At 70.8% G+C, this 57,671-nt stretch carries 40 protein-coding genes and 5 pseudogenes (2 of these 45 only partly in view); 23 read left to right on the forward strand and 22 right to left on the reverse strand.

What is annotated here, in order from left to right; all coding sequences use genetic code 11:
* The 6 genes from ACIP67_RS28570 to ACIP67_RS28595 form a co-directional block, all read left to right on the forward strand.
* Positions 1 to 543, forward strand: the end of a protein-coding gene (locus tag ACIP67_RS28570) for an ABC transporter permease (RefSeq protein WP_401695729.1). The gene continues 591 nt to the left of window position 1, outside the view; only the last 543 of its 1,134 coding nucleotides appear in the window; its start codon lies beyond the left edge, outside the window; it ends in the stop codon at positions 541 to 543.
* The gene (locus ACIP67_RS28575; protein ID WP_401695730.1) at positions 540 to 1,391 is read left to right on the forward strand and encodes an ATP-binding cassette domain-containing protein; all 852 of its coding nucleotides are present in this window, start codon (positions 540 to 542) and stop codon (positions 1,389 to 1,391) included. The genes ACIP67_RS28570 and ACIP67_RS28575 overlap by 4 nt, the downstream gene beginning before the upstream one ends.
* A gap of 100 nt (positions 1,392 to 1,491) precedes the next feature.
* Positions 1,492 to 2,640, forward strand: a complete 1,149-nt coding sequence (locus tag ACIP67_RS28580; RefSeq protein WP_401695868.1) for an ROK family glucokinase — start codon at positions 1,492 to 1,494, stop codon at positions 2,638 to 2,640.
* Positions 2,637 to 3,230 carry a sugar kinase gene (locus ACIP67_RS28585; protein WP_401695731.1) on the forward strand — a complete coding sequence of 198 codons (594 nt, stop codon included), beginning with the start codon at positions 2,637 to 2,639 and terminating at the stop codon, positions 3,228 to 3,230. Before ACIP67_RS28580 ends, ACIP67_RS28585 begins: the two co-directional genes overlap by 4 nt.
* A 202-nt stretch (positions 3,231 to 3,432) precedes the next feature.
* Positions 3,433 to 6,306 (forward strand): SNF2-related protein, encoded by a 2,874-nt coding sequence (locus ACIP67_RS28590; RefSeq protein ID WP_401695732.1) that lies wholly within the window; start codon positions 3,433 to 3,435, stop codon positions 6,304 to 6,306.
* Between the two features lie 590 nt (positions 6,307 to 6,896).
* Entirely contained in the window at positions 6,897 to 8,810 is a 1,914-nt protein-coding gene (locus ACIP67_RS28595) for an SWIM zinc finger family protein (RefSeq protein ID WP_401695869.1), read from the forward strand.
* Positions 8,811 to 9,013: 203 nt separating this feature from the next.
* Here the strand turns inward: ACIP67_RS28595 and ACIP67_RS28600 are convergent, their stop codons facing one another.
* The 3 genes and pseudogenes from ACIP67_RS28600 to ACIP67_RS28610 form a co-directional block, all read right to left on the reverse strand.
* On the reverse strand, positions 9,014 to 9,538 hold the full coding sequence (locus tag ACIP67_RS28600; RefSeq protein WP_401695733.1) for an FAD-dependent oxidoreductase: 525 nt from the start codon (positions 9,536 to 9,538) through the stop codon (positions 9,014 to 9,016).
* A pseudogene (locus ACIP67_RS28605) lies at positions 9,535 to 10,922 on the reverse strand (NAD(P)/FAD-dependent oxidoreductase). Before ACIP67_RS28605 ends, ACIP67_RS28600 begins: the two are co-directional and overlap by 4 nt.
* A gap of 43 nt (positions 10,923 to 10,965) precedes the next feature.
* Positions 10,966 to 12,399, reverse strand: a complete 1,434-nt coding sequence (locus ACIP67_RS28610; RefSeq protein ID WP_401695734.1) for an FGGY family carbohydrate kinase — start codon at positions 12,397 to 12,399, stop codon at positions 10,966 to 10,968.
* 278 nt (positions 12,400 to 12,677) lie between these two features.
* Here ACIP67_RS28610 and ACIP67_RS28615 point away from each other — a divergent pair, with 278 nt between their 5' ends.
* Positions 12,678 to 13,907, forward strand: coding sequence for a cytochrome P450 (locus ACIP67_RS28615; protein ID WP_401695736.1), 1,230 nt, complete (start codon positions 12,678 to 12,680; stop codon positions 13,905 to 13,907).
* A 379-nt stretch (positions 13,908 to 14,286) separates the two neighbouring features.
* Here ACIP67_RS28615 and ACIP67_RS28620 read toward each other — a convergent pair whose 3' ends face one another.
* The 10 genes and pseudogenes from ACIP67_RS28620 to ACIP67_RS28665 form a co-directional block, all read right to left on the reverse strand.
* A complete protein-coding gene (locus ACIP67_RS28620) occupies positions 14,287 to 15,552 on the reverse strand; it encodes a cytochrome P450 (RefSeq protein ID WP_401695737.1) in 1,266 nt (421 codons plus the stop codon).
* Entirely contained in the window at positions 15,549 to 16,166 is a 618-nt protein-coding gene (locus tag ACIP67_RS28625; RefSeq protein ID WP_389514874.1) for an ATP/GTP-binding protein, read from the reverse strand. The genes ACIP67_RS28620 and ACIP67_RS28625 overlap by 4 nt, the downstream gene beginning before the upstream one ends.
* Positions 16,147 to 16,506, reverse strand: a complete 360-nt coding sequence (locus ACIP67_RS28630; protein WP_401695738.1) for a DUF742 domain-containing protein — start codon at positions 16,504 to 16,506, stop codon at positions 16,147 to 16,149. The genes ACIP67_RS28625 and ACIP67_RS28630 overlap by 20 nt, the downstream gene beginning before the upstream one ends.
* Entirely contained in the window at positions 16,503 to 16,922 is a 420-nt protein-coding gene (locus ACIP67_RS28635) for a roadblock/LC7 domain-containing protein (RefSeq protein ID WP_401695739.1), read from the reverse strand. The genes ACIP67_RS28630 and ACIP67_RS28635 overlap by 4 nt, the downstream gene beginning before the upstream one ends.
* A gap of 121 nt (positions 16,923 to 17,043) precedes the next feature.
* Positions 17,044 to 18,858 (reverse strand): ATP-binding protein, encoded by a 1,815-nt coding sequence (locus ACIP67_RS28640; RefSeq protein ID WP_401695740.1) that lies wholly within the window; start codon positions 18,856 to 18,858, stop codon positions 17,044 to 17,046.
* Between the two features lie 847 nt (positions 18,859 to 19,705).
* A pseudogene (locus ACIP67_RS28645) lies at positions 19,706 to 20,105 on the reverse strand (helix-turn-helix domain-containing protein); the annotation flags it as partial.
* 343 nt (positions 20,106 to 20,448) lie between these two features.
* Positions 20,449 to 21,285 (reverse strand): cytochrome c oxidase assembly protein, encoded by an 837-nt coding sequence (locus ACIP67_RS28650; RefSeq protein ID WP_401695742.1) that lies wholly within the window; start codon positions 21,283 to 21,285, stop codon positions 20,449 to 20,451.
* Complete coding sequence (locus tag ACIP67_RS28655) at positions 21,282 to 21,755, reverse strand: DUF2243 domain-containing protein (protein ID WP_401695743.1); 474 nt, start codon at positions 21,753 to 21,755, stop codon at positions 21,282 to 21,284. Before ACIP67_RS28655 ends, ACIP67_RS28650 begins: the two co-directional genes overlap by 4 nt.
* A gap of 23 nt (positions 21,756 to 21,778) precedes the next feature.
* Positions 21,779 to 22,369 carry a hemerythrin domain-containing protein gene (locus ACIP67_RS28660; RefSeq protein ID WP_401695744.1) on the reverse strand — a complete coding sequence of 197 codons (591 nt, stop codon included), beginning with the start codon at positions 22,367 to 22,369 and terminating at the stop codon, positions 21,779 to 21,781.
* 11 nt (positions 22,370 to 22,380) lie between these two features.
* Positions 22,381 to 23,580 carry a hypothetical protein gene (locus tag ACIP67_RS28665; protein ID WP_401695745.1) on the reverse strand — a complete coding sequence of 400 codons (1,200 nt, stop codon included), beginning with the start codon at positions 23,578 to 23,580 and terminating at the stop codon, positions 22,381 to 22,383.
* Positions 23,581 to 23,818: 238 nt separating this feature from the next.
* Here ACIP67_RS28665 and ACIP67_RS28670 point away from each other — a divergent pair.
* Positions 23,819 to 24,023: pseudogene (locus ACIP67_RS28670) on the forward strand (Tn3 family transposase); the annotation flags it as partial.
* Here the strand turns inward: ACIP67_RS28670 and ACIP67_RS28675 are convergent.
* Positions 23,927 to 24,193, reverse strand: a complete 267-nt coding sequence (locus ACIP67_RS28675; RefSeq protein WP_401695746.1) for a hypothetical protein — start codon at positions 24,191 to 24,193, stop codon at positions 23,927 to 23,929. The pseudogene ACIP67_RS28670 and the gene ACIP67_RS28675 sit on opposite strands and share 97 nt — an antisense overlap.
* A gap of 430 nt (positions 24,194 to 24,623) precedes the next feature.
* Between ACIP67_RS28675 and ACIP67_RS28680 the strand changes: the two genes are divergently transcribed.
* The 3 genes and pseudogenes from ACIP67_RS28680 to ACIP67_RS28690 form a co-directional block, all read left to right on the forward strand.
* Positions 24,624 to 24,989 (forward strand): tyrosine-type recombinase/integrase, encoded by a 366-nt coding sequence (locus tag ACIP67_RS28680; RefSeq protein ID WP_401695747.1) that lies wholly within the window; start codon positions 24,624 to 24,626, stop codon positions 24,987 to 24,989.
* Positions 24,990 to 26,151: 1,162 nt separating this feature from the next.
* Positions 26,152 to 27,072 (forward strand): DUF559 domain-containing protein, encoded by a 921-nt coding sequence (locus tag ACIP67_RS28685; protein ID WP_386617543.1) that lies wholly within the window; start codon positions 26,152 to 26,154, stop codon positions 27,070 to 27,072.
* A gap of 57 nt (positions 27,073 to 27,129) precedes the next feature.
* A pseudogene (locus tag ACIP67_RS28690) lies at positions 27,130 to 27,282 on the forward strand (GNAT family N-acetyltransferase); the annotation flags it as partial.
* A gap of 307 nt (positions 27,283 to 27,589) precedes the next feature.
* Here ACIP67_RS28690 and ACIP67_RS28695 read toward each other — a convergent pair.
* The 5 genes from ACIP67_RS28695 to ACIP67_RS28715 form a co-directional block, all read right to left on the reverse strand.
* On the reverse strand, positions 27,590 to 28,081 hold the full coding sequence (locus ACIP67_RS28695) for a hypothetical protein (RefSeq protein ID WP_401695748.1): 492 nt from the start codon (positions 28,079 to 28,081) through the stop codon (positions 27,590 to 27,592).
* Between the two features lie 206 nt (positions 28,082 to 28,287).
* Complete coding sequence (locus ACIP67_RS28700) at positions 28,288 to 30,549, reverse strand: hypothetical protein (RefSeq protein ID WP_401695749.1); 2,262 nt, start codon at positions 30,547 to 30,549, stop codon at positions 28,288 to 28,290.
* Positions 30,550 to 30,603: 54 nt separating this feature from the next.
* Positions 30,604 to 31,419 (reverse strand): hypothetical protein, encoded by an 816-nt coding sequence (locus ACIP67_RS28705; RefSeq protein WP_359187933.1) that lies wholly within the window; start codon positions 31,417 to 31,419, stop codon positions 30,604 to 30,606.
* Positions 31,420 to 31,521: 102 nt separating this feature from the next.
* The gene (locus tag ACIP67_RS28710; protein WP_401695750.1) at positions 31,522 to 32,181 is read right to left on the reverse strand and encodes a Crp/Fnr family transcriptional regulator; all 660 of its coding nucleotides are present in this window, start codon (positions 32,179 to 32,181) and stop codon (positions 31,522 to 31,524) included.
* Between the two features lie 43 nt (positions 32,182 to 32,224).
* A complete protein-coding gene (locus ACIP67_RS28715; RefSeq protein ID WP_391455201.1) occupies positions 32,225 to 32,716 on the reverse strand; it encodes a hypothetical protein in 492 nt (163 codons plus the stop codon).
* Positions 32,717 to 33,597: 881 nt separating this feature from the next.
* On the opposite strand from ACIP67_RS28715, the gene ACIP67_RS28720 reads away from it, so the two are divergent.
* The 6 genes and pseudogenes from ACIP67_RS28720 to ACIP67_RS28745 all read left to right on the forward strand — a co-directional run.
* On the forward strand, positions 33,598 to 36,648 hold the full coding sequence (locus ACIP67_RS28720; RefSeq protein ID WP_401695751.1) for a DEAD/DEAH box helicase family protein: 3,051 nt from the start codon (positions 33,598 to 33,600) through the stop codon (positions 36,646 to 36,648).
* Positions 36,648 to 37,997, forward strand: coding sequence for a hypothetical protein (locus tag ACIP67_RS28725; protein WP_401695752.1), 1,350 nt, complete (start codon positions 36,648 to 36,650; stop codon positions 37,995 to 37,997). The genes ACIP67_RS28720 and ACIP67_RS28725 overlap by 1 nt, the downstream gene beginning before the upstream one ends.
* Positions 37,994 to 39,493 (forward strand): N-6 DNA methylase, encoded by a 1,500-nt coding sequence (locus ACIP67_RS28730; protein WP_401695753.1) that lies wholly within the window; start codon positions 37,994 to 37,996, stop codon positions 39,491 to 39,493. Before ACIP67_RS28725 ends, ACIP67_RS28730 begins: the two co-directional genes overlap by 4 nt.
* Positions 39,494 to 39,527: 34 nt before the next feature.
* A complete protein-coding gene (locus tag ACIP67_RS28735; protein WP_181810944.1) occupies positions 39,528 to 41,168 on the forward strand; it encodes an AAA family ATPase in 1,641 nt (546 codons plus the stop codon).
* Between the two features lie 5 nt (positions 41,169 to 41,173).
* On the forward strand, positions 41,174 to 42,289 hold the full coding sequence (locus ACIP67_RS28740) for an HNH endonuclease (protein ID WP_401695754.1): 1,116 nt from the start codon (positions 41,174 to 41,176) through the stop codon (positions 42,287 to 42,289).
* Between the two features lie 356 nt (positions 42,290 to 42,645).
* Positions 42,646 to 43,005: pseudogene (locus tag ACIP67_RS28745) on the forward strand (transposase family protein); the annotation flags it as partial.
* 544 nt (positions 43,006 to 43,549) lie between these two features.
* Here the strand turns inward: ACIP67_RS28745 and ACIP67_RS28750 are convergent.
* The gene (locus ACIP67_RS28750) at positions 43,550 to 48,553 is read right to left on the reverse strand and encodes a hypothetical protein (RefSeq protein WP_401695755.1); all 5,004 of its coding nucleotides are present in this window, start codon (positions 48,551 to 48,553) and stop codon (positions 43,550 to 43,552) included.
* 569 nt (positions 48,554 to 49,122) lie between these two features.
* On the opposite strand from ACIP67_RS28750, the gene ACIP67_RS28755 reads away from it, so the two are divergent.
* The 5 genes from ACIP67_RS28755 (at position 49,123) to ACIP67_RS28775 (ending at position 53,560) form a co-directional block, all read left to right on the forward strand.
* On the forward strand, positions 49,123 to 50,151 hold the full coding sequence (locus ACIP67_RS28755; RefSeq protein WP_079083937.1) for an IS110 family transposase: 1,029 nt from the start codon (positions 49,123 to 49,125) through the stop codon (positions 50,149 to 50,151).
* Positions 50,152 to 50,183: 32 nt separating this feature from the next.
* The gene (gene pcaC, locus ACIP67_RS28760; RefSeq protein WP_401695756.1) at positions 50,184 to 51,485 is read left to right on the forward strand and encodes a 4-carboxymuconolactone decarboxylase; all 1,302 of its coding nucleotides are present in this window, start codon (positions 50,184 to 50,186) and stop codon (positions 51,483 to 51,485) included.
* Between the two features lie 58 nt (positions 51,486 to 51,543).
* Positions 51,544 to 52,179, forward strand: a complete 636-nt coding sequence (locus ACIP67_RS28765) for an MBL fold metallo-hydrolase (RefSeq protein WP_401695870.1) — start codon at positions 51,544 to 51,546, stop codon at positions 52,177 to 52,179.
* 38 nt (positions 52,180 to 52,217) lie between these two features.
* Positions 52,218 to 52,997: an exodeoxyribonuclease III gene (locus tag ACIP67_RS28770; protein WP_401695757.1), complete on the forward strand. Its 780-nt coding sequence runs from the start codon at positions 52,218 to 52,220 to the stop codon at positions 52,995 to 52,997.
* A gap of 122 nt (positions 52,998 to 53,119) precedes the next feature.
* Positions 53,120 to 53,560, forward strand: a complete 441-nt coding sequence (locus ACIP67_RS28775) for a DUF6278 family protein (RefSeq protein WP_401695758.1) — start codon at positions 53,120 to 53,122, stop codon at positions 53,558 to 53,560.
* A gap of 949 nt (positions 53,561 to 54,509) precedes the next feature.
* On the opposite strand, the gene ACIP67_RS28780 is transcribed toward ACIP67_RS28775, so the two are convergent.
* Entirely contained in the window at positions 54,510 to 55,271 is a 762-nt protein-coding gene (locus tag ACIP67_RS28780; protein WP_401695759.1) for a hypothetical protein, read from the reverse strand.
* 118 nt (positions 55,272 to 55,389) lie between these two features.
* On the opposite strand from ACIP67_RS28780, the gene ggt reads away from it, so the two are divergent.
* Entirely contained in the window at positions 55,390 to 57,189 is a 1,800-nt protein-coding gene (gene ggt, locus ACIP67_RS28785; protein ID WP_401695760.1) for a gamma-glutamyltransferase, read from the forward strand.
* A gap of 44 nt (positions 57,190 to 57,233) precedes the next feature.
* On the opposite strand, the gene ACIP67_RS28790 is transcribed toward ggt, so the two are convergent.
* Positions 57,234 to 57,671, reverse strand: partial view of an ATP-dependent Clp protease ATP-binding subunit gene (locus ACIP67_RS28790; RefSeq protein WP_401695761.1) — the final stretch only. It continues 2,142 nt past the right edge of the window; 438 of the gene's 2,580 nt are visible here — the last part of the coding sequence; its start codon lies off the right edge, out of view — the gene reads right to left on this strand; it ends in the stop codon at positions 57,234 to 57,236.

The raw sequence follows: 57,671 nt of genomic DNA on the forward strand, positions 1-57,671 counted from the left end.
GCCGACATGGAGGGCTTCCCCACGGCCCACGACGTCTTCGCCTCGACCCTGACGATCGGCGACGTCAACGTCAAGATCACCATCGTGTGGTGGTTCGCCCTGGTCGCGGTGGCCTCCTGGATCCTGCTGCGCACCCGCGCCGGCAACTGGATCTTCGCGGTGGGCGGCAACAAGGACGCGGCCCGCGCCGTCGGCGTCCCCGTGGACCGGACCCGGATCGGCCTCTACATGGGCGTGGCGTTCGGCGCCTGGGTCTGCGGACAGCACCTGCTGTTCAGCTACGACGTCGTCCAGTCCGGCGAAGGCGTCGGCAACGAGCTGATCTACATCATCGCGGCCGTCATCGGCGGCTGCCTCATCACCGGCGGACACGGCAGCGCGATCGGCTCGGCGGTCGGCGCGCTCCTGTTCGGCATGACGAGCAAGGGCATCGTCTTCGCCGAGTGGAACCCCGACTGGTTCAAGTTCTTCCTCGGAGCGATGCTGCTCCTCGCGACCCTGCTCAACGCCTGGGTCCGCAAGCGCGCGGAGGCCACCAAGTGACGGACACGACGGAACGCGCGGCACTGGTGGAACTGTCCGGCGTCGGCAAGCACTACGGGAACGTACGTGCCCTCGAAGGCGTCTCGCTGGAGGTCCGCCCGGGGGAGATCACCTGTGTCCTCGGCGACAACGGCGCGGGAAAGTCGACCCTGATCAAGATCGTCGCCGGACTGCACCGGCACGACACCGGTGTCCTCCGCCTGGACGGCGAGGAGACCACGCTGTCCTCCCCGCGCGAGGCCCTGGACCGCGGCATCGCCACCGTCCACCAGGACCTGGCGGTCGTCCCGCTGATGCCGGTCTGGCGCAACTTCTTCCTCGGCTCCGAGCCCCGCAGGGGCACGGGCCCCTTCAAGCGCCTGGACGTCGACCTCATGCGCCGCACCACCCGCGCCGAGCTCGCCCGCATGGGCATCGACCTGCGGGACGTGGACCAGCCCATCGGCACCCTCTCGGGCGGCGAACGCCAGTGCGTGGCCATCGCACGGGCGGTGTACTTCGGTGCGAAGGTCCTGGTGCTCGACGAGCCGACGGCGGCGCTGGGCGTCAAGCAGTCGGGCGTGGTCCTGAAGTACGTGGCCGCGGCCCGGGACCGGGGTCTGGGTGTCGTCCTCATCACCCACAACCCCCACCACGCCTACCTGGTCGGGGACAGGTTCGTGCTGCTCAAACGCGGCACGATGGTGGGCAGCCACCCCCGCGACGGGATCACCCTGGAGGAGCTGACGCGGCAGATGGCGGGCGGGAACGAGCTGGACGACCTGCGGCACGAGCTGGAACGCACCCCGCAGGAGCCAGAACCGGAACGCACCCCGCAGGAGCCCGGAGAACCACCCGGCCGCCCCTGACCCGGCCGCGCCCGGCGGCACGGCCGGCGGGCGCGACCGCGAGCCCCCTCACCTCCCCGTTACGCCACCCAGGGGGAGCGTGAGGCAGAATCGGGCCTTGATGAGCACCTACGGCAACTTCACCGCCCCCATCGGCTCCCGCCGCGCGCCGGCGCTCCGCACCGTGGGCACCCGGGAACGCCGCTCGCACCTGACCGCGCCCCGCGTGCCCACGGTCGGCATCGACATCGGCGGCACCAAGGTGATGGCGGGCGTCGTCGACGCCGACGGCAACATCCTGGAGAAGGTCCGCACGGAGACCCCGGACAAGTCCAAGAGCCCCAAGGTCGTCGAGGACACGATCGTCGAGCTGGTCCTGGACCTGTCCGACCGGCACGACGTGCACGCGGTCGGCATCGGCGCGGCCGGCTGGGTCGACGCCGACCGCAACCGCGTCCTGTTCGCCCCCCACCTGTCCTGGCGCAACGAGCCCCTCAGGGACCGCATCTCGGCCCGGCTGTCCGTGCCCGTCCTCGTCGACAACGACGCCAACACCGCCGCCTGGGCGGAGTGGCGCTTCGGCGCCGGCCGGGGCGAGGACCACCTGGTGATGATCACCCTCGGCACCGGCATCGGCGGCGCCATCCTCGAGGACGGCCAGGTCAAGCGCGGCAAGTACGGCGTCGCCGGCGAGTTCGGACACATGCAGGTCGTGCCCGGCGGACACCGCTGCCCGTGCGGCAACCGCGGCTGCTGGGAGCAGTACAGCTCCGGCAACGCCCTGGTCAGGGAGGCCAAGGAGCTGGCCGCCGCCGACTCGCCGGTGGCGTACGGGATCATCGAGCACGTCAAGGGACAGATCGGGGACATCAGCGGCCCGATGATCACCGAGCTCGCCCGTGAGGGCGACGCGATGTGCATCGAGCTGCTCCAGGACATCGGCCAGTGGCTCGGCGTCGGCATCGCCAACCTGGCCGCCGCCCTCGACCCGTCGTGCTTCGTCATCGGCGGCGGTGTCTCGGCCGCCGACGACCTGCTGATCGGGCCGGCCCGCGACGCGTTCAAGCGGCACCTCACCGGCCGCGGCTACCGCCCCGAGGCCCGCATCGTGCGCGCCCAGCTCGGTCCCGAGGCCGGCATGGTCGGCGCCGCCGACCTGGCCCGCCTGGTCGCCCGCCGCTTCCGGCGCGCCAAGCGCCGCCGCGTGGAGCGCTCCGAGCGGTACGAGCGGTTCGCGGAGGCCGCCCGCCGGGCCCGGGACACCGTATGACGGCCTCGCTGCCGCACCAGGCCGCGCCCCCGGAGGAGCAGTTGCGCACCGCCGAGACCCGGGGGCACCAGATCCGCCGCCGGGCGCTCACCCTGCTCATCATCGTGCTGCTCATCGGTGTCCCGGCCGGGTACCTGGTGATCTCCGCCAACCAGAGCCGCGACAGCGGCAAGGACAAGGAGGCGAAGTACTCGGCGACCGGCCTCACCGAGGGCTGGCCGTCGAAGGTCCAGCGCCGCCTGTACCAGGTGCCGGTCCCGCACCCGGCGAACAAGGTCGCCTACTACGAGACGAACAACTGGCGGACCAGCCGTCTCTACGTGCAGTTCCAGACCACGCACGCCGGCCTCGACGCCTTCCTCGCGGAGCTCGGCCTGACGCGGACCGCTCTGGGCAAGGACAAGATCACCATCGGCGAGCGCGACCGGGACGTCACCGGCTGGCGGTTCTCCGGACCCGGCTCCCGCGACGGCGACTACTTCGGCTTCGTCCGCGAGCAGGACGACCCCGATCCGACGCTGGACGTGGTGGTGAACACCGCCAACCCGCTCTACCCCATGGTGTACGTCGTCTCCCGGACGGTCCCCTGACCGCGCGGTCCCCCGCTCGCGCGGTTCCCGAGCCGCGCGGTTCCCGGCCGCGCGGCTGCCCGACCGTACGGCCCCGGCCCGACCGTACGGCCCCGGGCCGGGCGTACGGCCCCGGGCCGGGCGCCGGGGCCGATTGTCAGACCCCGCCCGTAGAGTCGAAGACGACTGATCCGACACCACGGGCGGGAGGTGGACACCGCGTATGCCCAGGAACGACACGACCGCGCGCGACACGACCGCGCGCGCCGCCGGGCAACCGGCCGCCGGGCGCCCGGTCGCCGAGCCGCTCGGCGTGCGGCTCCCCGCCGTCTTCCTGCCCGCGCCCCTCCCGCGCGACGGCCGGATCGCGTTCTGGGACCCGCAGGACGGCCCCCTGCCCACCGCGGTCGGCGCCGACACCACCGAACTCACCGTCGTACGGCGCCATGGATCCGGCGTCCGCCGCCGCCCCGCCCCCGCGCTGTCACTGCCGCTCGCCACGGCGCTGCCGCTCCTGGTGCGCGCCCGCCGCGACCCCGCCGCCCACCCCGCGACCGCCTGCTGGGGCGCGGCCGCCCTGCACGCGCTGCGGCTCACCGCCCGCGGCCGCCTGCTGCCCGGCCTGACCCCCACCGGCCACGACGCCTGGCGGGCGGGCCCGCTCGACCCGGAGGACATCGCGCACCTGCGCGCGATCGCCGCGGCCCTGCCGTACGAAGGACACGCCGTCCCGCTGCCCGGCCCCGGACCGCTGCGCCTGCCCCGGCCCGAGGCACTGATGCGGTCCTTCCTGGACGCCGTCGCGGACACCCTGCCCCGCACCCCCGCCGCGCCGTACGCCTGCGGGAAGCCCTTCGCGGACCGCCGGCCGCAGCGGCTGCCCGGCGCCCACGACTGGGCGGCGGAGGTCGCCGCCGGCATGGACGCGGGCGTACGGATCTCGCTGCGACTGGACCTGTCCGCCCACGACCTGTTCGACGACGGCGAGGGGGCGCGCCGCGCGGGCGCCGCGATCGTCCAGGTGCACAGCCTCGCCGACCCCACCCTCGTCACCGACGCCACGGCCCTGTGGGCGGGCGAGGCGGACGGCGCCTTCGGCCCCCGCGCGCGGGTCGACGCCGCCCTCGCCGTCCGGCGCGCCGCCCGCGTCTGGCCGCCGCTCGCCCGACTCGCCGACCAGGACGCCCCCGACGTCCTCGCCCTGTCCGAGGACGAGCTGGGCGACCTGCTGGGCGTGGCCGCGACCCGCCTGGCTGCCGCCGGGGTCGCCGTGCACTGGCCGAGGGACCTCGCCCAGGACCTCAGCGCCACCGCGGTGGTACGGCCCGCGCCGGGCTCCGCGACCGACGGCACCGGCTTCTTCGAGAGCGAGGAACTGCTCCGGTTCCGCTGGCAGCTGTCGCTCGGCGGCGACCCGCTCAGCGAGGCCGAGATGGACGCGCTCGCCGAGGCCCACCGCCCGGTCGTCCGGCTGCGGGACCGGTGGGTCCTCGTCGACCCCGCCCTCGTCCGCAAGGCCCGCCGACGCGAACTGGGACTGCTGGACCCGGTCGACGCCCTGTCCGTCGCCCTCACCGGCACCGCCGAGGTCGACGGCGAGAGCGTCGAGGCGGTCCCCGTCGGGGCCCTGGCCGTCCTGCGCGACCGCCTCACCGCCGGGGTGCGCCCCGCCGAACCGCCGCCCGGCCTGCACGCCACCCTCCGCGACTACCAGCTCCGGGGACTGGCCTGGCTCGACCTCATGACCTCCCTCGGCCTCGGCGGCTGCCTCGCCGACGACATGGGCCTCGGCAAGACGGTCACCGTCATCGCCCTGCACCTGAAGCGGGCCCGCCCCGAACCCACCCTGGTGGTCTGCCCGGCCTCCCTCCTCGGCAACTGGCAGCGTGAGATCACCCGCTTCGCGCCCGGCGTGCCCGTGCGCCGCTTCCACGCCGCCGACCGCTCCCTGGACGACCTGGGCGGCGGCTTCGTCCTCACCACGTACGGCACCATGCGCTCGGCGGCCCCCACGCTCGCCGGGCGGCCCTGGGGCATGGTCGTCGCGGACGAGGCCCAGCACGTCAAGAACCCGTACTCGGCGACGGCGAAGGCCCTGCGCACCCTCCCGACGCCCGCGCGCGTGGCGCTCACCGGCACCCCCGTCGAGAACAACCTGTCCGAGCTGTGGGCCCTCCTGGACTGGACGACCCCCGGCCTCCTCGGCCCCCTGAAGTCCTTCCGCGCCCGGCACGCCCGCGCGGTGGAGAACGGCGAGGACCAGGAGGCGGTGGAGCGCCTCGCGCGGCTGGTCCGCCCCTTCCTGCTGCGCCGTAGGAAGTCCGACCCCGGCATCGTCCCCGAGCTGCCGCCCAAGACCGAGACGGACCATCCCGTCCCCCTCACCCGGGAACAGGCCGCGCTGTACGAGGCGGTGGTGCGCGAGTCGATGGCCGCGATCGGGACGGCGGGCGGCATCGCCCGGCGCGGCCTGGTCCTCAAGCTCCTGGGCGCCCTCAAGCAGATCTGCGACCACCCGGCCCTCTACCTCAAGGAGGAGACCCCCGCCACCGGCGACGCCCTCGCCGCCCGCTCCGGGAAACTCGCCCTCCTCGACGAACTGCTGGACACCCTGCTCGCCGAGGACGGCTCGGCGCTCGTCTTCACCCAGTACGTCGGCATGGCCCGTCTGATCACCGCCCACCTGGCCGGCCGCGCGGTCCCCGTGGACCTCCTCCACGGCGGCACCCCGGTCCCCGAGCGCGAGCGCATGGTCGACCGCTTCCAGAGCGGCGCGACACCCGTGCTGGTCCTGTCGCTGAAGGCGGCCGGCACCGGCCTCAACCTCACCCGCGCGGGGCATGTCGTCCACTTCGACCGCTGGTGGAACCCGGCCGTGGAGGAACAGGCCACCGACCGCGCCTATCGCATCGGCCAGACCCAGCCCGTCCAGGTCCACCGCCTCATCACCGAGGGCACCGTCGAGGACCGCATCGCCGAGATGCTGGAGTCCAAGCGGGCCCTCGCCGACGCGATCCTCGGCACCGGCGAGGCGGCCCTCACCGAACTGACCGACCGTGAGCTGTCCGACCTGGTCCGGCTGCGGAGGGAGGCGTGATGGAGGAGCGGGACGCCCGCCCGGCCGACGCGGCACGCCGGGCCCTGCGCGCGGCGCGGGAACGGCCGCAGGAGCAGGACCAGGAGCCCGCACCCCGCGGGCCCCGGCCCGGTGACGCCGCCCGTGCCGCGCTGCGGCGTGCGGCGGACACCCCGCGCACGGACACGGACGGCGACAGGCCCGCGAGGGACGCCGACGTTCCCGTCACGGACGCCCCCGCGACGAGCCCGGCGGCAGCCGACGAGCAGGTCCCCCGGCAGCCGCCGACCGGCTCGCGGCCCGGCGACGTCGCGCGCGCGGCGCTGCGGGCGGCCCGCGCACAGGCACGGCAGGGCACGGACGGCCCCGGCGGGGCCGGAGGAACCGGGGAGCCCGAGGGAATCGGGGGGCCGGAGGGGATCGGGGGGCCGGAGGGGATCGGGGGGCCGGAGGGAATCAGGGGGCCCAGGGGGCCGGGGGCCCGGATCGCTCGCCGGTCCTTCCGGACGAGCGCACACGCCACGCCCGCCGTACGCCCCGGCCGGACGCCCGACCCCGTCGCCGACGACCGCGCGCGCCACGTACGGGACTTCCTCGCGGGCGCTTTCCGGATGCCGCCGGAGGAGGGGACCGAGACCGGGGACTTGACCGGCCTTGGGGATCTGACCGGCCTTGGGGACATGAGCGGTCCTGGGGATCTGACCGGCCTTGGGGACATGAGCGGTCCTGGGGATCTGACCGGTCCTGGGGACATGAGCGGTCCTGGGGATCTGACCGGTCCTGGGGACATGAGCGGTCCTGGGGATCTGACCTGTCCTCGGGACATGAGCGGTCCTGGGGACTTGACCGGTCCTGGGGATCTGACCGGTCCCGGGGAGCTGACGGTTTCGGAAGCCCCGGCCGTTCCCGGGGATCTGATCGTTCCGGAACACCCGGCCGTTCCCGGGGACTCGACCGTCCTCCTGGATCCGCCCGGCCGGGAGGAACCGGCCGACCCCGAGCGGGGCGGGCCGTTCGAGCCGCTCGCTCCTCACCGGGGGGCTTCACCCCCGCCGGCCGGCGACCCCCTTCCCGCACCGCCGACCGCTCCCGAAGCCGGCTTCCCACGCGACCCCGCGCCCCGACGCGAGTCCGAAAGCCCACGCGAACCCCGACGTCAACCCCGACCCGAAGCCGCCTCCGCATACACATCCGTGTCCACGTCTGTGGCCGCAGCCCAACCGTCCGGAATCCCCTCCCGCACGCCCCGTTCCATGGCCGCGCCCTCGCGGGACGGCGACCACCGGCGTACCTTCCCCGCCTTCCCGGCCCGGACGACCGGCGCGGACGGCGGCTTCGCCGAGACGTGGTGGGGCGACGCCTGGGTCACCGCGCTGGAGGAGGGCGCCCTGGACGCGGAGCGCCTCGCACGCGGCCGGCGTTACGCCGAGCGGGGGAACGTCGACGCCATCACGGTCACCCCCGGCCTCGCCCTCGCCTACGTACAGGGCAGCCGCCCCCGTCCGTACCGGGTGCAGGTGCGGCTGCGCACCCTGGGCGACGACGACTGGGAGCGCTTCCTCGACGCCGCCGTCGAGCGCCCCGGGCACATCGCCGCGCTGCTCGACAAGGAGATGCCCGCGTCGCTCGCCGCGTGCGGGGTGCCGCTGCTTCCCGGCCCCGGCGACCTGGAGCCGCACTGTAGCTGCCCCGACCGCGGTCACCCCTGCAAGCACGCCGCCGCCCTCTGCTACCAGACCGCGCGTCTGCTGGACGCCGACCCGTTCGTGCTGCTCCTGCTGCGCGGGCGCGGCGAGCGCGAACTCCTCGACGCGCTGTCCCGCCGCAACGCGGCCCGCGCCGCCCGCGCCGCCCAGGAACGGGAGCCGGAGCCCCTGCCCGGCGTCCGCGCCACGGAGGCCCTCGCCGTGGCGCGGACGCTCCCGCCCCTGCCGGCCCCGCTGCCCGCGCCCCCGCATCCCGGCCAGCCCCCGGCCTACCCCGCCGTCCCGGACGGTCCCGACTCCTTCGCGCTGGACCAGCTCGCCACCGACGCGGCCGCCCGCGCCCACGCCCTGCTGACCACCGGCCAGGACGCGACCGGTGAACTGTCCCTCTGGCAGGACGCCGTCCGCATCGCCGCGTCCCGGCCGGGCTCGGGCCTGACGGCCACCACCCGAGCCCTCTACTCCTCCCTGGCGTCGGCCGCCGGCCGTACCCCGGCCGAGCTGGCGCGCGCGGTCGCCGCCTGGCACCAGGGCGGCCCGGACGGGCTCGCCGTCCTGGAGGAGCCCTGGGACCCGCCGGCCGGACGCTTCGACCGGGCCCGTCCCCTCCTCCTCGCCGCCGACTGGCCCGCCTTCCGCCCCTGGCGCAACCACCTCACCCATCCCCGCGGTCACGTCCAGCTCCGCCTGGGCCGCGACGGGCTGTGGTACGCCTACGAGTCGGAGCCGGGCCACGACGACTGGTGGCCGCGCGGCACACCCGATCCCGACCCGGTGGGCGCCCTGACCGGCCTCGGAGGCCCCGGCGACACCCTCTGACAGTGATCATGTGACTGGTGGTTCTGCTGATGAGCCTGACTCGCCCTCTGACTGACGTCGTTGACTGTCCTGTTTGGGATTGATCATGAGCGCCGGGGTGCAGCCCGCCGCGCGCAGGGTCAGGGCGGCGGACCAGCTGACGGGTTCGCCGCCGACGATGACCGCGCGTTCGCCGACGGGCCGGTGGTGCAGGCGGACGAGGCTCAGGAGCTGGCCTGTGTGTAGACGCCGTGGGGGCGGTCGCCGGGGATGCGGCGTGCGGCGCGCGGACGTTCGCGGGCGCCGGTGGCCAGGACGAGGGCGCGGGGCCGGATCCGGTAACGGCCTTCGGGGCTGGTGACATCGACGGTCATGTCCTCGACGGTCATGTCCTCGACGGTGGTGTCCTCGACGGTGGTGTCGTCGGCCCAGCCGGTGACCATGGCGCGGGTGCGGATCTCGGCGCCGGCCTCGGCGGCCCGGCGGACGAGGTGGCGGGCGTAGGCGGGGCCGGACAGGACGCGGCGCAGATCGCGCAGCCCGTAACCGGTGTGGCCGCTGTGGCGGGGGACGCCGCCGGCGTGCTCCTCCCGGTCGACGACCAGGACGTGTCCGGCGGCCCGGCGCCGCAGTTCGGCGGCGGCGGTCAGGCCGGCGGGCCCGCCGCCGATGACGAGGACGTCGGGCGTGACGAGGACGTCGGGCGTGACGAGGACGTCGGGTGTGACGAGGTGCGGCTGGTGGGTCATCGGGCGTCCTTGTCCTGGCTGTGGCAGCCGTCGTGGGCGTGGTGCTTCTCGCGCAGGGCGGCGACCGCCGCGCCGCAGAAGGCCCCCTGGCAGCGGCCGTTCATGGCGCGGGTGCGGCGGCGCAGGCCGTCGAGGCTGCGGGCCGGGACGGGGGCGTGGCAGGCGTCGCGGATCTCGCCCTCGGTGACGCGCTCGCAGAAGCAGACGACCGTTCCGTAGGCGGGGTCGCGGGCGATGAGGCCGGCATCCTGGTGCGGGCGCCGGGTGGCCTCGCCGAGGTTGGGCATCCGCGGCGGGGCGGGGAGCGTGTCGCGGGGTTCGAGGGGCAGCCCCGCCTCCTCCAGGAGGCCGCGGCAGTGCTCGGCGATGGCCATACCGGCGCTCAGCCCGGTGGAGCGGATGCCGCCGACGAGGAGGTAGCGCTGTCCGGGCGTGGCCTCGATCAGGTAGTCGGGGTGGTCGACGGCCGCCCGCAGCCCCGCGTAGCAGGCGGTGACCTCCTCGGCCGTCAGGTGCGGCATCAGGCGCTCCCCCATGGTGAGGAGGAAGCCGAGACCGTCCTCGGAGGTGGCCGTGTCCGACCGGTCCTCGAGGTCCTCGGCGGTCGGGCCCAGCATGACGTTGCCGTAGATGGTGGGGGAGATGAGCACGCCCTTGCCGCGGGAGGTGGGCACCGGCAGGACGATCCGGTTCACCAGGGGGCGGGCGAGCTTGTCGAACACGAGCAGCTCGCCGCGTCGGGGGGTGACGGTGAAGCGGTCGTGGCCGAAGAGCCGGTCGACGCGGTCGGCGCCCAGTCCCGCGGCGTTGACGACCGACCGGGCGCGGACCTCGCCGGCCGAGGTGTGCAGCGTGGTCGTCTCCTCGTCCCGGCCGACGCCGGTGACGGCGTGGTCGAGGAGGAGGGTGGTGCCCCGCTGCCGGGCGTCGGTGGCCAGGGCGAGCGTGGTCGTCCAGGTGCAGACGATGGACTCGTCGGGGACGGTCAGCCCGCCGAGGGCGCCCTCGCCGAGGGAGGGCAGCACCCGGCGGATCTCCTCGGCGTCGACGATCCGGCAGTGCGTGTAGCCGTTGGCCTCGGCCTTCGCCCGGAGGCCGGGCAGCGCGTCGAGTTCCTCGTCGTTCCACGCCACGAGGACGGCGCCGGTGCGCTCGACGGGGATGCCGGTGGCCTTCGCGTAGGCGCTGAGCGCGTGGTGTCCGCGGGCGACAGTCGTGATTCGAGTGTGCCGGGCACGGCGTCGAAGCCGGTGTGCAGGATCGCGGTGTTGGCCTTGCTGGTGCCGTCGCCCACGTCGTCCCGTGCCTCGATCAGGGCGACGGAGACGTGGTGGCCGGAGAGTTCGCGGGCGATGGCGGCGCCGACGACGCCCGCGCCGATCACGGCGACGTCGAAGACGTCACCTCGGGGCGGTGGGGTGCGGTGGTCATGCGCGTTCTCCCTCGGCGGCGCTCGCCGTGGCGGCCTGCGCCCATGCGGTGCGGAACTCCGCGGCCCGGTCGGCGGACCAGCGGGGGTGGTGGACGGTGGCCGGCTGCCAGTCGCCGACGGCCTCTTCGAGCGTGAGGGCGGGATCGAGGGCGCAGCGGGCGAGGGCGGCCGCGCCCAAGGGGGTGGCGTGGGCGTGGGGGTAGACGTCGACGGGGACCTGCGCGATGTCGGCCTGGGCCTGCATCAGGGCGGCCGACCGGGTCAGGCCGCCGTCCGCGCGCAGCCGGGTCGGCGGGTGGCCGAGATCGGCCGCCACCCGGGCGCACAGTTCCGCGATCTGCGCGGCGATGCCCTGGAGCACGGCGAGCACGAGGTGTTCGCGACGGGTGGACAGGGTCAGGCCGGTGAAGGAGGCGGTGGCCCCGGGCGCCCACCAGGGGGCGGCGAGACCGGCGAAGGCCGGCACGCACAGGACGCCCTCGGCGTCCGCCGCGGCCGCCGCGTCGAGCCCGGTGGCCGACCCCACGAGGCCGAGGTCCTGGAGCCAGCGCACCGCGGACGCGACCGTGTAGACCTGCCCGTCGACGCAGTACGGGGTCTCCCCGGCCGCCCGCCAGGCCACCGAGGTGGTCAGGCCGGCGCTGGAGCGCACGGGGTCGGGGCCGGTGTTCGCCAGCAGGAACGCCCCCGTGCCGTAGGTGCACTTCGCCGTCCCGGGCGTCAGACAGCCCTCCGCGACCAGGGCGGCCTGCTGGTCCACGATCAGCCCGGCCACCGGCACCTCGGGACCGAAGGCGCGAGTGGTGCCGACGATCTCGTCGCAGGCGGCGATGCGCGGTAACGGTTCGCCCTCCAGGCCGAACAGAGCGAGGAGTTCGTCGTCCCAGGCGACCTTGTCCAGGTCGAGGAGGAGTGAACGGCTCGCGGTGGAGGCGTCGGTGACGAACTGTCCCGTCAGGTGGTGGACGAGCCAGGTGTCGGTGGTCGTCACCACGCCGTCCCGGGTGAGATGGCGGCGCAGCCAGGCCATCTTGGGGGCGGAGAAGTAGGGGTCGAGGACCAGCCCGGTGCGGGCCGCGCACCGCTCACGGTGTTCGGCCAGCTCGGCACAGACGCTCTCGGCGCGCCGGTCCTGCCACACCAACGCCGTCGACAGCGGTGCTCCGGTGGTCCGGTCCCAGGCCAGCACCGTCTCGCCCTGGTTGGCCAGGGCCACGGCGGCGACCGGCCGGCCGGCCTCGCGCACCGCGCGGCGTCCGGCGTCGAGCACCGAGTCGAGCAGTGCCCGCGGGTCCTGTTCCACTCCGCCGCCGCTGAGGTAGGCCGGGCGGAGCGGCTCCTCGGCGAGGGCGACGATGCCGTCCTCGGCGTCGACGACGACGGCCTTGGTGCCGGAGGTGCCCTGGTCGATGGCGAGGATCGCGGTCATCGGGCGGTCCCTTCTGCGGTGGGGTCGGCGGGGCTTGGGACCGGTTGTATCAGCGGTGTCCAGTGCGGGGTCGAGGGGAGGTACCGCCCGACGGCGCCGGCCGGGTCCGCCGAAGAGCGCCGTCACCCTGTCCGGGCTGTCGAACGGCACACGGCCCCGCCGGGACGATTTTCGGCCAACACTCGTGCATCGCCGAAGAGGCGCCGGGGGCGGGCTGTCGCGGGTGCCGGTTGATCAATAATCTTGGCCGGTACATCCGTTATCGCTGAGGGAGCTCCATGGCCACCGCGCAGCAGCAGGTCCCCGACATCCTCTCGCCCGAGTTCGCCGCGGACCCCTACCAGGCCTACCGCGTGATGCGCGACAGCGCCCCGCTGTTCTGGCACGAGGCGACCCAGAGTTACGTCATCTCGCGCTACGAGGACGTGGAGCGCGTCTTCAAGGACAGGGAAGGCGAGTTCACCACCGAGAACTACAACTGGCAGCTCGAGCCCGTCCACGGCAGGACGATCCTCCAGCTCAGCGGGCGGGAGCACGCGGTGAGGCGTGCGCTCGTCGCCCCCGCCTTCCGCGGCAGCGACCTTCAGGAGAAGTTCCTGCCCGTGATCGAGCGCAACTCCCGTGAGCTGATCGACGGTTTCCGGCACACCGGCTCCGCCGACCTGGTGACCGACTACGCGACCCGCTTCCCGGTCAACGTGATCGCGGACATGCTGGGCCTGGACAAGGCCGATCACGCACGGTTCCACCGCTGGTACACGTCGGTCATCGCCTTCCTCGGCAACCTCTCGGGCGACCCCGAGGTCGCCGCGGCGGGGGAGCGGACCCGGGCGGAGTTCGCCGAGTACATGATCCCGATCATCCGGGCGCGCCGCGAGGCCCCCGGCGACGACCTGCTGTCCGCGCTGTGCGCCGCCGAGGTCGACGGCGTGCGGATGAGCGACGAGGACATCAAGGCCTTCTGCAGCCTGCTGCTCGCCGCGGGCGGCGAGACGACGGACAAGGCGATCGCCGGCATCTTCGCCAACCTCCTCCAGCACCCCGAGCAGCTGGCGGCCGTCCGTGAGGACCGCAGCCTGATCGCCCGCGCCTTCGCCGAGACGCTGCGGTTCACGCCTCCCGTGCACATGATCATGCGGCAGTCGGCCACCGAGGTCACGCTCAGCAGCGGTGTCGTCCCGGCCGGTGCCACCGTCACCTGCCTGATCGGGGCCGCGAACCGGGACGAGGGCCGCTACCGGGAGCCGGACCGGTTCGACATCTTCCGCGACGACCTGACCACCACCACCGCCTTCTCGGCGGCCGCCGATCACCTTGCCTTCGCGCTCGGCCGGCACTTCTGCGTCGGCGCCCTGCTCGCGAAGGCCGAGGTCGAGATCGGCGTCGGCCAGCTCCTCGACGCCATGCCCGACATACGCCTCGCCGACGACGCCGACCTCGTGGAACAGGGCGTCTTCACACGGGGCCCGCAGGCCGTGCCGGTGCGGTTCACCCCCGCCGGGAACTGATCCCCCGTCTGGCGTCCCACGCCCCGCCGTCGCCCGGCCCCTCGGGGCGCGCCCCGCCGTCGCCCGCACCGCCGACCCGTGCTCCGCCGTCGCCCGGACCGCCGTTCCGCGCCCCGCCGTCGCCCGGACCGCCGACGCGTGCTCCGCCGTCGCGCGGACCGCCGTTCCGCGCCCTGCCGTCGCGCGGACCGCCGACCCGCGCTCCGCCGTCGCGCGCGGGGACCGCTGCCCCGCCCCCGCCGTCCCGCGCCCCGAGGGGCCGGGCGGCAGGCACGAGCGGCCGGTGGACGGCAGGGCGGCAGGACGGCCGACGGACGGCACGGATGCCGCACCCCGGCAACGCCCCGCCCCGGGGAGACCGTCCGCCCCGGGCGGGGCGCTACTGCACCACCGGGGTGAACTCCACCGGCAGCGCGCTCAGGCCGCGCATCCAGATGGACGGGCGCCAGGTCAGTTCCTCCGGTTCCACGGCGAGGACCAGGTCGGGCAGGCGCTCCAGCAGGTTCTCGACCGCCGTACGGGCCATGACGTCGGCCAGCAGCGGGGCGGGATAGGGGCACCGGTGCTCCCCGTTGCTGAACGACAGGTGCGCGGCGTTCTCCGCCCCGACGTAGGACTCGGGCCAGATCTGCGGATCGGTGTTGGCCGCGGCGAGCCCCAGGACTACGCAGTCACCCGCCCGGATCCGCCGGCCGCCGAGCTGGGTGTCGCGCACGGCCCAGCGGCCGATGAAGTTCTGCGTCGGGGTGTCGAGCCAGAGCACCTCGTTCAGCGCCTCGCCCACACTGAGCCGGCCGCCCGACACGCTCAGGGCGAACCGCTCGTCGGTGAGCAGCAACCGCAGTGTGTTGCAGATCCAGTTGGCGGTCGGCTGCTGGGCCGCGGCGATGATGGTGATCAGGTCCTGGACGACCTCCTCGTCGGTCAGCCCGGCCGGATGCAGCAGCATGCGCGAGGTGACGTCCGGACCCGGCCGCTCCCGCTTCTCCTTCACCAGCTGCTGGATCCGCTCGGCCACCCGCATGTACGCGGCCACCGGGTCCTGACCCTCGTTCGCGTCGAGGGAGATCTGCAGATCCTCCACGAGCCGCTGGGTGTCCTCACCCGTGTGCGGCATCCCGCACATCTGGACGACGGCACGCATCGGCAGCGCGTGCGCGTACGCGCTCATCAGCTCGGCCTGACCGCTCCCCGCGAACGACGCGATGAGCTGGTCGGCGATCTGCCGGCACTCCCGCGCCAGCTCGAACTGGTCGACGCCCTCCAGGGCGTCCGTGATCACCTCGGACCGCCGCCGGTGCTCGTCGCCCTCGGTGAACAGCACCGAGGGCTGGTACCCGACGAACGGCAGCAGCGGCCAGTCCGCGGGGATGTTCTCCCACTGGTTCCAGCGCCGCGAGTCGCGTGCGAACAGCTCGTCGTGGCTCGTCACGTAGCTGACCTCGGAGTAGCCGAGCACCAGCCAGGCGGGGATGTCCCCGTCGAGCAGCACAGGCGCGACGGCACCGTGCTCCCGCCGCAGGGCCCGGTAGAGCCGCGAGGGATCCTGCTGGTACTCCAGGCCGGCCAGGGGCACCGCGCCGCCCGCGTGGGCGGGGCAGCCCGGGGGGGCGGCGTGCGGGGGAAGGGGTCCGGTGTCGGTCACGGTGTCTTCTCCTGGGCCATGGCCATTTCGTAGAGGTGGTCCACGAGGGTGATCAGCACGTCCTTGCCCGACGACCTGACCCGGGCGTCGCAGTCGATCAGCGGCACGTGCGCGGGCAGGGCGAGCGCCTGGCGGATCTCGTCGAGGGAGTACCGGTTCGGTTCGTCGTCGAACCGGTTGACGGCCACCACGAACGGCGTCTTGTGGTGTTCCAGCCGGTCGATCGCGTACCAGGAGTCGTCCATGCGGCGCGTGTCGACGAGGACGACCGCGCCGAGCGTGCCGGAGAAGAGCCGGTCCCACAGGAACCAGAAGCGCTCCTGGCCCGGAGCGCCGAACAGGTACAGGATCATGCTCTCGTTGAGGCTGATGCGACCGAAGTCGAACGCCACCGTCGTGGTGGTCTTCGCCGCCACCTTGTTCGTCTCGTCGATGCCGACACCCGCCTGCGTCATCACCTCCTCGGTGTTGAGCGGACGGATCTCGCTGACCGAGCGGACCAGCGTCGTCTTGCCGACCCCGAAGCCGCCCACGACGACGATCTTCAGGCCTGTCTCGGCGGCATCGGACAGCGGTGTGCGCACGGAAGGCAGCTCAGAGGTTGCGGAGCCCATGGAGCACCTCCTTGAGGAAGGCGGAATCGGGGAGTGAGGAGGTGGCGGACCGTGCCGGGGGCGGTTGGCGGACGGTGATCCGGCTCATGGCGAGCAGGTCGCCGAGCAGGATGCGCACCACCGTGATCGGCAGCTTCAGCTCCGCGGCGATCTCGACGACGGCCGTCGGGTGCCGGCACAGTTCCAGGATCCGCACATGCTCCGACTGCATCCCGGCGGTGGGCCGGCACTCGCTGACCACCAGGGTCACCAGGTCGAACGCGTCGTCCGCACGGCTGCGCCCGCCGGTGACCGTATAGAGCCGGTCGGGATCACCGGTGTCCACGGGCCGGCGTATCACGACGATGCGCTCCCCTGCGCGCTCTCGCGGGGTTCGGCCCGCAGGTGCTCGCCGAGCTGCTCGACGAGCTCGGTCATCTGGTGGCCCACCACGCCGGGGTCGGCGTCCTCCTCGGCGAGGACCGCCAGGTGCGCGCCTTCACCCGCCTGCACGATGAAGAGCTGACCACCGTGGAACTCGGTCATGGAGTGCCGCACACCACCGCTCCCGTCACCGAACTCGACGGACGCCCCCTGGGCGAGGGACTGCATGCCCGAGCAGATGGCTGCCAACTGGTCGGCCTGGTCGAGCGCCAGGTGCTCGGTCCAGCACAGCTTCAGGCCGTCCCGGGACAGGACCAGCACGTGCCGAGTGCCGGGGGTGCGCTCCAGAAGGCCCTGCAGAAGCCAGGTGAGGCTGTTGTCGGTGGTCTGCATGGTAGGTGTTGGGACGGCGGTGTCCTGAGACGCCGGTTGCCGGCCCGTTCCTCCAATCTCACGAGCTTGAGCGGGAAATGAGGGCGCCATGGCTCTGACGCCGGAGAGGAAGGACGTGATGCTACTGGCCGGTCAGCGGCCCGGATCCAGGCTCGTCCACGGGACCGTCGGCGCCGCCGGCCGCGGTGCGCCCGCTGTGGAAGGCCCCGAACCGCGAGCCGGCGTCACGCCCCGCCGGACGTGTCCGTCCCGGCGCGTCGCCGGACCCGGCGGAATCGGCCGTCGCCCTGCGCTGGTCACGTTCACGCTCGGCCTCGGCCATCGTACGGCCGGGGGCCCGGACGGGAAGACCGTTCGGCGTGGCCGCCACGGGGCCGCGGGGAGCCGCCTGGGCGGAGGCTTCCGCCGGGGCGGCGGGCCGGACCGCGGGAGCCGGCCGCGCGGCCGGGCCGGGCAGTTCGGCGGCCGTGGGGCGCGAGCCCGTCGTGGGGCGCGAGCCCGCCAGGGGCCGCGAGGCCGGCTCCCGCGGTCCGGGGACGGCGTCCGCGACGGCGGCGGGACGGCCCGCCGTCTCCCGCGGTGCGGCGTCGCTCCGCTGCGCGAGCAGGTTCAGGGGCAGCAGCACGACGACGCCGGTGCCCCCGCGCGACGACGGCCGGTAGTTGACGCTGATGCCGTACTTGAGGGCCAGCCGCCCGACCACGGCCAGACCGAGCCGTGTGCCCTGGAGCGAGGCGAGGTCCGTCACGCGGCCCGCCACGGCCTCCTCGGCGCGTCGCATCGCCGCGTCCGCCATCTTCAGGCCGCTGTCCTCGATCGTGACGATCAGCCCGGCGCTGTGCTCCTCCACGTAGATGTGGACCTCGTCGATCGGCGGCGAGAAGTTGGCGGCGTTGTCCGCCAGCTCGGCGAGCAGGTGCATGACGCCTTCGGCGGCGAAACCGGAGACGGCGGCGTTCGAGGAACAGTGCAGCCGTACCCGCTGGTACGCCGCGATCCGGCCGGCCGCACCGCGCAGGATGCTCTCCATCACGATCGGCTTGTTCCAGGCGCGGCTGGACCGACCGCCCATCAGCAGCGCCAGCCGGTCGGTCATCAGACCCAGCTGGGACGTGCTGTGATCCAGCTTCAGCAGGTCGCCGAAGACCTCCTCGCCGTGCCGCTCCTGCATCTCCCGCAGGTCGGCGAGCATGCTCACGGTCTTGGCCTGGACACGGCTGAGGGCCTTCGCGGAGGCGGCCTGCGCGGCGGCGGCCCGGCGCTCGCTGTGGGCGAGTTCCCGGATGAACGTTTCGGTGGGCGTCCGCAGCACGGAGGACGGGGGCCATTCCAGCCTGGCGAGCACGGTGTCGGCCGAGCTGCCCTCCCGCAGCTGCTCGACCGCCACGGGCACCACCTTCTGACCCACCCGGTCCATCTCCGCGGTGATGTCGTCCAGTTCCTGCCGGGCGCGTTGCCGTTCGGTGTCGGAGGCGATGGCGTACCCCACCGCCTGCTCCATCGCGGAGGCGAAGGCCTGGACGACCTGCAGCAGCCGCGGATCGGCGGGCGGCGTCACCTTCGCCAGGGCCTCACGCGCCCCCTCGCCCTCCCCCAGCCGGTCCAGGAGCGCGGGCAGGGTGACGTTCACCAGGTGCGCCGACTCCGCCGACTGCTGCGCCGACTGGGCGCTCATCCGGGCGACTTCGGCTTCCCTCGTGGCGGCGGACCGGCGGGTCCGCCTGATCAGCACGGCGCAGACGACGACGGTGACCGCCACGCAGACCCAGGCGACCAGAGCGGCGACCACCGTCCAGGTGCGGGCGGCGGCGGGGGCCGCCGCCATCGCCGCGCCCGCGGCCGCGCCACCCACCAGCAGCACGGTCACGGGTACGGCCGACGAGGCCCGGGGCACTTCGGCCGACCGACGCTGGCTGGGAGATGCAGGCACAGACATTCCGCGGTTCCTCGGTCCTCGAGAGCAGGAAGAACGGGTCGACCGACACACGACGGCCGCAGGCCCGGAAGGAAAGCGGAAGACGCGCTTCTCCGATCCGGGTACCGGGTCATGCTAGTCATGCCGCCGACGGTGGTGATCGCACGGGCCGCGTGGCCCGGCCGGGAGAGCCTCCGATGTGAAGTCGACGGCTGGACAAGGCGACACAGTACGGACGCAAGGGCGCATTCCCGCCGAAGTCGAGGGCTCGCAGGGGTGTTTTCCGGCCGTCACCGTCCAGAAACCGTCCTCCGTACGGCAGTACGAACATGAAAGTCCGTCAGTTTCCGGTCGGCGCGGCCGTTTTCGCGCCCGTCGAGACGGCGAGGGCGCGCGAGGAAATCACAAGTCCCCCACACAATCCCCTTCGCCGGCGCCGGCCGGGCGCCATCGCGTACGCGGGCTTGGGCCGCGTGCCGGTGGAGGGGTGCGGTAAGGCAGCCGCGCTCCGTGTGTGCCGTCGACTCTGCCCTGGCGGGGGGACGCCTGCGCCAGCGGGTCGGGGGAGTCGGTATGGCCTATCCGGTGGACGAGTGAAGCGGCAGCCCGGGGACGATGTCAGTGCCCTGTGCAAGCCTGTCAGGCCGACGGTTGGCCTCGATGTTTCATGACGGTCCGCCGACGGAGTCGGTGGACCGTTTTCGCGTGCTGGGCTGAGAGTGGTCAGGCCGGTGGCCCGAGTGTCGCCTCGGGTGGTCGCCGGGTTCCACTGCTCCGGTCGGTGGTGCAGGTGTCGGGGCGGGGCATCTGCTGGTCAGCCGGGGCTGGAGTTCGTTGCCAGGGGCTGGCCGGGTCGCAGAAGCAGACCGGGACTCCACCGTAGGTCCAGGTGATTCTGAATGAAGTTCCTCAGCTCAGGGTTCTGGCCGATCTTCCCCGGGCTTGGGGCGGGGCCGGCGGGCATCGGCGCGGGCCTGGGCGGCGTAGGGCCGGTAGGCCCAGGGGAAGGTGTCCCTGCGCAGCGGCATGCCGTTGCGGCGTATCTCGCGGCTGATGGTGGAGGGGCTGCGGCCGAGCTCGGCCGCGATCTGCCGGACGGATGCCTTCTCCCGCGGCCGGTCGGCGATGTGGATACGGTCCGCTTCCCGCAGATACCTCGACGGGCCCTCGGGCGCTGTCACGGCACGGACCGGCGGTGCGGCCTTGTCCTTGGCCGAGGCGGCCCGGCCGTTACGCCACCGTTTGGCCGTCCGGTAGTTGATCCCGACGCGTGCCGTGGGACGACGAAGCCGCACCGGAGCGCTCCGGTGCGGCTTCGTCGTGAGATCGGCTGCGCCGGCGCGCACGAGGCGGTCGGCGTCCGTCGCCCTTGAGAGGCCGGCCGGCCCACGAACCCGCTGTCAAGCCGCGCCCGGCCGGACCGGCGACGCGGGTTCGCGGAAGGCGCTCCGCAGCCCGTCTCGGCCTCGCTTCGACGCGAGGCAGTCCGGCCCCGCACCCGCCGTTTCCTCCGCTGCACTTCGCTGCACTTACGTACACAGGCGGTTCTCGCCTGCGCCACACCCCCATGAGCACACCGCGCCGGCAAGAACCCGGCCGGCCGGAGATCTCTCATTGCCGTGCAGACGCGTCAGCGCCCGCCGGCGCACGGGGCGCCGGGTGACCCGCCCTGCCGCGCCGTGCCACGAGCCGGGCGTGGCGGCGGCCCGCGGCGGTGTACCACTGCACGGCGACAACCGACGCGAGCATGAGTTCGACGGCGTCCCCGCCGTAGTACATGATCTGCGCGCCGACGCGCAGATCAGCCACAGCGAAGTCGGTATCCGGCGGGCCCGCCGCGTACAGGCTCCTGGCCAGGACCGCGTGGGCCGTGCCAGTGAACAGCAGCGTCACAGCACGCAGCTGCGGGCTCCGGCGGCGGCGCACCGGGTCGAGTTGGCAGACCGCGAAGCCGAACAGCAGCCCCCCGGCCAGCATGTGCAGATGGATGACGCCGCTCAGCGCGGGGCGATGATGCGTGGCTGCCATCAGACCGGTCCGGTACAGCGCCCACGGGCCGGTGACCTCCACCACGGCGGCCACCGGCGGCAGCAACAGCCGTCCGACGACTGCCGAATGGGTCACGCTCAGCAGGCGCCGCCGGACGCGGCCGGGGGGCAGGACACGCAGCGCCAGGGTGAGCGGGCGGGCGACGACGAACAGAGCGGGAGCGGCCATGCCGGCGAACACGTGCCGCAGCGCGTGAACGCTGAACGGCTCACCCGGCAGCGGGCCGCACAGTCCCCAGGCCAGCACCGCGGCACCGGCGGCGAAGGCGCAGTCCCGGAGCCACGGCCAGGTGTCGCCGCGGCGCCGCAGACGGGTGGTGGACAGCGCGTACGCCGCCCAGACCACCACGCAGGCGGTGAGCGCCACGGGACCGAGGGGCGGAGCGGAATCCGCTGTCATGGTGTGCGCCGTCCGCGCCGGGCGGCTCGGAAGGCGAGGCAGAGGCCGAAGAGGAGCAGGGTGAGGCCCGCGAGGTTCCACACCCAGTCGTACGGGGTCACGTCGACGCCGTAGCGGATTTGGTGCAGCCGCAGCAGTTTGTGGTCGACGATCCCGTCGAAGAGCTGGAAGCCGCCGAGGCCGGTGAGGAAGCCGGCCCACGCGTGGGCGGGCACCAGCGCACGGCGGCGTTGCAGATCGGCGAAGAGGAAGAAGCCGGCGACCAGCGCCAGCAGTTCCGCGGTGTGCAGCAGACCGTCCGACAACAGCCCCGCACCGGAGGTGGAGCGGTCGTAGAAGTGGTGCCAGTGCAGGATCTGGTGGAAGACGATCTCGTCCACGGCGGCCATGACAGCGGCACCCGACAGGGCACCCACGAGCATCGACCGCCGCGGCTCGCGCTGCTCCGCGCCCGCACCCTGGTCAGCCATGTCCGCCATCGACGTCGGTCGGCTCAGCCGTTGCCCATGGCCTTGCGGACGGCGTCCTTGGTGCGGTCCACGAGGGCGGCGACGGGGCCGAGGGCCACGTTGGCGGCGCCGGACTCGACGCCGGGGTGGGGGCGGGTCGGGGCCATGGCCTCGGCGGCCTTGACGGCCTTGGCCATGGCGGCGAGGTTGGTGACGTCCGTGCTGCGGCGGATGTGGGTGAACTCGTAGCGCTCCTCGGCGCGGGCGTGTTCCTGGACCTCGGTACGCAGCTTCATCAGCCGCGGCATGAACCCTGGGTCGTCGGTGTCCATCTCGTCCAGGGCGGCGAGGGTGTCCTTGGCCGCCCGTTCCTCGGCGAGGCGGTCCTCGACGACCTGCTCACCGCCCGGCAGCGCCCGCCGGGCGAACGGGTGGACGACCTCCTCCTCGGCCGTCTCGTGCACGGCCAGCAGCCGCACCAGACGCCGGAAGGCGTCCCGCCGCTCCTCGCCCTCGCTCTGCTCGACCTCGTCGAAGAGGTTGCGGATGTCGCCGTGCTGGCGCATCAGGAGTGCGACGACGTCGATGTCCTTGGCCCGGTCGTCGCCGGCCTGGGGTGTGCGCAGTTCGGACATGACCGGCCGCCTCACTTCTCGCGCATCGCGGGATCGGGGTGCTCGCCCTCGGACTGCACGCGGTACTCCCGGCCGAACATCTCGTCGTGCTCCGCCATGACCCGCTCGCTGGGCGGCTCCTCGCCCCCGTGGATCCGCTCCTGCATCTTCTCGAACCGCTCGTGGGCCTCCCGCACATAGCCCGCGCCCAGCGTGGTCAGGTCCATCTGCGTGTCCAGCAGCTCGCGCAGGTAGCCCTTGTTCGGCTCGAAGGTGAGCACGTTGGGCAGCTCCGGCGCCAGGACCTCCTGCGGCTCGCGGCCGTCGTGACGGCGCATCAGGTCGCACGCGCTGTGCAGGTGCTCCAGCTCCATGTTCAGGTGCAGCTCCCAGATCGCCTTGACCTTCGGGTCGCTCTCCTGCTCCATGAAGGAGTAGTAGAGGTAGCACTCGTTGTACTCGTGGTTGACCAACTGCTCCCACCACGTCTCACCCGGGTCGACCAGCGACTCGTAGTGGGTGACGTGCTCCTCCTCGATGAGCCCGATCTCCTGGTACAGCTGGCGGGCGATCGGCTCCATGTAGGTGGGGCCGGTGTTCATGTAGAAGTTCATCGTCTGCTGCTCCGCCGACATGATCGTCAGCGCGTGCAGCTTCGACAGCGGGTTCGTCTCGTCCTTGGCGTACGGATCGCGGACGTTGTCGACCGGGTCGCGGTGGTGGAACCTCGTGGGCCGACCCGGCATGACCTCGGTGAGATTGTCGACGATCGACTCCGCCTTGCGGTGCTCGATCATCTCGTACAGGTTGGCGTACCGGTACAGGTGGTCGAAGTCCTCCAGCACACCGAACTGGTACGCCTGCTTCAGATACGGATCCGGCTCCATCCGCGCCACCCAGGCCGTCAGGTCCACCGCGACCTGCTCGTAGGCGATGGTCGTCTCCAGCACGGAGGACACGCCCGGCAGCAGCCAGTTCACCACCTTCTGCTGCTGCGCCTCGATGTAGCGGGTCCGGGCGAGCTGCCGCTTGACCTCGGGATCGACGGTGTTGCGGGCGAGCTGGTGGCTGAACATGATCGCCTCCACCTCGATCCCGTTCATCGTGATGATCCGGCACCGGGTGTACGGATCGCAGCGGTCCGGATCGATGGGCTGCACGTTCAGCTCACGCCAGCTGCGCAGCTGACGGTCCAGCGGGATACCCCGCTGCTCCAGTGGGTTGAAGGTCATGGGAAGGGTCTCCTGGGGGGCAGAGGGTGGCTCGTGGGCCGGCGGGTACCCCGCCGAGGACGGCGGGCACGGATCTCCTACCGAGTCTGTCCACGGCAGGCGTGTTCCGGCCACCGCTGACGGCTGGGGAACGCGCGGTTCCCCCTGCTGGGTCAGCCGGGATGGCATTCGGTCCCACATGTGACAGGGCCGGATCGGTTCGACCTATCGCGTACCTTCCGGCAGTCGGCAGCCCTTCTACAGCGACATCGTCTTCGGCCTGCTGACCCTGGCCGGGTTCGCGCACGCGCCGCAGTCGGCGGCCCCGGTCCGACCGCAAGACGTGGCGCATTGACCGCGCCGCCGACTACGGCGCCTTCCGGGACGCGGCCCGCGGCCGGGTCGGCCTCGCCCGGATCGGCCTGCAGCGGGAGGACCTCCTGGTGCTGGTGGACACCACCCACGGCCCGCCGGGCACGGTGAGCCCGCCGACCTTGCCGTAGTGGCCGATCACCGACAGGTTGCGGACCGTCTCCGCGGTCACCGGCACGTCCGCGGTCACCGGGGAGGCGTAGTGCGGGCGGATCGCGTAGGGCACGACGACCTGAAGGGCGGCGAAGAGCACCAGGGTCACCGCGCGACAACCTTGATCATCAGGGGTCGGGTCTCTCGTTGCCGAACCGGGTGGAGAACCGACCACGCCTGCGCGTACTCCTCAAGTCCGGCGTGTCGAACCGTGCCGGCCGGCGTCTCGGTCGCGTCGAAGGCGGGGGCCCGCACCGGGCTCTCGGAGAGGAACCGACCGGGTTCTGGCTCTGCACATCGGACGTGGCCGTCTTCGCAGGCCGGTGCTCAGTGGTCTTTTGGACGTGTCCCCGAGCGCCAGCCCGCCACCATGCCGGGCTGGCGCGCAGCGGCTCTCGAAGGCCGCGCGACCGTCCCGATCCTGAAGAGAGGCAACGCTGAAGGTGCTCAACGCATACTGGCCTCCGCGCTGTGAGCGGCTCGCACTCGTCTGCGTTTGTGCCGTCAACTTGTTTGGTGCGGGTCTACGGGGCATCCCGATGTCACGGGAGGCGCTGAAGACGTTCCGCGCCACGCAGGCAATGGAACGCCTGGCGGCGGGCGAAGGGTACGAGTGCGGTGGGTACGTGCTCGTCGACGAACTCGGGGCCGCGCTGAACGGTCGGCAGCTGCGGGTGCGAGCCTACAAGGTCATGGACGAGAACGGCCTTCGAAGGGTCCGTCTGTACGATGCTCGGGCGTCTTGCCTGACGTACCTGGCCGACAACGGTGTGCCGGATCACCTGCTCACCATGTGGGCCGGGCACACGAACGTGAAGACCACCAAGAAGTGGTACGTGAAGCCGGACGTGGCGGACCTGCTTCCAGCGGCGGAGGCGTGGGCAGGTCTGGCGGGGGGTGTGTGACAGATCGTGACAGATGAAGGTGTGATCCCGTGAGCGAAAGCAAGATCGAAACCCTGCAATACCGCTTTGACGGGCCAGAACACCTCCCGGTCCTGATCCTCGGTCCCTCACTGGGAACCACATGGCACAGGTTGTAGAGACCGTCCAGGGATGTCTATGCCAGTCCAGCGCGGGCATGAAACCACAGGTCAGGGCTTCCTGGTCCGGGAGCGGCTGCCCAGTTGGTGATCGCTATGTGATAGACGGGTGATACGGCGAGGCCCCGCCGAGGACCATCCTGATGGGGCCTGCGCGCGGAGCCGTGAGACGACGAAGCCGCACTGGAGCTCTCCGGTGCGGCTTCGTAGTGAGTGCGGCTGCGCTGTCGGGCGCGATGTGGTCGGTGCCTCATGCGGCCTGTCCCTGTGACGCTTCTGGGGTGCGCCTACTTTGCGATTGCACTCGCCTATACGCCTAAGACGCCGGTTTCGTCAGGTGTTCCGTTGTGCTGAGCTGCGGATGGTGCAGTCGAGGACGAACGCTCGGACGTTCAGGTTCCTACTCTCGTTGAACTGAGCGGCCTGGGCATCGTAGGTCTCCTTCAGACCGACAGGTGTCTGCCCTGCAGCTGGGGCTTGCGTTCCTTCGCCAGCCACTGGTCGGTGGTGAAGAAGGCGATCAGGTAGATGCCGTTGCGGTGCCCAGCGCGGCGAGGTGGTCGTCGGCGAGCTGGGTTTGCATGGCGGTTTTGATCTTGTCGTGCCAGTTGCCCCTTACTTCGATAGCGACCTGGGCCACACGCTCTTCCTGTCGCTGCGGTGAGGAGCGAGTCGCCGCAGCGGTGGGCGCTGCCGCGTGGCAAGTGGCTGTCTTCTCGCCCTGGCCCGAACTATGCCGCGCAAACCTTCGTGGAGATCATCGAAGCCGACGCCGGCCTATCGCTCATGTGCGGGCCGTCGTGCAGGTCGAGCAGCAGGGTCAGATCGTGCTCCCCGCCATCTGTTGACGAGGCACAGCAGCGCGAGAGCTTCAAGGATCTGGTGCAGGCAATACGTCGACGTCGGCCTGCACCATCGCGACAGCCACGCCATCCGGTAACGGACGTGATCAAACCCCGGACGGACAGACCACCCCTGTCGTACCGTCACACCACAGAACAGCGTCAACTCGCCCAGGAGCTCCAGTGCCGTCCATCTATCTCGCCGGAAAGATCGGCCCAGGCGACTGGCGTTACGACCTGATCGGCTACCGGCTCCGCGGCGCCTGGGAGGTAGACGATGACCACCCCTCCGAGCCGTGGCCCGTCCTGAAGCGCGGCGTTCTTGGCTTCTTCGACTACGTTGGCCCGTACTTCGTCAGCGACGACCACGGCTGTGGCCACGGCCCCAATACCCACGGTTGCGGCAATGACGGCGCTGTTCCCTGTTTCACCTACGAAAACCTGCCCAAGAGGAATCGGGTACGGGAACTCTGCCTCTCGGCCATCGACACAGCAGACATCGTGTTCGCCTGGCTCGACGACCTCACCGCCTACGGCACGCTCGTCGAGATCGGCTACGCCAAGGGACGCGGCAAGACCATTGTCATCGCAGCACCCGAGACACCCCAGACCTTCGGATGGTTGTCGGAGGCCAACGAGGTTGGTATCGGGATCGCGGACAGCGCCACCAACGATCTGTGGTTCGCCTTCTCTTGTGCCTCAAGCACCATCGCCGCCGCGACTCCCCTTGAAGCCCTCAAGGAGGTCGTGCGCCTATCCCCCGATCTTGAGTCCCCTATCGAGCAGGCATTCTGGGGGGCCTACGTGCAACAGATGCCACGTGAGTTGAACGGCCTGAGGGCTCAGCACCCAGTCTTCGGCGGTCGGTACCGCATTGACTTCGCTTTGCCCAAACAGAAGATCGGCATCGAACTCGATGGGTACGCGTGGCACTCCAGTCCCGAAGCCTTCACCCGAGACCGGGCCAGGCAGCGCGAACTCGAACTCGACGGCTGGCGGATCGTCCGCTTCAGCGGCTCGGAGATCATCAAAGATGCCGACGACTGCGTCCGTCAGGCCGCGGCGTTCGCCGCCAGCATCGAACGCGACCGACCAACCTCTTGAATCCCCAGGACACACCCGCTACCAGGAGAGACATGACGGTCCAACCGATAGAGACCGGTCCTCGCTGTACCGGAACTCGACCCGCTGTTCGTCGCTGACGAAGCACAAGGACGGGGCATTGGACGACTGCTCGTCGCGCACGTGCAGTCCGAGGCCCGTGCCGCCCGGCTCGACCGTGTGAAGGTCGTGTCGCACCTTCCCGCCGAGGACTCCCTTCGTCCTGTCCTCATGGACAGGGCGAAGGCGTCTGTGTGCTTGTGGAAACCTTGGGGTCAGGGGCGGCGGTCGGTCGGCTCGTCCAGCCTGGGCGGGGCCACGGGCGACTCAGCCCCGGATATTTGGTCGGGTGTGGTGGCTTGGTGGCCGTGGAGTCGATAGACCATTTCGTCAGGACAACGGTCCAGGCGGGCCTGGCGCCAGGCGACGTCGTAAGACAGAGGGGCTGCGCTGCGCCGTTGAATAAGCAGGGCTCGTAGGCTCGTCAGGGGGGCCAACAGTATCCGCCACAGGGCGAGCTTCATGGGTGCGCCCTTCGGGATGCTCCTTCAGACCCGGACATGTCCACTGGCGCGATGCTGTTGGGGAGACTGCCGCCGTTGAGAGCCTTGAGGGAGTCAGACAGTACGAGCATGGCCTGCTGTCGCTTCTCGATGTCCGTAAACCCTTGGCCGACCTGCTCCCACTGCTGCAGGAGTGGGAACCACCATCGGTCGCAGGAGCAGATCATACGAGCGAGGCGCTGGAGTTCGGCAACGTGATCGTCGCCCAGCGCGCCTGGGGTGTGGTGCTCCAATTGGTCCAGGACGACGAGGTCGGGGTGGTCGTAGAGGTTCTCCTTCAAGAAGCGGAGGCGGCGGATGCGTTGCTCATCCGCCGTCCGCTGTGCCAGTAACTCCTGTGCTGCGGTGGGCAAACCGAGAACTGCGTGGATGGTCAGCAGGCAGTAGCGCGGCGCACGGCGAGGCAACTGGCCTAGGGCGGCGTTGACGGCGTCCTGTGCGGCGGGCACGTCCGAGGCTCCTAGACGCGCCGCTGCCTCGGTGGCCGTGGCATGCACTGCGGTGCGTACTGTCTCCTCCACGTTGGGAGGTACGCGTCGGCGTGGTCGCCAGGTGATCGTGTACACGGCCTCGAAGGAGATGCCGTCGGTGGCGCTGGGCAGGAGGCGCGGCTGGACGGATGTACTCGTACGGACGGCGCGGTGCCACGGCCGCCTCATGCGATGTTCTCTTCGAGCGGGAAGACCGTGCGCAGACGGCTGTCGACGAGGTGGTTGTAGAAGTCGTCAGCCACGCTGACGCCTTCAGCTGTGGAAATGCCACGCAGCTCGTTCATGAGCTTCATGCCGGCCTCGAACATATTGTGGCCGCGTAGTGCCGGCAGAAGTTGTTCGCGCAACTGCGTGTAGGCGCCGGGGTCGCCGGCGCAGGAGCGGATCCAGTGCGTCAGACGCGAGATGACCTGGGCAGCGGTGTCCGCAGAGGAGAGCAGGTCGTGGACGGCTCGCTGTACGTCGATGTCTGGGGGAGGGGAGCACACGAGCCATGACGTGCCGTCGCGGCGTACGGTCATCAATGCGAGGAAGGCCAGTGCGCCGCTGCGTGCGGAGACCTTGCCCTGTTGCCAGCCGTGGACCTCACCGGCCAGTCGCTGGGCCACGGTGGGGTGCTGGACCAGAGCGTCAAAGGCATCGAGGACTTGGCTGACTACGGCATCGTCGTTGTTCTTGTGCGCGACGCGGCGCAAGCGCACCATCGCTCGCTTGGCCAGAGATGTGTCGACGGAGGAGTCCTCCAGGATGCGTCGGCACAGTGCAATCACGGCGGGCGCGTAGCTTTTCTGCTCCGCCCACCCGTAGAGCGCCTCCCACGCCAGGCGTCCGACATGTTCGTTGCGCACGGCGCTTTCCATGACCGCACCGAGCACCTGTGGGTGACTGCCGCCGACGAGTTCGCTCAGTGTCGTGAGGTAGTCCACCGTTCCGTGCCGTACAGTGAGCTCGGCCAGCGCGGCCACTGCGTGGTCTTCCAAATCGGCGCTCCGGGCTGTCGCGACCAGCCAGGTCAGCAAGGGCTTGCGCATGAGGTCGTAGTTGTCCCAGACGTATTCCAGGATCGCGCGTCCGTAGGCGGGCCGGTCGAAGACCACCGTGTCCTGCATGTCGACTCGGCCTCCGACATCCTGGATACGCCGACGCATGCCCCGTCCGGCCAGGGCACTGACGGTCGGTGAGGATCCTGTTGCTGCGCCAGGAGCGTCGGTGCTGCGCCCGATGGCTTCCAGTAGAACGGCTGCACTGTGCGCGACGACGGGCATGGGTGCGGACTGCTGCACGGCCAGGGCCAGCAGCAGACAACGGTCCTCCACTGTGAGTGAGGGGTTGTCGTGGGTGTGCAAGCTGTTCGTCTCGCCGAACAGGCTGTCGAGTTCACCGCGCCAATCGGTCAGCGCTGCGATAACGCGTTCTTCCAGAGTGCCCTGGGTTTCACTCGCGCCGTCGGCCTGTGCGAGCGACTGCTGGGAGGTTGTGTGGGTGTGTTCCTTCCAGGCCATCGCGACGGTGTGTGCGGCTCGAACTGCGGCCACCGCCGTCAGTCCGCGCAAGGAGGCGGTGGCCTTGGGGAGGGACCGCAGGGATGTGACCAGCTGGCTGTAGCCGTAGCCGTTCAGATGCGCTTCGACAACGTCCTGGGCATCGGGCGCCTCGTGCAGACGAACCACTTGGATGCCATCACGATCGCTGAGGCGGTGATCCTTCCACAGGTCCTGTGCCACGGTCAGTACCAGGTAGGAGCGGCAGTCGCGGAGGTGGGTGGCGTGTTGCGACAGCGCGTTCAGGAAGTCGGCCGATACCTGGTCGTTCTCGGGGTGTTTGAGGTCAAGCTGGTAGGCGTGCGCCTTCTCCAGCGGCAGGCGGCCCTTGGTGGGGGTCTGCCAGTCCGCGTCCAGCTTGACCACGGTGATGTTGTTAGCGGTGTGCTCGGCCAGCAGCCGCAGAGCGAGGGTTGTCGAGCCGCATGAGCGGGGCGCCACAATGATCGTCACCGGTTGGTGAGGGCGGCTGGTGACAGGATTGATGATCTGCTGCCAGACCGTGTCCCAGTGCGAGCTGCGAACGAACGGCTGATCGAGCAGCTGCTCGCGACTTTGTTCAACGCCTTCCAGTAAGTCGCGCTTACGGGTCTCCAGGATCAGCTCTTCGATGACGTTGGCGACGACGTCGGCATCCCCGTACAGGTGTGTCGCTGCGCCGGCGGTTTCGTGCAGGCGCGGCGCGGCCTGGACGGCATCCGTCGATGGGGAAGCGGGGGACGGGCTTGGGCTGCCGAGGCCCGCGTCCGGCTGATCGGGAGCCCCGGTGGCGGGTCGCCACCGGCGCGGCAGCCAGCTGCCGGAGCCGTTGGACTGGTTCTCGCCGGCCTCGCTGGACGGCGGGTTGGTGTCGGAGCGGGCGGGGTCGAACGGTACGTCAGGCATTCGGGAACTCCAGGGTGGGTGAGGGATGGGCGGCAGAGCGGGAGGCTGGGCGCCTCACCGCTGGCGACGGTCGATCCGCACGTTCTTGATGCGATTGGCGATCGTGGGGTCACTGACCTGACCGTGGAACTGGATGGTGCCGCCGCTGCTGACAGCCGGTGTTGCCGGCGCATCGCTCGGCTGCGCGGTAGAGGGGGGAGTAGACGCCGGCGGCGCGGCATCGGTGAGGTAGGGACGTACGGCCGGGCCGGTCAGACCCGGCACATGAATCCGGCAGGGCTGTTCGAAGCCGGGCTTGTCGCTGACGCGGGCAACTGCCCCGAGGAAGTGGTGCTGACCCAGATCCGGCGTGCGTCCCGCGTGCACGGTGCGCTGGTAGACGACCTCGGAGAGCGCGGCTGCAAGGAAGGCACCGCTGTCCTTCGCGGCGGACAGTGCCTGGCGGGTTGCCTGACTGTCGAGTAGCCGGGCGGTCTCGTTGATGGCGTTACCGCGGTGGTCGGGGACGGACAGAGGGCCTACGTGCACGCTGGCCCGCAGTCGCAGGAGGGGACTACTGGCCAGCCGCTGCTGTTCGTAGCGCACCAACGCTGCGTTGAGTCGGCCCAGCAGCGGGTCCACGAGCCGTGCCAGCACCGAGGGCGGGAACAGCAGGACCGCCCCGTCGCCGCTGTCCTTGTAGCCGCCAGGTAGTTCCTTCGGGTCGGGCAGCTGACATTCGGCGAGCACGGTTGCCACGATGTCGTCCACGTCGCAACGGGCGGCGGCCATCTTCGCTTCGGCGATCTGGCTGTACTTCTCCATGTCGATCGCCACGAGGGCGAGTTCAGCGGGCACGTCCAAGGGCTCTGCATGCAGCGGCGCATTCATCGGGCACCGTCCTTTCAGCGCAGGCGGTCGGGAGAGTGCCCATGCTGATCGGGAGGCGTGCCCACCGCTGCCCAGCAGTGGGCACGCACGAAGTGCGGCCTGTCACGCCTGCGTACGCGCGTGCGACTGAATCGAATGGATGTCGCGAACGAGGAGCCCTCCACCTGAAGTGGTGCGAACCCAGTCCTGCTCGCGCCAGGGCTTGAGGGCGTTGACCACCGCATTGCGGGAGGCGCCGATCATCTGAGACAGCTCTGTCTGTGTCAGCCGTACGGCGAGATCCGACGCTGAACTGGATGCGGCTTCGACCAGTCGGGACAGGGCTGACGCCAGGCGTAGTGGCACAGAGGCGGTGGCCAGTTCGAGCCGGACGGCTTCCGATTCCCTGACTCGGGCAATGGCATGGCGCAGCAGAGGGGCGAGCAGATCATGCTCCTCGACGAACGTGAGGAAAGCGGCGGCAGGGATGATGCGGATGTGGCAGGTCTCCGCGGCGATGACTGTGGCGGTGCGTGGCTGGGAGTCCAACACGGCCAGCTCTCCGAGTAACTCGCCGGCGCCGCGCACGGCAAGGAGTGTTCTTCCCCCGCAGTCCCCCGCAAGAGTGATCAGCGTTGACCCGGATTCCAGCACAATCACGTGTGTTGCTGGATCCCCCTGGCGGAGTAGCACACTCCGAGCGGGCCTGATGCGCTGCGGCGCGAGCGCCTTCAGTCGTGCCCATAACTCGTCACCGATCACCGTGGCATGCGGCTGATACACGCGTCCCCCTGCTGTGCGGCCCCGACATACTTAGGTGATCGTCTCAACTAGCCAGAATATTGCTCAATAGGCATATTCCAGCCATCGAGAGAGCTGCTAGGGCAAAATCCACGGCCAGGCGGGCCGCTCGCAGCTTCCTGTCCGCCAGCCAGGCAAGCACCTGCAGCCGGTGGGCCTCGACATGCCGTTCAAGCTCCCCACGCGCGGCAGCACTCACACCGACCCGGTCACTGACGACCGCCTCGCTCATCAGCTCGGCGCGTAACCCCGACCTCGGGACTACGGGTCGCAGGGTGAGCAACGCAGCCCCAATCGCGGCAATCAGTAGCAGGCACATCAGTACTAGGGAGATGATCGCGAGCAGGGGCATGCCATCTGCGCTCGACAGCACGGCAACCCCTGCCGCCAGCAAACCACCGGCTATTCCACACAACGCCGTTGCTTTCGTATCTGCCCGCTGTACCTCGACAAGGGCACGCTCGGCATGCCCTTGGATTCGTTGCACCTCCGACGCAAGTCCCCATGGCTCGTGCATACCGCCCACACCCTCCGCAGCCGTCGTGTGCTTGTCATGGCGGTGACCAGCTTGCTCGCGGTCGCCAAGGCGCGTTGCCTACCGCAGGGCACGAAGAGCGCTGGGTTCCTCACTCCGACCATCTGAAGGTGGTAGCCATAGAAGTGTCGATCTCGGCGAGTCGGCACGGACGTGGGAGCACACGGTCGAGTTCGATGTCAGCTGATAGGCGGGTGTCATGACGGGGAGGTCGCGGAGAGCTCTGCCCCGGCGTGCCCGCGGGCTGAGCAGCGGCCCGCCCTCGACTCGAAGCGACGTACTACGGCGGCATGGTGCCAGTTTCTGTTCGTCGGCGACGGGCGGTTCGAGTCAATTCGCTCGAACGATCGGGCTGACGTGGCTGGAAGCCGGTTAGACGGAGAACAGTAGGCTCCTGGCGGCGCGAGCCGGCCGTCCGCGAGTTCATCCACCGCACCCGCAAAGAACTCGGCGTCGCCGCCTGAAGCACCATCGCGGCCAGTCGCTTCTCGCGAAAGCAGCGTCGGTCGCCGCGGGTCGGCCGGAAGCAGAACCAGGCGGCCCGGGTGGACCGCGAGCCCGGCTCCGCGCACATCAGGCCGTCCCTGCCCTCCGCGCCCGCCGGTCCCTCCCGCCGAGATGGCCGCGCCCCTCCTGAACGCGGGACCGGACGGGCGGGCACGGCCAGCCCACTGGCTGGTATGGAGGCTTCGGTTCACGCGCGGCTTCTCCGAGCGCATCGAGCGGGCTGATCCACCGAACCCGGTACGCAACCCACCTAAATCTGGCAAAGCGTCAGTGTTGTGGGCAGGGGGCGGACGGTAGGGTGAGAGCCGTTCTGTAGCGGATTCCGCGGCGCCGCAGTGCAGGTAGGGAGGGTCGGCGTGGCTCTGGAGCCGAGCGCGCTCGAAAGCCGGTTCATGGACCTGGCTCTCGCGTCAGCCAATTTCGGGTTCCTGCTTCCCTACGAGCCTCTTCTTGTTCTTCACGGCGCATCCTGTGAGGCCCGCGCGGCTACTGCTCCCGCTGATGCGGTGGCGGCGGCACGCCAGTTTGGTGAGGTTCTCGCCGCTGAGGTCGGCCACCGGACCGGGGTGCGCCTGCCCGCGGGTGAACAGCCGGCCCGTCTGGACATCCTGTCTCGCGCCGGGGTGCTCGTGCCGCAGGTCCTGGACGCGTTCAACGACCTTCACCGCTTCGACGGCGGTACACGCGAGGGGCGGGAGGCGGCGGCGCATCTGGTCGAGCGCTGCTTCATGCTGGCCGCCTGGTTCTTCCGTGCCCTGACCGGCGACGCGGAGTCGATGAACTTCGTCCACGCCGCTGCGTCCGATCTGAGTGTTCTGGCGCAGCGGATCGCTGCGCTGGAAGAGGACCTGCCCCGTCTGCGCCGCGAATTCGACCTGCGCGTCTCGCCGGTGACCCTGGCGGTCGCCGAACGTGAACAGCTGATCGTCAGCGCGCGCGATGCCGCCTATGAGCCGCTGCGCGAATCCGACATTGCCGCGGAAGTGCAGCGCAGGCTCGCCAAGGCGGGTTGGGACGTGCTGGGCGCTGGTGAGGAGACTCAGCTCAACCGCTCCCTGGGCTGCGTCCTGGTGGAGCCCCGCCTGGCTGGAGGACGGCGCGCCGACATGCTGCTGACGGTCGGCGGACAGGTGGTCGGGATCGTCGAGTGCAAGCGGGACGGTGCCGATCTCACCAACGCCATGGAGCAGGCGGGCGCACTGGCCGAGGCCCCGGCGGGCTCCTTGCCGTGGCCCGTGTGGCACTCGCCGCTGCCGTACCGGTATGTGAGCGATGGCCGGCGTCTGCTGTTCTGCGACGCCAATGACCCCGATCCGCACGCTCGCCTCGTCAGCGGCTTCCACCAGCCCCGCACGCTGGCCCGCTGGCAGCGCGAGGCGGAGGCGGACAGCGCGGCGCCGACCTACCGGGCCCGACAGGCCGCCTACCTGCTGCGGCAGGACGAGGGACTCGACCAGCTCCGCAACCCCCAGCACGGGGCGCTGCGGGCCATCGAGCAGGCCCTTGCGGCCGGTCAGCGGCGGGCGCTGGTGCACATGGCCACCGGCTCCGGGCGGAGTTTCACCGGGGTGTTCACCGCCTACCGGCAGCTCCGCTACGCGCGCGCGGGCCGGGTCCTGTTCGTGGCCGACCGAAAGCTGGCCGTGCACCAACTGATCGCTCAGCTGCGCCAGTTCAGCATGCCGGACGGAGGGCGCCGTCTCGATGACGTGTACCACGTGCAGGAGCTGACCGCGGACGGCCTGGACCCGTCGGCTTCCGTGGCCGTGGCCACGGTGCAGCGGCTGTCGGCCATGCTCGCCGGCACGCCGGCACCCGAGGACGGCTCCGACCGCGTGTCGGCGTACGAGACCGCCGAACGGCAAGCGCATCCCGATGCCACACCCCTAGAAGTGACCTACTGCGAGGCGCTGCCGCCCGACGCGTTCGATCTCGTCATCGTCGACGACTGCCACCGCGCGCTCTACGGACAGCGTCGTGCCCTTCTTGAATACTTCGACGCTCCCATCGTCGGCTTCAGCGCGACGCCGACCGCTACCGCTCTCGGATTTTTCAAGGGCAACCTGGTCGACTCCTACACTTACGAACAGGCCGTCGCCGACGGCGTCGCCGTGGACTACTCCGTCTACGAGATCCGGGTCGCCGACGACCGGCAGCCGGCGTTCGCCACCCCCGTCGACGCTGTCGGTGTGAAAGCCAACAGCTCGCGCCGCGCCCGCTACGCGGACCTGGACGAGGAGCTGGCTTCCACTGCGGGGCAGGGCCCGGCGCGAGCTGTCCCCTCCGAGCACCTGGCCGCGGTGGTGACGGCTTTCCGCGACGCGCTGCCGACCTTGTTCCCCGACCGGACGCAGCAGAGCGGCGCGCTCGGCGTGGTCCCCAAGGCCGTGGTGCTGGCGCAGGACGGATCGCATGCGGACGAGGTCGTGGAGCGCATCCGCGACGTGTTCGGCGCCGGGGACGTCTTCTGCCGACGGATCACGCACCGCGACGCTCATGCGGTGCACCTGCTGCGGGAGTTCCGCACAACACCGCAGTTCCGGATCGCGGTCGTGACGGATCTGATCTCCGGGTTCAGCGACATGCGGGCGCTCGAGTGCCTGCTGATCCTGCGCGAGGTGCGCTCCGCCGCCTACTACGAGCAGCTGCTGGCCATGGGAACCCAGACCATCGCGTCCGCGGAGCTGCGCGCCGTCACCCCGGGGGCGATTGCCAAGACGCAGCTCGTGGTCGTCGACGCGGTGGGCGCTTCGCGTCACCTCCAGCCGCTGGTGAATGTGACGGATGCATCCGGGCAGGCGGGGCGGGCCGCCTTGGAGCGCCTGCTGAGCCGTGCCGCTGACGGGCTGGTGACGCCGCAGGAGACGGCCGAACTCGCCATCAGGCTCGCCCGGCTCATCCCCGCGCTCAGTGACGCCGACGGCGCCGAGATCCGGAAACTGGCGGGCCAGTCCCTGCAGGAGCTGGTGACCCGTCTCCTCGACTCCGTCGACTCGGATCACCTGGCACCACTGCGCCAGGCGGGAGGCAAGAGAGCCGTCGAGGACGAGCGGCGGGCGGCCCTTTTCCCGCTCGCCGAGAACCCCGAACTCCAAGAGGCGCTCCTTGGCCTGTACGACCGGCCAGCCCCTTTGCGGGTGGCGGCATCGAGCCGGCGTCGCCGAGAAGCGGAGACGGTGCGCGGGCGTCTGGCCGAGTTCATTGAGCGGGCCGGACCCTTCAGCTCCGCCCAGCTGTGGTGGATCGAGAAGATCGCGGACGTGGTGGCGACCGAGACCCGCTTCGCCCCGGCGTATCTGGACGGCGTCCCCTTCTCGGCGCGCGGCGGCACGGACGGCTTCCTTGACGCCTTCGGGCCCGACGCCGCGATCGACCTCCTGGACGAACTGGGCAGGGCCCTGGCGTGATGAATGAGGTGCCTGCCGGCTGGAGGATCGTCCGGCTGGCCGACGTGCTGAGCGAACCGCTGGTCAACGGACGGTCTCCGCGCCCCGGCGAGGGCGGATTGCCCGTACTGCGCATGACGGCGCTTCGGGCAGCGACTGTGGACTTCACCCAGTCCAAGAGCAGCGACCGCAGTGACGACGGCCGCGCGATACTGCTCGCTGAACACGGGGATGTGCTGGTCGGCCGGGTCAACGGTTCACATTCCCTGGTCGGCGAGGGCGCCCTGGTGGACGGCCCCCCGGCCCCGACGGCCATCCCCGACACCATGATCCGAGTGCGCGTACGCCCGGATGCCCTCGATCCGCGCTACCTCGCACATCTGTGGAAGTCGCCGGTCATGCGGCGTCAGATCGAGGCACGTGCCCGCCAGGGCGGCGCAGCGATCTGGCGGATCAATCAGCGTGATCTGGCCGACGTCCTGCTGCCGCTGCCCCCTGTGGTGGAACAGCGCCGGATTGTCGGCCTGTTAGAGGACCACCTCGCCCGCATCGACGCCACCACGATCCGCACCAACGGCGCCCTCGACCAGGCCGACGTCCTGAGCCGTACTCTGACCGCGCGGGCAGGGCGCGGGGCTCTCGCCGAAGCCGCTCGGATTCCCGCGGACCTGCCCCGGGTGTCGGGTGTTGGTGACGGGACACTGCCCGGCCTGCCCGAACGCTGGCGATGGACCCGCCTTGACGATGTCGCCGAGGTCACCCGCGGCATCACCCCGCCCGGCAAGCAGGAGTGGAATCCCGCCGATGTGGACGTCTCCTGCCTGCGGGTCGCCAACGTGCAGCGCGGCCGCCTGGACCTGGACGACGTCCGCACGATCCGGCTGCCCCCACCACGGGCCCAGGCAGCTCGGCTGCGGGCGGGCGATGTGCTGCTGACGGGCGGCGGATCGAGCGACAGCCTGGGCCGCGGCTGGATCTGGGAGGAGCAACTGCCCCACTGCGTCCCCCACAGCCACCTCTTCCGTGTCCGGATCACCGCCCATCAGCTCCACCCCGTCCTGCTGGCCTGGCACGCCAACGGCTTCGGCCGCCAGTGGTGCAAACACAACGCCAACCAGACCGTGGGGCCGGCGTCCATCAGCCTGACCAGGATCCGGCTCATGCCGGTGCCCGTCGCTCCCGTAGACGAGCAGCACCATCTGGTCGCGGTGGTCCAGGCGCACACCACGGCCCTGAACGCGGCCTCCGCGGCCGCCGAACGCGCTCTCGTGGTGGCCGGACGGCTGCGGCGTAACCTCCTGGAACGCGCCTTCACCGGTCACCTGTCCCCTCCGCTTTCCCCGTCCGGGCAACAGGAGTCTGTGCTGTGAACCCCACCGTCTCCTCCCGCCCCGGATACGGCCAGGCCCTGGTGGACCGGCTGTGGAACTTCGGCAATGTGCTGCGCGACAACGGCACCTCGGGCCTGGAGTACATCGAGCAGCTGGCCAGCCTGATCGTCCTCAAGCGCGCCCACGAACAACGCCAACGCCCCCTCAACGGGCAGGACGTACTCGGTTTCGACGCCTGGGCGCAGCTCACCTCGACCGAGCGCGACCACCTGATCCCGGTCTACGAGCAGATCCTGGACCTGCTCGCCGCCCGGCCCGGAACGCTCGGGCTGCTCTTTCGACGGGCACAAAACCGCATCCCGGACCCTGCCCTCCTGCACCGATTGATCGTCGACGTGGTGGACCGCCACCAGTGGTCCGCAGGCGACATCGGTGCCGTCTTCGAGGCGCTGCTGGTCCGCATGAGCACGGACACGAAGACCGGTGCCGGCCAGTACTTCACCCCTCGGCCGCTGATCGAGGCGATCGTGCAGTGCGTCCAGCCCGGCATCGACGACACCGTCGCCGACCCGGCCTGCGGCACCGGCGGTTTCCTGATCAAAGCCTTCGACTACCTGGTCGACCACTTTCCTTCAGGTGTCACCGCGGCCCAGCGCAAGCGGCTCGACCAGGGCGCCTTCTTCGGCACCGAACTCGTCGACGCAACCGCACGGCTTGCCACGACGAACCTGGTCCTACACGGCGTCACCCGGGCCGACGAGGCCCACCCGTGCATCACCGTCGGGGACGCGCTGACCCGCCCGCCGGTCAAGCGGGCGACGCTGGTGCTCACCAACCCTCCGTTCGGCCGCCGCTCCACCAGCGATGAGCCCTACCGGGAGGACTTCTGGACCCTCACCACCAACCGGCAGCTCAACTTCCTCCAGCACATCCACAGCCTGCTGGAGACCGACGGCCGCGCCGCTGTCGTGGTGCCCGACAGCGTGCTGTTCGAAGGCGGGCCCGGTGAGCTGATCCGGCGCCGCCTGCTGTCCGCCTGTGACGTGCACACCCTGCTGCGGCTTCCCACGGGCATCTTCTACGCCGGCGGCCTCAAGGCCAGCGTCCTGTTCTTCGACAAGCCCGACCCGCGCCCCGACGGCAGCCCGTCCACGACACGGCTGTGGGTGTACGACCTGCGCTCCCCGCACACGGCGACGGCCAAGCCCATGACGGAGGCCGGCCCCGACTACGGCGACTTCGTGTCCGCCTACCGGCCCGGCCGGCCCCGCAGCGAACGAGTCGAGACACCCCGCTTCCGGTCCTTCGCGGTCCAGGAGCTGCTCGCCAGGAGCGGCGTCAACCTGGACCTTCAGATCGCCGAACCCCCGCCCGGGCCCTTCACGCTGGAAGAGCCCGAGGCCGACCTACACCACATGGCCCAGGAGATCACCGCTGAACTGGGCGCCGCCCTAGCCGAGTTCGCCTCCCTGACCGAAGCGCTGCGCCCCTACGGCGTGCACGCCGACAGCCCAGATGGTGAGGCGGAGCGGTGATGGCGACCAGGGGCGCCACGACCGGGGGGATGCCGTGCGGCTGCTGCGACTGAGCCTTCCCTCCTACCGGGGCCTGCACCACTTCGAGCTGGACCTCACGGACGCCCTCGACGGCGGCCATGCCATCGCCACCCTGATCGGCCCCAACGGCGGCGGCAAGTCCCGAGCCCTGCACGCGCTCGCCGAGATCTTCGGCGCCCTGCACCGGCCCGGGCGCCGTGCGGGGTTCGCCTTCGAGCTCGACTACGAGGTCCACGACAGGACGGTCCGGGTCGTTCAGACCTCCCCCGATAGCTCTCCCGAGCTGACCGTGAGCACCTCATTGGGCCGGCCGGTCCGGGTGGCCCGCGCGGTGTGGGCGCAGCATCTGCCCGATCACGTCTTCGGCTACCAGGCGCATGCCCAGGCCCCCTGGACCAGCGAGTTCGAGCAGCACCGCCGCTTCGCCGCCCGTCGCATCGGCCAATGGCGGCGGCAGTGGATGAAGGACTTCGACCACTGGCGCGCACACCACACGCCGGACGAGGCAGAGCTGTGGACCGAGCAGCTCACCCTGCCCATCAACTGCCCCCTGTACACGCCGGTGTTCCTGTGCACGCCCGCGCACCTGCCGCTCCTGCTCCTCGCGCAGACCACCCACTGGTCCGACTCGTTCGGCACCTACCTGCGCCGCCACTCCTACCTCCAGCGGGTGGCCTCCGCGGTCCTGCGGATCCGCGCGCCACGCGCCGCACGCGCCCCGCACCTGGCTGCCCTCCCGTACTGGGGCCTGGGCGGACCCGCCCGCACCCTGTTCGCGGCCGCCGCCGAATCGGGGCGATTCGGTCTCATCCCCGACGCCGACCCGGTGGACGGAGCCGGCAGCCCCGCCGAAGGGTTCCAGATCGACCTGGGCACCGCGGAGGACGTCCGCGCCTTCCGTAACCTCTTCGACAGCGACCTGTCGATGTTCGGCCTGCTCGCCACCCTGCTGGACGCCGGCTACCTCACCGTCGACGTCCGCCTGGACAAACCCGGCGCGCTCACCGTCGGCCTGGACGACCTGAGCTCCGGGGAGCAGCAACTCCTCACCATTTTGGGCCTGCTGCGACTGCAGCGGACACATGAGTCGCTGTTCCTTCTGGACGAGCCCGACTCCCACTTCCATCCGGAGTGGAGCCGGCGCTGGTACTCCTCCGTGCGCAGCGTGCTGGGACCGCATCAGCACTCGCAGTTCCTCACCGCCACCCACGAACCGCTCCTGGTGGCCAACATGACCCGTGAGCAGATCCGCGTCGTCACCACCGACGTGGAGGGCCAGGCCACCGCGGTGATACCCCGGGCCAACCCGCGCGGACAAGGCGCCGGCGGCCTGCTGACCACCGACCTGTTCGACCTGCCCACCCAACTCGACGAGCACACCCAGGAGCTGATTGACCGCCAGTACGCGCTGCTCCCCGAGGCGGAAGGCGACCCGGTCAAACAGGCCGCACTGCGCGACGTCACCGCCCAGCTGGAGACCATGGACTTTCCCAACTCCGACCGTGATCCGCTCGTAGCGGCCTTCCTCGCCGAGCTCCACCGCAGACGCCTCGCGCTCCTCGAGGCCGCGCAAGGCCCCAACCCGCCCTCGCCCGAACGACTGCAGGCCCTGGTCGCCGAGCTGTTCCACGAGCGCTTCTCGTCGGTGATCTGACACCGATGAGACACGTGAACATGCAAGGGCTCACCGCCCCGCCGGCCTGGGCAACCAAGGCCAAACGCACCCTCGACGCGGTCAGAGTCGCCGTCGCCGCCGGCACCAAGCGCACATTCACCATGCACTGGACCGAGGACGCCGTACGCAACCTGCTCCTCGAACTAGTCGGCGACAAGTGCTGGTACTGCGAGACCCTCATCGTGCGCGCGGACATCACCGTCGACCACTACCGGCCGAAATCCGAAGTACTCGACGTGCCCGGCCACCCGGGTTACTGGTGGCTGGCCTACGACATGTCGAACTACCGCATCGCCTGCAGACACTGCAACAGCGGCGGAGCCCGCTACAACGGCGTCCGGGAAGGCCGCGCCAAGGGCAGCCAGTTCCCCCTCATAGGCGGAACCCGCGCCCACACGGCAGCCGACGACCTGGACCGCGAACAACCGCTGCTCCTGGACCCAGCCCACCACAGCGACCCCGACCTGCTCGGCTTCGACAGTGCCGGCTACGCCCGGCGCAGCAACACCCCCTACTCGCTGGCCGAAACGAAACGCGGCCTGTGCCGCGCCGACGAAACCATACGGATCCTCGCGCTCAACGACTCCCACCTCGTCCCGCTCCGCAGCCGCCTCATGCGGGAGGTCGGCGTGCTCGCCCGCTACGGTGACAAGACCGACATCCAGCAGCTGATCGACGACAAAGTGGGACCCAAGGCGCCATACAGCTCGGCAGCCGCCATGGCCCTGGCCCTGCATCGCGCCTGCGACCGGCCCGCCGCCGCGCCCATCACCGCAACGACGCCCACACCCGCCGTCGACCCGGCACGCTCCCGAGTCGACCTGCAAGACCTGCTGCAACATCTAGACCCGGACGACCTGAAGGCCGGCATCACCCTCACCGGCCGGCACGAGAAGAAGGTCCACCAGGCAGTCCTGAACCACGAGGGCCAGATCAACGTCCTGGGCCGCCCCTGGCGCACCCCGACCACCGCCGCCAGGGCCGCGACCGGCAGCAACAAGATCGACGGCTGGGATTTCTGGCGTCTGACCATCGCCGGTGTGGAGCAGACCCTCGCCGAGTTCCGCGCCACGCACTTCCCGCCACCCGCACCAGCGTGAGACATGGGTGCCGGCGGTGAGGACGACGACGCGGCCCATGTTCGCTGTGCGATCCTGAGCGGCAGCCCTATCCGGGTTGAGGTGTTGTTGCAGTGATCGGGTTCAGTACGTGGTGGGCTTTGCTCCGCTATTTGGGCATCTGCGAACTATGCAACCAAGCTCAGGCTACCCGAGTTGATCGAGCAGCCCGTGGACTCCACCAGAGCGACCGCTTGAACTCCTCCGAAATACCGCTGTGCAGCCATGGCGACACCTCCATCTCGGACCCCACGATCCGATCCTCAAGAGACGTCCACAAACGAGGAAACCCCACCTGCGGACTCGACCTGCCGAATGCACTCGTGGAGTGGGTCACGATGCTCGTGGTCACCCGTGAGGGCGACCGCTGCTGCAAGCCCCGTCCGTCCCAACGTGCGCTGGTGGCAGTGGTGTACCTGCGTGAGCACACCACCCGGGCGAAGATTGCCGCCGGGTTCGGAATCAGCGAGTCCACCGCCCAGGCTTACACCACCGCGATCGTCGGCCTGCTCGCCGAACGAGCGCCCGGCCTGCTCAAAACCCTGCGCGAGGCTGACCCGGACTTCCTCCTGCTCGACGGCAGGCTTGCCGAGTGCGACCGCGGCGGCGACGGACGCGCCGACTCCCACAAGCACCGCCGACACGGTGTGAACGTGCAGGTGGTCACCGATCCGGGCAGCCGGCTCCTGTGGCTCTCTTTTGGTGCGTTCGCGATGGCAGTGCGGGAATCCTGGCCGAGGGCGGTGAGCGCCGCGTCTACCGGACACCTTGGGCGGATGTCCAGGTGGCGAATTGTTCGCACCCGGCGGCGGTGAGGGTGAAGACCGAGGCACGGCGGCCGGTAGGCACATTCTTCCAATGGAGATCACCGGCGAACGAGCCAGGCAGCAAGCTCAGTGGCGTTCTGTTAGCCGGTCACTGGCCTTGGAAGGCGACCGCGTCGGGATGGTTGGTGAGCCACCAGCGGCATACGTTCCAGTGGTTGTCCTTGCCGCCCGCGTCGTCGAACGTCACCACGGCAACGACCGGGCCGCTGCAGTGAGGACTCGGTCGGGTGTGCATGCTGCACCTGAGCTAGTTGTCCGGCGACACCTCGTCGATGGCCGTGATGACGGATTTCATGTCATGAGCCTACGGCGATGTCGAACAGGTGCTTGCCTCCTTGATGTCAGTGGCATTGTGCCCGGCCGCAGGGAAGAGGGACGAATGACCTGGCCCGGGGCCAAGTCCGGCGACGGCCTGCTACCGGATGCTTCTCTTGACTTCGGTCACGATGGTCCCAACCTTGCCTGGGCCCTGTGCCGTGCGGCCAGCGCTCTGGCCGAACTCTCTCCAGACACGGGGGTGCTCGGCGGTCACAGGCTGCCGTTCACCGGTCATGCCCTGGACCAGGCAATGGCCGCTGCGCTCGAGGCGGTGCTCGAGCCACTCTCTGGACGCGAGGAGACTGTAAGCCCTGCCGCTCGGGCGGTCCCATGTCAGGTACTGCACCTGCAGTTGGCCGTCGGTGTCGTACCAGAAGGGGCGGTCCGGGTCGCGCCGCAGCCTGCTGTCTCTCAGGAGTGGGTCACTGAGCAGCGTCACGGAGACGGATGCGTCGAGGGAGCAATCCAGGCTCTGACCATCCCAGTTGTAGGTCTGGTCAGTCGGAATAGCGGTGACGGGTTCCCCATCAGGGTCTGTGGCGAACACCATCCGGCCTCGCGGCTGTGCGGCGAGGGTGCGCTCCAGCCAGTCGTCCTCGTCATCTTCCATCGGACCGTCCGCCCACTGCTCTGCGAGCTCCAGGAGCAGCTCTTCCCGGCGCTTCTCCCTGCGCTCCCGCCAGATGGCGATGGCGACGCTCCTCTCCGATGCCGGTGGCCCAGGGGCTGGCTCCGGAGAGGAGAGATCGTCGTCCTCTGGGACAGGGGAGTCATCCTCACCGTGATCGGGTTCGTCGTACTGAAAGCTACTCACATGCCAGGACTCGGGTTCCGGATCGGTCCAGGGACTGGGGACGGTGGAGAAGTCGGCCAGGAGAAGGCTACGGCGATCGAGCCCTTCGGGCATCAGCCGGTTAGTGAACGAACGTCCCTTAAGCCATGTGAGCAAGCTGGTGAGTTGGGGGGCAGGAACGAGCCAGCTGTGGATGCGGTGCCATTGCTCCGCCTGGCCACGGGTGACGTTCCATCCTCGACCGTCGTGGTCGTCCATGGCCTGTTCGTAAAGGACGATCCACTGCCTGCCGTCGCTGTCGGTGCGGATGCCCAGTTCGTCGAGGTCGGGCAGGTTATCCGGACGGCTGATCCATTCGTCGACGCCCTCGTCGTCGGGCAGGTCGGGGACAGGTGGTGCCAGCGGGTGTGCGGGGTCGGCGGTCGGGAAGGTGGCGTGGTCGGCTTCGTCTGGACTGTTGTCGTCGTCGGTGTCGGAGAAGGGGTGTCGGGCCGGAGGAAGGGAAGGGTCGATGTCGAGCAGCGACAGTCGTGCCGCTCCCGGGTATTCGGCGGCGTCGTGCTCGGTCTGCCGGTGGGGGTGCCGGTGGTTCGCCAGGCGTTCCACGAGCTCGTGGAGGGCCATCCACTGGTACTTCTTGCCGACCCGTTCGCCCTTGTGTGACTGGCGGGAGCCAGAGTGGCGGGAACGCATGTTATCGAATTCGGCGAACAGTTCAGGCGTCCAGCCCAGGTCAGCGACGCGGGCGAGGACCCAGCGTGCGGCCCACTCGGCGTCGACGTGGGCAGCGGCGAGGCGTTCGTCGTCGGGTGGGGGCACTCGGCAGGCCCGCAGCAGCGCGTACTGGTCCGCGTCGAGGACGTCCCTCGCCCTCCTCCCGGTGAGGAGTTGTTCAACGGCAGCCGGTGTGCTCAAGGCGGGCCGGACGGACTCCGGAAGGCTTCGCGCGAAGGCCGGGATACGGGCGGGGTCGACTAGGACAGGATCATCGGCACGCTGCCACGCCGGCCGACGGGGATAGTCGGTCGACAGCGGCAGCAAACTGAAATGGCGCACCGCTGGCCGGACCTCGTAATCCGCAAAGTCTCCCAGCGGTGAAAGGGACGAGCGGAGCGATCCCCACAACGACTCCTTCTGTTCCCGCCAAGGGAAGAGGACGTCAAGGTCCTCCTCCGCAGGAGCTTGCCCGATCTGAGGGCAGGCGTGTGGGTGCCTGACCGCGTCTGCTTCCTCGCTGGTGACGGCTCCAGCACGGTGCGCCAGGGTGACAACGCGTGTAGCCGCTTCGCACAGCAGCGCGTTCCGTGAAGCGTGCGCGGGCGAATCAACGGCGCCGTAGGAGTACGTGAGGAGCCGCCGGGCGACTGTACCGAGGAGGTCGTGCTGGTCGTCGTCATCGCCGCGACGGGCCAGGACTCCGTAGCCGACCCACACCAGGCGCTCGAAGAGGTAGGGATCGTCGATCTTCTCCGCGTCCGCCTGGAGGAATCTGTCCAGGAGGGAGACGAGAACGTCTCCGTGTCCCAAAAGCAGTTGCACCAGGGCCTTGGTGGCCCGGTCCCGCAGGAACCGGTTGGAGGACGTGAGAGTCCACACCAGTGTCGTGGCCGCCAGCCGGACGACTTCCTCGTCGCCGGCTCCAGCCGCCTGCACCGGCCGGCGGGTCCGGTCCCCGAGCTGAGGCCGGGCCGTGAGGGACGCAGGGTGGAGATGGCGCGGGGTGGGGTACTGCTCGGCCCAGCGCAGCAGCCGGTGCAGTGCCGTGACATCCCACAATAAGGAGTAGGTCTCGACACCCCACCACGCGTCGCGCTCGGGCCGCGGCTTTCGTAGCAGCACCCGGTGGAGACGGTCGGCATTCAGCAGGTGCCCCGGCTCGGCGGTGACCGCTACCGCGGCCTCTAGCACGTCGGAATTGCGTCCGTGGCGTGCGGCGGTCTCGTTGAGGAGTTCGATGGTGCGTTCGTTGACGCTGCTTGTGCTGCGCAGCGGAAGCGTTTCCAGAAAGCTGCGGGCCAGTCGGTAGCCTCGTGCGTCCGCGCGACTGCCGGGGTCAGCGGCGGCCTCTGCAGATGTGGGAGCGGCGGTCAGCAGGTCGATGAGTTCCGTCCCGGTTTGTTCGGGCATGAGAATCGACGCTGCTTCCTGGTAGTTCGGGGCAGCCTGCCTCAGCCAGCTTCGCAGCGCGGAATCGGCGGTCAGTGGGTGTCCTTCGCGTAGCGCGTCGATCTCGTCCTGGTGGGCAGCGAAGACCGACCGTACAACGCGGTCGTCGCCGAACGCCTGGTAGGGGAAACCGATACCGGTTGCCTGGTCGGCCTTGTAGGTCCGCTCGTTGGACACCAGGCCCTGGGCGAGGAGCTGCCCGAGCATCGTGGCCGGCCACGACGTGGCCGCCGGTGCGTACGCGTCGACAAGAGCGCGGGCTTCATCACGTGGCAGCACGGAACGCCGTGCGGCGGCCATGCGCGCCGCCAGGGCGTCCACCGCACGGTGCACGGGCCGCTCCAGGGGATCGAGTCCGAGCCGGGAGCAGATGGTCTCCGCACGGTGGTCGACATAGGCGTCGAACACCGCGCTCCGGTCACGCGGATGGCCGCCCGAGCCGCCACGCTCCAGGCTCTTGCTCAGACTGTCCGCGTACAGCTTTACGAACAAGGGGTTGGTGAAGACCGAGGCCAGCAGGGGAGTGTTGGGAAGAACCGCCGCCACATCCCGCAGGTAGCTCTCCAGCCCCTCCATCTCCCGTCCTGCAAAGCCGGAGTGCACGGAGACTGGCACATCGAAGCGATCAGGCACGACGATCGACTTGAAGGTCGAGCGGCAGGACACCAACAAAGCGATGTGCTGGTACCCGGCCAGACGCACCTGCAGCGCGAGCAGTTCGCTCTTCCAGTTCCCGGCGTCGTCGGAGTCATTGAGCGCATCGATGATCAACAGGAAGCGGCAACCGCTTGCCGCGCCAGCGGCGTCCATCGCCTGGAGGAAGTCCCGCTCGGCAAGCGGCCCCAGGCCACGCTTCTGCGCGACCTCACTCAGCGTGTTGTGCCCGGTGAGCTCCTGCCCGAACACCACCAGCGCCGGACGGCCCTCGTCTACGGCCCGCCGCGCGGCGTCGACCAGCAAGTGCGTCTTGCCCTGCCCTGCCTCCCCCAGGAGCAGCCAGGTCTTCTTCTCCGCTGTCTGGGCAGCGGGACTCCGCAACAAGCCGTCCAGGCGCTCGCAGGCGTCGAAGGCACGAGCCAGAGCGCGCTCGCACAACCATTGCACGCTCTGCACCGCGGTCACCGGAGCGTTTGCGCCCCGTCCGGCCGCAGGTATGGCGTCGTCGCTTTCACGCTCTTCCTCGGTGAACCGGTCAGCCAGGTCCTTGAACTCACCCAGCCGCTCCAGCATGTCCTCCACCACAGCAGAACTCTGCTCGGCGGGGAAACCGGACGTTGCGGATGCAGCGGACAGGTCGTGGACCAAGGTGTGGGCGCCTTCCCGCAACGCGGGCGTCCACGCGTGCACCCACCGCGCCAGCGCCTGATGGTCGGGGCTGCTGGCCGGCGCGGGATAGCTGTCGTACCAGCGTGTCATCTCGGAAAGGAGGGTCACCACAGCGGCCTGCAGATCCCGGGATCGCTGGACGCCCTGCCTCAAGAACTCCTGCGGCAGGGCGCACGCATCCGCCACACGCGCAAGGGGCAACGTCACATGATGCTCGGGTGTGTACCGCGCCTCGGCCAGACGCTCAGCAAGCGTGACCTGTTCCCTGAACCACTCGCTGCCCAGCGCCCGCCGTTCGAAGAAGAACCACTGACGCCCCTCATTTCCAGGCCGGGTCAACCGCTCCAGCAGCTCACCGCCACCGACGTAGCGGATGTCCACGTCGGCAAGACCGGGCAAGTCCTTCTTCCACCGGGCGACGTTGCTGTTCCACCGCTCCCTCGCACCGGTACGCGCCTTCCCGCGCGGGGTGACAGGGGTGGGGTCGGAGAGGTCGAAGGGGGTGAGGAATTCAAGCCGGACGATCTTCCGGTTCGCGATGTTCTCACCGACTGTTTTGGCGCTCTTCTTCGCCTGAGGGATGAGATCGTCGATGTTGTGGACGAACTTGACCTGGTATCCGTGCGCAGCACTGCCGTCGGGCGCCTGGTCATACCATTCGACGCCGCCGTCCGGAGCAGCAGTCTTGATCGTCTCCCAGCCCGGAGGCGCCGGCGTCCGGAGCTGGAAACAGAGTTCCTCGAACGCGCGATGCTGGCTGCCGTCCCATTCCCGGATGCTGTGCCAGTTGTGTGCCCTGCTGTCGTTCGATGCCACTGCCGTCCTCTGACCGTCCCGCCGCCCCACTGTGCGCGTGTCGGATCCCAGCGTAGAGGGCTGCGCTGACACACCAAGTTTTCCTGGGTCGATGGACCGGATCAGGCGTAGGAATTCCGTTGTAGCCGGTGCTGACCCGAGCGCTGCCGGCCATGACGGTCAGGAGTGGACGGGTAGTCAACGCCTTGTCAGCGCGCTCAGTCATGTTGAGCATCGGTTCGGTCGAAGTCATCCGGCAGTGATCGAGTCATGCCGCTGTACCGGGATCGATGGGACGGTTGTGCAGTGCCGTCCCAGGCGGAGGTCTGACTCATGAGATCTATGACCGAAGTGTCCAGTCACAGACCTGTCGACTGTCGTCGCGGGATGCTGCCTGCCACCGAGCCACAGGGCGTGTCCCAATAGGGGCCTTGCCGAGTTCAGGCGCCATCACGGTTCAGACCGCCCATGCGGGCCGGTGCGATCCGCCCAGCACGTCACCACCCGGGAGGCGAACCACCATGACGACCAGACAGCGCAGCACCTCCTCGAACACGGACCCGCCCGTGCGGAGAGAGGTCGTACTGGGCGTGGACACGCACGGCGAGATGCATGTCGCTGCCGTGACCTCCCCGCTGGGGAAGGTCCTGGGTAACGAGTCGTTTCCGGCCACGGCGGCCGGCTATCGGCAGCTGCTCGTGTGGGCCCGCAAGCGGGGGACGGTGCGCCGGGCCGGCGTGGAGGGCACCGGCACCTTCGGCGCGGGCCTGTCCCGCTACCTGGTGACCCAGCAGATCCAGGTGTTCGAAGTGAACCGGCCCGACCGGTCGGCCCGCCGGTTGCTCGGTAAGTCGGACCCGCTCGATGCGCAGGCCGCAGCGCGAGCCGTGCTCAGTGGTCGCGCCCGGGCCCAGGCCAAATCCGGCGACGGACCCGTGCACAGCGCCCGGATCTACAAACTCGCCAAGGACTCCGCGGTCAAGGCCCGCACCCAGGCGATCAACCAGCTCAAGGCCGTCCTGGTCATCGCCGACCCCGCCCTGCGGGAACGGTTGTCGACCTTGGGCAATGCCGAGCTGTTCCGCACCTGCGCGACCCTCAGCCCACCCGATGGTGGGGGAGACGAGGACGCGGTGGCCCAGGCCACCCACATGACATTACGCATGCTCGCCGAACGCATCGAACAGCTCAGCGGACAGATCAACGAGCTGAACCAACGCCTGACCCGGCTCGTCGAACGCTACGCGCCGCAACTGCTCGTACCGGTGGGCATCGGCCCGGACAGTGCCGCCACTCTCCTGATCACCATGGGGGACAATCCCGAGCGACTGAACACTGAGGCGTCCTTTGCTGCCCTTTGCGGAGTCAGCCCCATCGAGTACTCCTCTGGCCGGCGGTGCACGCGTCGGCTCAACTACGGCGGCGACCGTCAGGCGAACGCTGCCCTGCACCGCATCGTGTTCACCCGCCTGCGCCACGACCCGCGCACCCGGGCGTACTACGAACGCCGCACCCAGGAGGGCAAGACCCGCCGTGAGATCATCCGATGCCTCAAGCGATATGCCGCCCGCGAGGTCTTCAACCTGGTCAGACCGGTTTCCCGCGCCCCCGCGTTATAGGGGCGTCCGTGAGACGTGAGAGGGTCGGGGGCGTGAGCGAGACACCACCCAACACCCTGCAATACCGCTTTGACGGGCCAGAAGACGCTCCGGTCCTGATCCTGGGTCCCTCACTGGGTACCACATGGCACATGTGGGACCGCCAGGTGCCCGAACTGGCCGAGCAATGGCGGATCTTCCGCTTCGACCTGCCCGGTCACGGCGGCGCCCCGGCCCACCCGGCGGGCTCCGTCGCCGACCTGGCCGCGCGGCTGCTGGCCACCCTCGACGCGCTCGGCGTGCAGCGGTTCGGCTACGCGGGCTGCGCGCTCGGCGGCGCGGTCGGCGTGGAGCTGGCCCTGCGCCACCCCGAGCGGGTCGCCTCGCTCGCGCTGATCGCGGCCTCGCCGCGGTTCGGCACGGCGGACGAGTTCCGGCAGAGGGGCGTCATCGTCCGCACCAACGGCCTCGACCCCATCGCCCGCACCTCGCCCGACCGCTGGTTCACCACCGGCTTCGCGGCGGCCCAGCCCGCGATCACCGACTGGGCCGTGCAGATGGTGCGCACCACCGACCCCGGCTGCTACATCGCGGCCTGCGAGGCGCTCGCCTCGTTCGACGTGCGCGCCGAACTCGGCCAGGTCGGCGTGCCGACCCTGGTCCTCGTCGGCTCGGACGACCAGGTCACCGGACCGGCCGAGGCACGCACCCTGGTGGCCGGCATCCCGGACGCCCGCCTCGCCGTCGTCCCCGGCGCCTCCCACCTGGTGCCCGTGGAGCAGCCCGCCGCCGTCACCGACCTGCTGGTCCGGCACTTCTCCACCGCCTGGCAGCCCGCCTACGACCACAGCACGGGCCAGACCGCCGTCCCCGGCGTCTCCCTCCGCCAGATCCCGGCGGCGCCCCCGCAGGCCGCGCCCATCGCCGAGATCGCGCCCGCGCCCGTGGTGCCGCCGCCGCAGGCGACGGGCCGCCCCGACCCCTACGACGCGGGGCTGAAGGTGCGCCGCGAGGTGCTCGGCGACGCCCATGTGGACCGGGCCCTGTCGCAGGCCGACGACTTCTCGGGCGACTTCCAGGAGTTCATCACCCGCTACGCCTGGGGCGAGATCTGGGACCGCCCCGGCCTCGACCGGCGGTCCCGCTCCTGCGTCACGCTCACCGCGCTGGTCGCCGGCGGCCACCTGGACGAGCTGGCCTTCCACACCCGCGCCGCGCTGCGCAACGGCCTCACCCCCGACGAGATCAAGGAGGTCCTGCTCCAGGCGGCGGTCTACTGCGGCGTACCGGCGGCGAACAGCGCCTTCCGGGTGGCGCAGCAGGTCATCCGCGAGGAGACGACGCCCACCGAATGAGCGCCGGGTCCGCCGGAGGCAGGATGGACCCATGACGCCCACGACGCCCACGACGCCCATGAAGCTCACGAAGAAGTCGCACGCCTGCGTCCGCCTGGAGAAGGACGGACGCACGCTCGTCATCGACCCGGGCGCGTTCACCGAGGAGGACGCCGCGCTCGGCGCGGACGTCCTCCTCGTCACGCACGAGCACCCCGACCACTTCGACGAGGCCCGGCTGCGGGCGGCCATGGAGGCCGGCCCGGGCACCGAGATCTGGACCCTGAGGTCCGTCGCGGAGAAGCTCGCGGCCGCCTTCCCGGGCCGCGTCCACACCGTCGGCCACGGCGACGCCTTCACCGCCGCCGGCTTCGACGTCCAGGTCCACGGCGAACTGCACGCCGTGATCCACCCGGACCTCCCGCGGGTCACCAACGTCGGCTACCTGATCGACGGCGGCCGCGTCTTCCACCCCGGAGACGCGCTCACCGTCCCCGGCCACCGGGTGGAGACCCTGCTGGCCCCGGTCCAGGCCCCCTGGAACAAGATCTCCGAGGTCATCGAGTACGTCCGCGAGGTCCGGCCGCAGCGGGTCTACGACATCCACGACGCCCTCCTGACCGACCTCGCCCGCCCCATCTACGACACCCACCTCGGCAACCTGGGCGGCGCGCCGCACGGCCGGCTGGCGTCCGGGGCCTCCGCGGAGCTCTGAGGACGGCACTGTCACAGGCTCCGGGTAGGTTGTGAGGCATGCGCATCGCGACCTGGAACGTCAACTCGATCACCGCCCGCCTGCCGAGGCTCCTGGCCTGGCTGGAGAGCAGCGGCACCGACGTGCTCTGCCTCCAGGAGGCCAAGGTCGCCGAGGAGCAGTTCCCGGTCGACCAGCTGCGCGAGCTGGGCTACGAGGCGGCGGTCCACGCCACCGGCCGGTGGAACGGCGTGGGGGTGCTCTCCCGCGTCGGCCTCCAGGACGTCGTCAAGGGCCTGCCCGGCGACCCCGGCTACGACGGCGCCCCGGAGCCCCGCGCGATCTCCGCGACCTGCGGCCCGGTCCGCGTCTGGTCGGTCTACGTGCCGAACGGCCGCGAGGTGGACCACCCCCACTACGCCTACAAGCTCCAGTGGTTCGAGGCCCTCAGGGCCGCCGTCGCCGGTGACGCGGCGGGCAGCCGCCCGTTCGCCGTGCTGGGCGACTACAACGTGGCGCCCACGGACGACGACGTCTTCGACCCGGCCGCCTTCGAGGGCTCCACCCACGTCACCCCCGCCGAGCGCGCCGCCCTCGCCTCCCTGCGCGAGGCGGGCCTGGCGGACGTCGTCCCGCGCCCCCTGAAGTACGAGCACCCCTTCACGTACTGGGACTACCGCCAGCTCTGCTTCCCCAAGAACCGCGGCATGCGCATCGACCTGGTGTACGGCAACGCGCCCTTCGCCAAGGCCGTGCAGGACGCCTACGTCGACCGTGAGGAGCGCAAGGGCAAGGGCGCCTCGGACCACGCGCCGGTCGTCGTCGACCTGGAGGTGTAGTCCGTACTCCCGGTGGTGCCCCGCCCGTTGACGTGCGGACCGCCGTGGCAGCGCGCCCGTGATCGGTACGGCGGCCCGCGCGCCTGTGGTGTGCGTGGCGGTACGAATGTCAGGCTGGTGCCATGGAGATCCCCTTTCTTGGCAAATGGCGCAAGAGGCGTGACCCTGCCGCCGGTGTGGCGGTGTTCCCCGAGGACGGCGACGGACCGGGCGGCTACGGCGATCTCCTGGCCGAATGCGAGCTGCTGCGCTCCCTGGCGGGGCGGGAGGGCGCGGCGCTCGACGACACCGCCGCCTCGCTGGAGACGCTCGACCAGTTGGTGCCGCGCTGGCGCGACGACGACGAACTCCTGCCCTGGCTCGGCAACGACGCCGGGCTGTACCTCGGCACGGTCGTGGTGCGCACCGTGCCCGGCGCCGGCTGGCGGATCCGGCCCGACGGCCGCCCGGTGGTCCGTCTCGCCTCCGGCCGCGAGATCGACGTCGTCTCCGACGGCCAGGCCTGGGCCGCCCACGGCGTCCCCGAACTGTCCCAGGTGTACGCCGAGGTCGCCGAGGCCTGAGCCCCCGGCCCGGACCGGCGGGTACGCCACGATGACGTCGGCGACGGGGCGCCGCCGGGACTCGCCCGGTCCGGGCAGCCCCAGCGCCGTCGTCGTCCCAGCATCTCCTGGTGCCGCCGCCCACGGCCCGCACCCGGCGGGCGCGGGCCGGACGAGGCCCGTCACGAAGCGGCTCCCGGCCCCGGAACCCCCGCGCACCGCGCACCGCCCCCCTGACCGTGCGCGGCACCCCGCACCGTGCGCCGCAGCCGGTGCCGCGTCAGGCCTTCCGACGGCCCGCCCCTGTCGGCCGCCACCGTTCTCCGGACAGCCGGCCCCCACCGGTCCCCGGGGGCCTGTCCAACGCTCCGGGTCCTCACCGGTCCTGGCGGGTGCCGACCGATCTCCTGGTCGTTGCCGACCGGTCCCCACCGGTCCTGGCGGGTGCCGACCGATCTCCTGGTCGTTGCCGACCGGTCCCCACCGGTCCTGGCAGGCACCGGCCGACTCCCCGGTCGTTGTCGACCGGCCCCCTGGCGGCCGGCCCCGCGGCCGACCCGACGGCCCCGCGCCGGTGACCGGCCCGAGCCCGTCGCCGCGCACTCCGTGCCCGCCCCGCAGTCTCCGTTCGCCGGCCGTTCCCTCACCCGGAACCTCGGCTAGCATGGTCCGTTCATCCCCGCGGTCGGACGCGCGCCGCACCGCACCGGGGATGTGCAGGGCGCTCACCTCGGCCGTCGCCGCGGCGGGGGTGCTGCCGCCGGGTGGGAGCCCCCACGGTCCTTCGGCCGCGGGGGCAGTGGTCCACAGAGCTCCATCCGTCCGGCCGCGCGGCCGGAGATCACTGCTCGCGCAGGGGAACGACCCGACGGACGGGGCGTTCTGGGCGGGGAGAAGGTCAGCCGCGCGCCGGACGGGTCGTGCTCGAAGAGCACCGGCCGACGACCGACGATCCCGCCAACAGGAGGACTCAGGACGCCCGGTGGGAGGTCCGTGCGGCGGTCGCCTGGGCCGGCAGTGGTGTCTGGGCCGCCCGTGTCACGTCCGAGACCAGTTCGACCACGTCCGGGCCGTACGCCTGTGAGTTGACCACCTTCAGCAGGAGCACGAAGGAGCTGTCGCCGTGCTTGCGGTGCAGCCGTTCGTGGTGGCGGGCGAGGTAGCGGGTCGCGGCCTGGTTGGTGATCGCGCGCTGCCCGCAGAACAGGAACACCGGTCGTGTCTCGTGCCGCTGGCCCACGGTGAGCCGGGCCAGCAGCACGTACTCGGTGACGCCCGGCTCCATGCGGTAGCGCTCGCCGCCGATCTGGAACGCGCCCCGGTCGGGCCCCGGTTCGGGATCGATGTTGACCCGTACGCCCGGCAGCATCGCCGCCATGTGCGCCGTCATGCGCCGGTTGGAGCCGGGACCGCCCACGCAGAACTCGGTGCGCTCACCGAAGCCCTGATGGACCGTGTCCTGCGTGACCACCTGGACGTGCGCGCCGCAGTCCTTGACCAGCGCGGAGAGTTCCAGGAGGGCGAAGACGTCGAAGCGGTGGACCGCCGGTTCGGCGGTCGCCGGATCCCGGTTGACGACCAGCAGCGACTCCGAGTTGTCCGGCAGCCCGAAGAACGTCTGCTTGCGCCGCAGCTTCCGCTTCCACAGGTAGGTACGGGCCACCCAGCCGAGCGCGGCGCTGATACCGGCCGCGACCACACCCAGGACGATGTTGCGCACGTCGTCATTCATGGGCGCGCATGCTAGCGGGCGAACGCAAACCTGTGTTCGACACGCGCTTCCACGCGCTCCTGACGGGGCGTCGGTGGGTGGCATAGGCTGCGCGGACGGACCCGGACTGGAGGTACGGATGCGTCGCCCTGTCGCGCGGAAGCTGTCGGTCCTGGCGGTCTCTGCCGCCGTCGTGTCGGTGGGAGCGACCGCCCCACCGACCGCACCGGACACGCCGGTCGAGAAGACCCCGGTCGCCGTCGGCTACGGCGGCGCCGTCGCCAGCGTCGACGCGGACGCCTCCGCGGCCGGTATCGAGGTACTGCGCAAGGGCGGCAACGCCGTCGACGCGGCCGTCGCCACCGCCGCCGCCCTCGGTGTCACCGAGCCGTACTCCGCCGGCATCGGCGGAGGCGGCTACTTCGTCTACTACGACGCCACGTCCCGCACCGTGCACACGATCGACGGCCGGGAGACCGCCCCGCTCACCGCCGACGCGGACCTCTTCCTGGAGAACGGCAAGCCCCTCGCCTTCGCCGACGCCGTCAGCAGCGGCCTCGGCGTGGGCACCCCGGGCACGCCCGCCACCTGGGCGACCGCCCTCGACAAGTGGGGCAGCAGGAAGCTCGGCACGGTACTGGAGCCCGCCGAGCGCCTCGCCCGCGACGGCTTCACCGTCGACGACACCTTCCGCACCCAGACCGCCGCCAACGAGACCCGCTTCCGCTACTTCCCGGACACCGCCGAACTGTTCCTGCCCGGCGGCGCGCTCCCCGTCGTCGGCTCGACGTTCAAGAACCCCGACCTCGCCCGCACCTACGCGGAACTGGCGGGGAAGGGCGTGCGCGCCCTGTACCGGGGGGACATCGCCGACGACATCGTCGACACCGTCAACCACCCGCCGGTCGACCCGGCCTCCGGCTGGAACGCCCGCCCCGGCGCGCTGTCGGAGAAGGACCTCGCCGCCTACCGCGCCAAGCTCCAGGCGCCCACCAGGACCACCTACCGCGGCCTCGGCGTCTACTCCATCGCGCCCTCCTCCTCCGGCGGCACGACCGTCGGCGAGGCGCTCAACATCCTGGAGCGGACGGACCTGTCGAAGGCGAGCGAGACCCAGTACCTGCACCGCTTCATCGAGGCCAGCCGCATCGCGTTCGCCGACCGCGGGCGCTGGGTCGGCGACCCCGCCTTCGAGGACGTACCCACCGCGGAACTGCTCTCGCAGCGCTACGCCGACTCGCGGGCGTGCCTGATCCGCGACGACGCGGTCCTCACCAGCCCGGTCGCCCCCGGCGACCCGCGCGACCCGGCGGCCTGCACCACGGGCGGTACGGCCGCGCCGACGACGTACGAGGGCGAGAACACCACCCATCTGACGGTGGCCGACAAGTGGGGGAACGTCGTCTCCTACACCCTGACCATCGAGCAGACCGGCGGCAGCGGCATCACCGTCCCCGGGCGCGGCTTCCTCCTCAACAACGAGCTGACGGACTTCTCCTTCGCCCCGGCCAACCCGGCCGTCCACGACCCGAACCTGCCCGGCCCGGGCAAGCGGCCGCGGTCGTCGATCTCACCCACGATCGTCCTCGACCGGAACGACAGGCCGGTGGTGGCGCTCGGCTCGCCCGGCGGCGCCACCATCATCACGACCGTGCTCCAGACCCTCACCGGCTTCCTCGACCGGGGACTGCCGCTCGTCGACGCCATCGCCGCGCCCCGCGCCAGCCAGCGCAACGCGGCCCAGACCGAACTCGAACCGGGCCTGTACGGGAGCGGGACGGCGAAGGCCCTCGAAGCGCTGGGGCACTCCTTCCGGCTGAACGCGGAGATCGGCGCGGCCACCGGCGTGCAGCGGCTGCCCGACGGCAGGTGGCTGGCGGCCGCCGAGACGGTACGGCGCGGTGGCGGCTCGGCACAGGTGGTGCGCCCCGCCTCATAGCGCGCCCGCTTCATGGGGCGCCCCGCTTCATGGGGCGCCCCGCCTCACAGCTCCGGCGGGGGGACGTCCGTCGTGGGGACGGGGGGCGTGGGGACGGGCGGCGGCGGGGTGCCGAACGCCAGCCGTCCGTTCCCGACGTCCACGCTCACCCGGTCGCCCTCCCGCACCCGTCCGTCGAGCAGCAGCCGGGACAGCTCGTTGTCGACCTCGCGCTGGATGGTGCGGCGCAGCGGACGCGCACCGTACTCGGGCTGGTAGCCGCGCTCGGCGAGCCAGTCGACGGCCGCGTCCGTGAACTCCACCGTGATGCCCTGCGCGCGCAGCAGCCGACGGGTCTGCTCCAGCAGCAGATCGGTGATCTCCCTCAGCTGCCCGCCGGTCAGCTGACGGAAGACGACGATCTCGTCGATGCGGTTGAGGAACTCCGGCCGGAAGTGCTCGCGCAGCGGCCGCAGGATCTGCTCCCGCCGCGCCACCTCGTC

The sequence above is a fragment of the Streptomyces sp. NPDC088812 genome (assembly GCF_044750285.1).
Classification (GTDB): domain Bacteria; phylum Actinomycetota; class Actinomycetes; order Streptomycetales; family Streptomycetaceae; genus Streptomyces.

What these genes read in the sequence shown, in the direction of transcription:
- ACIP67_RS28665 (WP_401695745.1), bottom strand. Translation starts at nt 23,580, where the DNA reads ATGACCTTCAACCCACTGGAGCAGCGGGGTATCCCGCTGGACCGTCAG.
- ACIP67_RS28635 (WP_401695739.1), bottom strand. Translation starts at nt 16,922, where the DNA reads ATGCAGACCACCGACAACAGCCTCACCTGGCTTCTGCAGGGCCTTCTG.
- ACIP67_RS28705 (WP_359187933.1), bottom strand. Translation starts at nt 31,419, where the DNA reads ATGAATGCGCCGCTGCATGCAGAGCCCTTGGACGTGCCCGCTGAACTC.
- ACIP67_RS28625 (WP_389514874.1), bottom strand. Translation starts at nt 16,166, where the DNA reads ATGGGCTCCGCAACCTCTGAGCTGCCTTCCGTGCGCACACCGCTGTCC.
- ACIP67_RS28725 (WP_401695752.1), top strand. Translation starts at nt 36,648, where the DNA reads ATGAATGAGGTGCCTGCCGGCTGGAGGATCGTCCGGCTGGCCGACGTG.
- ACIP67_RS28580 (WP_401695868.1), top strand. Translation starts at nt 1,492, where the DNA reads ATGAGCACCTACGGCAACTTCACCGCCCCCATCGGCTCCCGCCGCGCG.
- ACIP67_RS28740 (WP_401695754.1), top strand. Translation starts at nt 41,174, where the DNA reads ATGAGACACGTGAACATGCAAGGGCTCACCGCCCCGCCGGCCTGGGCA.
- ACIP67_RS28715 (WP_391455201.1), bottom strand. Translation starts at nt 32,716, where the DNA reads ATGCACGAGCCATGGGGACTTGCGTCGGAGGTGCAACGAATCCAAGGG.
- ACIP67_RS28585 (WP_401695731.1), top strand. Translation starts at nt 2,637, where the DNA reads ATGACGGCCTCGCTGCCGCACCAGGCCGCGCCCCCGGAGGAGCAGTTG.
- ACIP67_RS28615 (WP_401695736.1), top strand. Translation starts at nt 12,678, where the DNA reads ATGGCCACCGCGCAGCAGCAGGTCCCCGACATCCTCTCGCCCGAGTTC.
- ACIP67_RS28655 (WP_401695743.1), bottom strand. Translation starts at nt 21,755, where the DNA reads ATGGCTGACCAGGGTGCGGGCGCGGAGCAGCGCGAGCCGCGGCGGTCG.
- ACIP67_RS28775 (WP_401695758.1), top strand. Translation starts at nt 53,120, where the DNA reads ATGGAGATCCCCTTTCTTGGCAAATGGCGCAAGAGGCGTGACCCTGCC.
- ACIP67_RS28640 (WP_401695740.1), bottom strand. Translation starts at nt 18,858, where the DNA reads ATGTCTGTGCCTGCATCTCCCAGCCAGCGTCGGTCGGCCGAAGTGCCC.
- ACIP67_RS28660 (WP_401695744.1), bottom strand. Translation starts at nt 22,369, where the DNA reads ATGTCCGAACTGCGCACACCCCAGGCCGGCGACGACCGGGCCAAGGAC.
- ACIP67_RS28765 (WP_401695870.1), top strand. Translation starts at nt 51,544, where the DNA reads ATGAAGCTCACGAAGAAGTCGCACGCCTGCGTCCGCCTGGAGAAGGAC.
- ACIP67_RS28590 (WP_401695732.1), top strand. Translation starts at nt 3,433, where the DNA reads ATGCCCAGGAACGACACGACCGCGCGCGACACGACCGCGCGCGCCGCC.
- ggt (WP_401695760.1), top strand. Translation starts at nt 55,390, where the DNA reads ATGCGTCGCCCTGTCGCGCGGAAGCTGTCGGTCCTGGCGGTCTCTGCC.
- ACIP67_RS28595 (WP_401695869.1), top strand. Translation starts at nt 6,897, where the DNA reads ATGCCGCCGGAGGAGGGGACCGAGACCGGGGACTTGACCGGCCTTGGG.
- ACIP67_RS28780 (WP_401695759.1), bottom strand. Translation starts at nt 55,271, where the DNA reads ATGAATGACGACGTGCGCAACATCGTCCTGGGTGTGGTCGCGGCCGGT.
- ACIP67_RS28770 (WP_401695757.1), top strand. Translation starts at nt 52,218, where the DNA reads ATGCGCATCGCGACCTGGAACGTCAACTCGATCACCGCCCGCCTGCCG.
- ACIP67_RS28650 (WP_401695742.1), bottom strand. Translation starts at nt 21,285, where the DNA reads ATGACAGCGGATTCCGCTCCGCCCCTCGGTCCCGTGGCGCTCACCGCC.
- ACIP67_RS28680 (WP_401695747.1), top strand. Translation starts at nt 24,624, where the DNA reads ATGTCACGGGAGGCGCTGAAGACGTTCCGCGCCACGCAGGCAATGGAA.
- ACIP67_RS28600 (WP_401695733.1), bottom strand. Translation starts at nt 9,538, where the DNA reads ATGACCCACCAGCCGCACCTCGTCACACCCGACGTCCTCGTCACGCCC.
- ACIP67_RS28700 (WP_401695749.1), bottom strand. Translation starts at nt 30,549, where the DNA reads ATGCCTGACGTACCGTTCGACCCCGCCCGCTCCGACACCAACCCGCCG.
- ACIP67_RS28610 (WP_401695734.1), bottom strand. Translation starts at nt 12,399, where the DNA reads ATGACCGCGATCCTCGCCATCGACCAGGGCACCTCCGGCACCAAGGCC.